This is a genomic window from Eggerthella sp. AM16-19 (genome assembly GCF_003474385.1).
In the GTDB taxonomy this organism is placed as follows: domain Bacteria; phylum Actinomycetota; class Coriobacteriia; order Coriobacteriales; family Eggerthellaceae; genus Senegalimassilia.
The window spans coordinates 46264-89435 of record NZ_QUCY01000008.1 but is presented as its reverse complement, the minus strand read 5'-3'; the positions used below and the strand labels follow the sequence as shown (position 1 = coordinate 89435).

The following is a 43172-nucleotide window of genomic DNA, read 5'->3' as shown; positions in this document are numbered from 1 at the left end:
CCGCGTGGGACCTGGCGCGCCGCGGGGCGCGCGTGTGCGTGGTCGAGCGCCATGACCGCGCCGGCGGCCTGCTCATGTACGGCATCCCGAACATGAAGCTGGACAAGTCGGTGGTCAAGCGCCGCGTGGATCTGATGGCCGAGCTGGGCATCGAGTTCCGCCTGGGCGTCGACGCCGCCGATGCCGATGTGGCGACGGGGCTGGCTGCGGAGTTCGATGCCGTGGTGGTTGCCGCGGGCGCTTGCAAGGCGCGCGGCGTGGGAGCGGAAGGCTTCGATGCTGGCGTTGCCACGGGGGACGTGGTGTACGCGGTGGATTACCTGACCGAGCAGACGCGCGCGTTGCTCGAGGGTCGCAAGCCCGCCATCAGCGCCGAGGGCAAGGACGTGGTGGTCATCGGCGGTGGCGACACCGGCAACGACTGCATGGGCACCGCGGTGCGCCAGGGCGCGCGCACGGTTCGCCAGCTGGAATATGGTCCGCGTGCGCCGAAGGAGCGCGCGGCGTCGAACCTGTGGCCCGAATGGCCCAACGTCGCCAAGACCGACTATGGCCAAGAGGAAGCTATCGCGCTGCAGGGCGATGACCTGCGCGACTGGTGCGCCGATACGCAGAAGGTGCTGCTGGACGGCGCCGGGCGTGTGCGCGGGTTGCAGGTTCGCTCGTTCGATTGGTCGGCCGGCAAGCCCGAGCCCGTGGCAGGCTCCGAGCGCGAGGTCGATGCGCAGCTGGTACTGGTGGCCTGCGGTTTCGCGGGCCCGGAGGGCGGCGTATTCGACGCGTTCGGCGTGCCGCTGGCGACGCAGGGCCGTCCGCTTCCGGTGATGACGGCCGGCGATTCGCATCGTGCTATGCGTGCCGCCGCGGGCAAGGACGACGCCGCCGTGTACGTTGCCGGCGATGCCCGCACGGGCAGCAGCCTGGTGGTCAACGCCATGGCTGACGCCCTCAAGTGCGCCGCCGAGGTTGCTGGCGACCTGGGGCTGTAGGGGTCTGCCGGGGCTGAGCCAGGCGTTGGGGATCAAGTTGCGGGGAGGCGGGCGGTTTGCCCCCGCTTCCCCGTTCGGTGCCCATGCTGTGGCGAAGTTAGCCGAATATCGGATGCATTATTGCGCTTCCTTAATTCGTGCAATAGCATATTCAGCTACTGCTAATCACAATCGAATCGGAGTCGCATGTCACGTCGTCAAGCCACCTCACGCATCCTCTTCATCTGCCATGGCAACATCTGCAGGTCGACCATGGCCCAGTTCGTGATGCAGGACCTGGTGAACAAGGCGGGGCTGGCCGACGTCCTGCTTGTCGATTCCGCCGCCACCACCAATGACGAGATCGGGCATCCGCCGCATCATGGCACGGTCGACAAGCTCAAGCAGGTGGGCGTGCCGGTGCTGCCGCATCGCGCCCGCAAGGTCCGCGCCGACGAGTACGACGAGTGGGACCTGTTCGTGTACATGGATGACGAGAACGAGCGTCACTTGAGCCGCGTCTTCGGAAGCGATCCGGAAACGAAGTGCGTGCGCCTGCTCGCTTTCGCTGCGGGTGCGGGGCTGGTCGGCGAGGACGGGAAAGCCCTTCCCGATGCACAGGACCCGCGCGCGATCGCGCAAGCCGGCGCGAATGCCGCTGACGTGGCCGATCCCTGGTTCACCGGCAACTTCGACGACACCTACCGCGACGTGTTGGCCGGCTGCAAAGGCCTTCTGACCTGGTGTCGGGCGCAATAGTGGGGAGTTTGCATACGCAGAAGGGCTTGCGTGCAAGGGGTCTTTTGGCAAGCGGGGAGACTCGGAGCCAAAAGGTTGGGCGCAAAAGCCATCGCGCGTAAAGGGAAATTCCCGTAGAAACGGGGCCGCCGGCAGATATGCCAGCGGCCCCGTTCTCATTCCTGCGAAATCGCTTTCTATGCTCGTTGCTTGCCGGTGAAGCGGTCGACGTCGATGCAGTAGATGTTTGCGCGGGCGAGCGCCTGGTCGGTGAAGTCGGTCGAGGCTTCGGGCGCCAGGTGCTGCATGATGCGTGTGAGGCCGTAGCGCTTCGCTTCGATCCCCTGGATGCGATGGATGGTGCCCGTGCCCATGATGGAACGGTACGCGTACGAATATGCGCAGGCGTACGTGCCTGTGATCAGGCCGTCCTGCACATCCATCTCGATCGCCACGCGCGGCTCCCGGTTGAACGCGTCCGCCTTTCGGCCGACGCCGGCCGAGTGCACCCACAGCGCCAAGCGCGGTGCGTCGGCGTCGATCTCCTCGGGGTCGGCCCAGTCATAGCCGAAACTCATGGGCACGATGAACGGGCCTTCCTCGTCCACGCATGCGATACGCACCGTCTGACAGGCCTCGACCACCGCATGCAGCTGCGTGGTGCTGCGAAGCTGGCGGCCCGCCTGGCGCATGGGGCGATGCGAAACGGGCATGCCGGCCTGCGCTGCGGCACCGGCTTGGGCCATGCCGGCGATCTGCTGCGCCTGCGCGGCCTGCGCCATGGCGGCGGCCTGCTGCTGCGCCGCTGCGCCCTCGGGATAGATGGCGTGGATGTTTTGCAAGTTCATGTGTGCTCCTGTGGTGAAACGCCTGCGTTGTGCCGGCCGCGCGAAGGGCGGCGTTCGTGTTTCTCACCATAGTACGTTCCATGGCGGCGGTTGTGCGCGACGTTCGCCCAAAGCGCCAACAACACATGGTTGCGAAGGCGCGTGCATCGGGAAACGGTGCGCTGCGGTTTTTCCACGGTAAGTGAACGGCTTCGCGTCAAAAGCGCGCAAACGCACGGAAGCCCTAAAACCAGTCGCTGCACCTGCTATGCTTTGCTACATGATGGAGAACGGCCGCGCGGCGGCAGGTGGCGAAGGAGTTGGCGCAGATGGTGTTGCCGGAGAACATGGAAGGCCTCCATGGCGGGGCAGGCGTCGACGGGGCGGTTCCCGCAGGGGAGCCTCTTGCGCTTTGCGCGCTGGTCACGGGCGCGACGGGCGGCATCGGGCGCGAACTGTGCGCCGAGCTCGCCCGCGACCACGGCGTGCTCGCCCTGGTCGGGCGCAGCCAGGACAAGCTCGACGAGCTGGCGAAGAACCTTGCGGAGCGCTTCGGCGTGGGCGTGCGCACCTTCGTCGCCGACTTCGCGCAGCCGGGCGCCGTCGATGCGCTGGCGTCGCAGGTGCAGGCGGCGAACCTGCAGGTGGAGACGCTCGTGAACAACGCCGGTTTCGGCTACGATGCGCCCTTCGCGGAAAGCAGCTTGGAACGCCAACGCGCGCTTGTGCGAACCAACGACATGGCGCTCATGGAGCTTTGCCATGCGTTCGCACCCGGCATGGCGGCGCGCGGGCACGGCGGCATCCTCAATGTGGCCAGCGTGGCGGGGTTCGTTCCCGGGCCGTACATGTCCACGTACTACGCTTCGAAGGCGTTCGTCCAGTCGTTCTCAAGTGCGCTGCATATGGAGCTGCGCCCGCACGGCGTGCATGTGACCGCTCTGTGCCCCGGGCCTGTTCGCACGCCGTTTTGGGACAACGCCGACGCAGGCGGCACAGTGCTTGCCCGCATGACCATCAGCGCCCCGCGCGTTGCCTGTGCGGCTATCCGAGCGCTGGGCTGCAACCGCCTGCTGTGCTGCCCGGGCTTGCTGGCGAAGGTCATCGTGTTCGGCAGCCGCTTCGTTCCGCGCACTTGGGCCGCCGCCGCGGCGGCAAAGCTTCAGAAACCGAAAGGGTAGGGGGCGCCCGTTTGAAACAAATGGTTTCGCTATTACGGTCAAAATTTTGAGTAATGTAGCTTCCCATGGTTGGGGCAGAGGCTCATTGCGACCGTTTCATTATTCAAAGTACTTGGGAATGCGATTCAGACATGTATTCGTGACAAATACATGCTCGTTTGCGATATATGAGCTTGTAACTCAAGTTACACAAAGCCTTTTTTGACTGCAAATCGGATATGAGTTTTTCGCGCTTCACGTTATTCCCGTGAGTGAAGCGGCTCTATGGCCAGGTATGCCAAGGCTTGATAGAATAGGCGGACGCACCAAGTCCGAAACGCGGGCGGGGTCTTCGATTCAAAGGAGGCTTCGCCTATGAACCAAGTGTATGAAATCTTGCAAGCCCTTGCCGCATCGGCATGCATCGCCGAGCTTCTGCCTCAGCGATGGCGGGACTATAAGCGTTTGACGGATGAGGTCGAAGGAAAAGAAAAGCCCGGCGGCCACCGGGCTTAACTAAACCGTAAACACGACCCCGCCCGCCACCTGTAAGTTACCCGGGCTTGGTGTGCACCCGAAGTATAGCATGGAGCGGCTTGGCTTTGCCATACGCAAGCTGCTCGACAAGAAAGGCAACACGCATGGCAGAGTTCATCTACCAAATGTACAAGGCGCGCAAGGCGCACGGCGACAAGGTCATCCTCGATGATGTCACCCTGTCGTTCTATCCCGGCGCGAAAATCGGCGTGGTGGGCCCGAACGGCATGGGCAAGTCCACGCTGCTCAAGATCATGGCCGGAATCGAGGAGGTCAGCAACGGTGACGCGCGCCTGACCCCCGGTTATTCGGTGGGCATCCTGCAGCAGGAGCCGCCGCTGGACGAGGACAAGACCGTCCTTGAGAACATCGAGATGGCGTTCGCCGACGTGAAGGCCAACATCGCCCGCTTCAACGAGATCGGCACGCTCATGGGCGAGCCCGACGCCGACTTCGACGCGCTTATGGAGGAAATGGGCAAGCTGCAGGACGCCATCGACGCGGCCAACGGCTGGGACCTGGATAGCCAGCTGTCCCAGGCCATGGACGCGCTGCAGTGCCCCGACCCCGACATGCCGGTGAACGTGCTCTCCGGCGGCGAGCGTCGTCGCGTGGCGCTGTGCCGTCTGCTGCTCGAGGCCCCCGATCTGCTGCTTCTCGACGAGCCCACCAACCATCTGGACGCCGAGTCCGTGCTGTGGCTGGAGAAGTTTCTGCACAAGTACCCCGGCGCCGTGCTGGCCGTCACGCACGACCGCTACTTCCTGGACAACGTGGCCGAGTGGATCTGCGAGGTCGACCGCGGCAGCCTGTACCCGTACAAGGGCAACTACTCCACGTACCTGGAGACCAAGGCTGCGCGTATGGCGGGCCAGAAGCAGCGTGATGAGAAGCTGCAGAAGCGCCTGGCCAGCGAGCTCGAGTGGGTCCGTAGCTCCCCGAAGGCGCGCCAGGCGAAGAGCCGCGCCCGTCTGGAGCGCTACGACCAGATGGCCGCCGAGGCTGCGCAGTCCAAGAAGCTGGACTTCACCGAGATCCAGATCCCGGCCGGCCCGCGTCTGGGCGCCGAGGTCCTCAAGGTCGAGCACCTGCACAAGCAGTTCGGCGACCGCGTGCTCATGGACGACCTGTCCTTCGAGCTGCCGCGCAACGGCATCGTCGGCGTGATCGGCCCCAACGGCGTGGGCAAGTCCACCCTGTTCAAGATGATTATGGGCATCGAACAGCCCACCTCCGGCAGCCTGAAGCTCGGCGAGACGGTGAAGGTTTCCTACGTCGACCAGGGCCGTGCGGGCATCGATGGCGACAAGAACGTGTGGGAAGTCGTCTCCGGCGGCCTGGACTACATGATGGTCTGCGAAACCGAGGTGCCTAGCCGCGCATACGTGGCCAGCTTCGGCTTCAAGGGCTCCGACCAGCAGAAGCCTGCGGGCGTGCTCTCCGGCGGCGAGCGCAACCGCCTGAACCTGGCGCTGACGCTCAAGCAGGGCGGCAACCTGCTGCTTCTCGACGAGCCCACCAACGACCTGGACGTGGAAACGCTGTCCAGCCTTGAGGAGGCGCTGCTGCGCTTCCCGGGCTGCGCCGTGGTGACCAGCCACGACCGTATGTTCCTCGACCGCGTTGCCACGCACATCCTGGCGTGGGAGGGCACCGATGAGAACCCGGGCAACTGGCACTGGTTCGAGGGCAACTTCGAGAGCTACCAGAAGAACCGCATCGAGCGCCTGGGCGAGGAGGCCGCAAAGCCCCACCGCCTGCACCGCAAGCTGACCAGGGACTAAGCTCAAGCGCACAAGCGCGAACGAACGGCTCCCGCGACCCCAAAGGCCGCGGGAGTCGTTTTTACGTTGCAGGTGCATTGAGCGTTTTCGCCTTGCGTGTGGTTGGGATGTGCGAAAGAACTTCTGCGGCTCGTGTCGAGGCGGCAGGCATGTACTGAATTGCGAATATCCAAAATGGCGAATTGCCGCTAGGGGGTCTAGCTCGTCAGATTGCCAGCATGGATCGATTATCGCTGTTGGGAATAAGGCACGGAAGCGATGCGCGATCGATAGCCTTAGTTGGCTCAGGAGGGTTTCGACTGGACAAGCATGGTGGGGCGGGTTTGAGATTGCCGCTCTGATTTTGTGAGACTGCCGAACGCTGTGTAGCGGCGGCAAAAAAGCGGGGATCCCGAGTGTTCGGAATCCCCGCTTGCGTTCGGGTGGTGCTTGCCGCTTCCGCTAGTTCTTCAGCGAGTTGATGGGGGCGGGCATGCGGCCGCCGCGGTGGGCGAACACGGTGCCGGCGTGGGTGTTCACGGGCATGATCGGCGCGTAGCCGAGCAGGCCGCCGAAGTCCAGCTTGTCGCCGACCTTCTTGCCGATTGCGGGGATGACGCGCACGGCGGTGGTCTTGTTGTTGATCATGCCGATGGCGCACTCGTCGGCGATGATGCCGAAGATGGCCTCGACCGGCGTGTCGCCGGGGATGGCGATCATGTCCAGGCCGACGCTGCAGACGCAGGTCATGGCCTCGAGCTTCTCCAGGCACAGCGCACCGGACTCGGCGGCGCGGATCATGCCGGCGTCCTCGGACACGGGGATGAACGCGCCGGACAGGCCGCCGACGCTGGAGCTGGCCATGACGCCGCCCTTCTTCACGGCGTCGTTGAGCATGGCGAGCGCGGCCGTGGTGCCCGGGCCGCCGCACTGACCCACGCCGATTGCTTCCAGGATCTCGGCCACGGAGTCGCCCTCGGCCGGGGTGGGGGCCAGCGACAGGTCCAGGATGCCCTTGGCCACGCCCATGCGGCGGCTGGCCTCGCGGGCCATCAGCTCACCGGCGCGGGTGATCTTGAACGCGGTGGCCTTGATGGCCTCGGCGACCTCGGTCATATCGGCGTCCTTGGGCATGTTCGCCAGCACCTGGCGCACGACGCCCGGGCCGGAAACGCCCACGTTGACCACGGCGTCGGCCTCGCCCGAGCCGTGGAAGGCGCCGGCCATGAAGGGGTTGTCCTCCACGGCGTTGCAGAACACCACCAGCTTACCGGCGGCGATGCAGTCGCGGTCGGCGGTCAGCTCGGCGCACTGCTTGACGATGCCGGCCATTTTGAGCGCGGCGTCCATGTTGATGCCGGCGCGCGTGGAGCCGACGTTGACGCTCGAGCATACGCGCTCGGTGGCGGCAAGCGCGTTGGGGATAGAGTCCATCAGCTTGTTGTCGGCCGCCGACGCGCCCTTGTGCACGAGCGCGGAGAAGCCGCCCACGAAGTCGACGCCCACCTCGGCGCCGGCCTTGTCCATGGCCACGGCGATGCGCGACAGGTCGGTGTCGGGCACGGCGGCGCAGATCTCGGCGATGGGCGTGACGGAGATGCGCTTGTTCACGATCGGGATGCCGAACTCGCGCTCGAGCTGCTCGGCGGTGGGCACCAGCTGCTCTGCGGCCTTCGTCATCTTGTCGTACACCTTGCGCGCCATGGTGTTGATGTCCGAATCCGTGCAGGAGCGCAGGTTCAGGCCCAATGTGATGGTGCGGATGTCCAGGTGCTGCTTGCTGACCATGGCAAGCGTTTCGGCGATTTCTTCCGGGGTGATTTGCATGATGCGGTCCTTTTAACGGGCGATTCTTTTGCAACAGGATAGCAAATTGCGGCGGTATCGGTTGGGCGAAGGGGCCTATAGACAACGAAAAAGCGGGCCCGTGGGCCCGCTTTCGCGATTAGTTCGTTGCTGTGGCTTAGAAGACCGGGACGACGGCGCCCTCGTAGGTCTTGTTGATGAAGTCGCGCACGGCGTCGGACTTCAGGGCCTTGGCCAGGGCCTGAATCTTCTCGGAATCCTGGTTGCCGTCCTTGACGACCAGCACGTTGGCATAGGTCTCGGCGGCCAGGGAGTCGGTGGCCTCGACGGCCAGGGCGTCCTTCTCGACGGACAGGCCGGCAGCCTGGGCGTAGTTGCCGTTGATGCAGGCGATGTCGACGTCCTTCAGGGCGTTCGGGATGTTGGCGGCCTCAAGCTCCTTGATCTGCAGGTTCTTGGGATTCTCCACGATATCCTTGGCGGTTGCGGTGATGCCTGCGCCGTCGGCCAGCTTGATCAGGCCTTCCTGCTGCAGCAGGAGCAGAGCACGAGCCTCGTTGGTGGTGTCGTTGGGCACGGCGACGGTTGCGCCGTCGGTCAGGGCATCAAGGGAAGCAGTCTTGCCGGCGTACAGGCCGAAGGGCTCGAAGTGGATGGCCTCGACGGAGACTAGGTGCGTGCCCTTCTCCTCATTGAAGGAATCCAGGTAGGGCTGATGCTGGAAGTAGTTGGCGTCGACCTCGCCCTCCTCGGTGACCGTGTTGGGCTGGATGTAGTCGGTGAACTCCTTCACTTCGAGCGTGTAGCCCTGCTCCTTGAGCTGATCAGCCACGGCGTTGGTGAGGATCTCGGCGTGCGGGGTGGGGCTGGCGGCGACGGTGATGGTCTTGTCGTCGGAGCCGGAGTTGGAACCGGAGCCTGCGCAACCGGCCAGGACGCCGGCGGCCAGGACGCCTGCGGCGGCGAACGCCGCGAGCTTCTTCAGTGCTGACTTCTTCATGTAGGGTCTCCCTCCCATCGTTTTGCGCTTGGACGGCCCCGTGAGTTTGCGATCGGGGCGGCCAGGCGCCTTGTTTTGCGTGACGCCTAGTATACCGAGCGGGGATTTTTGGGCAATAGCTTTGCTCATACGAAAAGGCGGGTGGACGATATCTGCAAAATCGATAACCCGGTCGGCTATGACGTAGAACAGGGACGAACGGCGGCAAGGCGACGTCCAACGGCATCGCGGTGTCGGCAGAGTGTCGGAAGCCACGTTGCTCCGCCGATGCTGCCGCTCGGGAAATCGCGTCGCATTGATGCTATTTTGCAAAGCGCATTGCGCTGGACGTTGCTTCGAGGCCATGCCGTGCTGCCGACGTTGCTCTGCGAAACGTACCGTGGTGGAAGGGCATTCGGGCGTCGCCTTGCATTTCGGGCGCCGTGCAAGACCCACGGCTACCTATATATGTAGAGGTTGCGGGACTCGTTTGCAGGCGCGTTGCGTTCGTTGATTCCCACTTGTCTGGTCGGTAAAATAACGCTATTGAACAACTTGTCCATTATTGCCCGGGTTGTTCAAAACGCAAAACGCAGCAAGCTGCGTCGCGAGGCCGTTATCGTCCGGTCATCGCGTGTTCGCAGCCTGTATACGCAAGGAAGGGGGCATATGTCCACGCAACGAAGCTCCGCTTCGAACTCGGCGATAGCGTCTGCGGATACGCCGCTTGCCGCCGAGGATCGGCGCATCACGCGGTCGAAGCGTGCGCTGCGCGATGCGCTCGTTGAGTTGATCGAGGAACGCGGCCTGACCAACTTCAGCGCCAGCGACCTGTGCGCTTGCGCGGACCTCAACCGCGGCACGCTGTACAACAACTTCGGCGACATGGAGGGCCTGCTCGCCGCCCTTGAGGACGACATTATGGACGACCTGGAAAACCTCCAGTCGTGCATGCAGCAGCTCAGCCTAAAGGACGTGCTGCGCTATCGCGTGAACAAGAAGCCCATGCCGTTTCTGGTGAAGCTGTTCGACTACCTGCGCGAACAGGGTGACTTCCTGCACGCGATCATGGGCCCGAAAGGCGACCCGAGCTTCGGCCCGCGCGTGCGCGATGCCGTGTGCACCGAGATTATCCAAACCATCCTGCACGAGCGCTACCGCAGCGACCCCTCGCCGTTCGTGCAATATTACGTGGCGTTCTACGCCAGCGCGTATCTAGGGGTCATCACCCACTGGATCGAGACGGGCATGAAGGAAAGCTCGCAGGAGATGGCCCTTGTGGCCATGCGCCTGTTCTTCATCAAACCCGGCGACCCCATTCGACTGTAAGGAATAAGGCGGAACATGAGCGAGAACAACCAGAACGAGAACCTGCATATCGGCATCGACGTGGGCTCCACCACGGTCAAGCTGGCCATCTTGGACGACGCGGACCAGATCCGCTACGCGGTGTACCGTCGTCACCACGCGGACGTGCGCGCCACCATCGTCGAGGTGCTGTCCGAGGCCGCGCGCGATTTCGGCGACAAGCGCATGACCATCGCCATCACCGGATCGGGCGGCTTGCTTTTGGCCCAATGGCTGGGCATCGAGTTCGTGCAGGAGGTCATCGCCAGCAAAACCGCCGTCGAAACCTTCATCCCGAAAACGGACGTGGCCATCGAACTGGGCGGCGAGGACGCGAAGATCATCTACTTCGACAACGGCATCGAGCAGCGCATGAACGGCACGTGCGCCGGCGGCACCGGCGCGTTCATCGACCAGATGGCGGCGCTTTTGAACACCGACGCCGGCGGCCTGAACGAACTGGCGCAGCACGCCACCACCATCTATCCCATCGCCAGCCGCTGCGGCGTGTTCGCGAAAACCGACGTGCAGCCGCTGCTCAACGAAGGCGCGCGCCGCGAGGATGTCGCCGCGTCCATCTTCCAGTCCGTGGTCACGCAGACCATCTCCGGCCTGGCGTGCGGCCGCCCCATCCGCGGCTACGTGGCCTTCCTGGGCGGCCCGCTGCAGTACCTGCCTGAGCTGCGCAAACGCTTCTATGAAACGTTGAACCTGGACGAGGAGCACCGCATCGTCCCGCAAAACGCCCACCTGTTCGTGGCCGGCGGCTGCGCCATCGCCGGTGCGGCCAGCGAAACGGTGAAGGCCGAGCTGCTCTCCGACGTGCTCGAGCGCCTGAAGAGCCTCGGCGACATCCAGGGCAGCGAGGTTGTGCGCCTGCTCCCGCTGTTCGTCGACCAGGCGGAACTGGACGAGTTCAACGCCCGCCACGCCGGCGAGCGTGTGCCCCGCGGCGACCTTGCCAGCTACCGCGGCACCGCCTTCTTGGGCATCGACGCCGGTTCCACCACGTTCAAGGCCGCGCTCATCGGTCAGGACGGCGAGCTGCTGTGGACCCATTACGTGTCGAACAAGGGCGACGTGCTCGGTTGCGCGAAGGCCGCCATCGCCAAGCTCTACCGCGAGCTGCCGCGCGACGCCGCCGGCAACCCGCTGGTGACCATCGGCCACTCCACGGTCACGGGCTACGGCGAGCACCTGCTGCTCGAGGCTTTGCGCGTGGACTCGGGCGAGATCGAGACGGTCGCGCACCTGCGCGGCGCGCAGGAGATGCTGCCGGGCGTGGAGTTCATCCTGGACATCGGCGGCCAGGACATGAAATGCCTGCGCGTGAAAGACGGCGTCATCGACCACATCATGCTCAACGAGGCGTGCTCCTCGGGCTGCGGCAGCTTTATCGAGAGCTTCGCCAGCGGCCTGAACCTGGACGTGTCCGAGTTCGCGAAGACCGCCATCGGCGCGGAAAACCCCGTCGACCTGGGCAGCCGCTGCACCGTGTTCATGAACAGCCGCGTGAAGCAGGCGCAGAAGGAAGGCGCCACCGTCGGCGACATCGCCGCGGGCCTGGCCATCTCGGTCATCAAGAACGCCCTGTTCAAGGTCATCAAGATCCGCGACCCGCACGACGTGGGCAGCAAGGTTATCGTGCAGGGCGGCACGTTCCTCAACGATGCCGTGCTGCGCGCCTTCGAGCAGCTCTCGGGTGTGAACGCCGTGCGTCCCGACATCGCCGGCAACATGGGCGCGTTCGGCGCGGCGCTTCTGGCCCGCGACCGCTTCAGCCGCCAGGATTCGCAGGTCAGCGGCCTGCTGTCCCTTGACGCGCTCGAGGCCCTTGCCCCCACGCGCAGGACCGTGCGCTGCAAGGCGTGCTCGAACCACTGCCTGCTCACCGTCAACGACTTCGGCATCGACGAGGCCACGGGCAAGCACCGCCGCTTCATCACAGGCAACCGTTGCGAGAAGGGGGCCGGCGCGCTCGGCCAGGCGACGAAGGCCGACAAGGTTCCTAACCTGTTCGAGTACAAGTCGAAGCGCCTGTTCGACCACTACACGCCGCTGGCGGAGCAGGACGCGCCGCGCGGCACCGTGGGCATCCCGCGCGCGCTGAACATGTACGAGAACTACCCGTTCTGGTTCACCTTCTTCACGAAGCTGGGCTGGCGCGTGGTGCTCTCGGACCCGTCCACGAAGAAAACCTACGAGGCCGGCATCGAGTCCATGCCGTCGGAGAGCGTGTGCTACCCGGCGAAGCTCTCGCACGGCCACATCATGAACCTGCTGGACAAGCACCCCGACTTCATCTGGTTCCCCTGCAGCAAGTGGGAGCGCCAGGAGGACGAGGGCGCTGGCAACCACTTCAACTGCCCCATCGTGGCCAGCTACGCCGAGGCTCTGCGTCTCAACATCGACGAGCTGCGCGACTCCGACATGCAGTTCCTGAACCCGTGGCTGCCCTACGATAAGAAGGAGCACCTTAAGAAGCGCCTGTTCGTGGAACTGATCCAGGCGCATCCCGAGCTGTGCGGCAAGGGCGTGGCGGCGCCCACGCAGGCCGAGGTCGACGCCGCGGTCGACGCCGCATGGGCCGAGGACGAGGCGTTCAAGGCCGACATCCGCGAGAAGGGCGCCGAGACGCTGCTGTGGATGGAGAAGACCCACACGCACGGCATCGTGCTGGCGGGCCGCCCGTACCACAACGACCCCGAGATCAACCACGCCATCCCCGAGCTTCTGACCAGCTTCGGCCTGGCGGTGCTCACCGAGGACTCCATCGCGCACTTGGGCACGCTCGAGCGCCCCATCCGCCTGGTGGACCAGTGGATGTACCACACGCGCCTGTACGCCGCGGCGAAGGTGGCGTCGGAGCGCAAGGACCTCGACCTCATCCAGCTGAACAGCTTCGGCTGCGGCCTTGACGCGCTGACCACCGATCAGGTGCAGGAGATCTTGGAGCAGGCGGGCAAGGTGTACACCGTGCTGAAGATCGACGAGGTGTCCAACCTCGGCGCCGCGCGCATCCGCGTGCGCAGCCTGCTTGCGGCCCTGAAGGACCAGGCCGACGAGGAGGCCGAGGCCCGTGCGGCGGAGCAGGTGCAGAACGCCGCGGGCTGCGGCGCGTGCAGCTTGGACGTGGAGCAGCTGCTGGCGGAGGCCGAGGAGCGCGCGGCGGGCAAGCAGGCCGGCGGCGCCGATGCCGAGGCCGTGCAGGCCGCGGCGGCAGCCATCAAACCGCCCGCAAGCTTCACGGAAAAGGCTGCGCCCGAGGTGCAGGCCGAGTTCAAGCAGCGCGACAGCGGTGCTTCGACGGAGTTCCCGCGCGCCCAGTTCACCAAGGAGATGCGCGATGCGGGCTACACCATCCTGGCCCCGCAGATGGCGCCGTACCACTTCGAGCTGCTCGTGCCCATCTTCGAGCGCTTCGGCTACAACGTGGAGCTGCTGCCCTCCGTGGACCACGGAGCGGTGGACGCTGGCCTGAAGTATGTGAACAACGACATCTGCTACCCGTCCATCCTGGTCACGGGCCAGATCATGGAAGCGGTCATGTCCGGCAAGTACGACACCGACAAGCTGGCGGTGCTCATCACGCAGACCGGCGGCGGCTGCCGTGCCACGAACTACATCTCGCTTATCCGCAAGGCGCTCAAGTCGGTGGGCCTGTCGCATATCCCGGTCATCGCCATCAGCTTCAAGGACCTGGGCGAGGTCAACCCCGGCTTCTCCATCACGCCGGCCATGCTCTACCAGGCGGTTTCCGCGCTGCAGTACGGCGACCTGCTCATGATGTGCCTGTACCGCACGCGCCCCTACGAGGTGGAGCCCGGCAGTGCGAACGCCCTGTTCGACCACTGGATGGCCGAGTGCAAGCGACAGCTGAAACGCGGCGTGAAGCGCGGCGAGTTCAAGCGCACGGTCAAGCAGATCGTCGAGGACTTCGACACGCTGCCTTTGCGGGGCGAGGGCACCAAGCCGCGTGTCGGCGTGGTCGGTGAGATCCTGGTGAAGTTCCACCCCACGGCGAACAACCAGATCGTCGATGTCATCGAGCGCGAGGGCTGCGAGGCCGTGGTGCCGGGGCTTATCGAGTTCTTCCTGTTCGGCACGGCGGGCGGCATCTTCCAGAAGGACCCGCTCGGCCGTTCGGCCAAGGGCGCGTTCGGCAGCAAGATCGCCCTGCAGGTGGTGAAGGCCCTGCGCGCGCCGGTGACCAAGGCGCTCGAGGAGTCCACGCGCTTCAACCCACCGGCGAGCATCTACGAGCTGGCCGAGTACGCAAGCGAAATTTTGAGCCTGTGCAACTCCATGGGCGAGGGCTGGCTGCTCACGGCCGAGATGGTGGAGCTCATCCGCACGGGCGCGCCGAACGTGGTGTGCACGCAGCCGTTCGCCTGCCTGCCGAACCACGTGGTGGGCAAGGCGGTCATCAAGGAGCTGCGCCGCCGCTACCCGGAGAGCAACATCGTGGCCGTCGACTACGACCCCGGCGCGTCCGAGGTCAACCAGCTCAACCGCATCAAGCTCATGATCGCGGTGGCGAAGAGCAACCTGGCCGACAAGGAGGCCGAGGCCCGCGCGGCTCGCACGGCGGCGGCCACGCCGGCGATCGAGGAAGCCGGTGCGCTCGACGTGCAGGAAACGAGGGCGTAAGGTCGTCAGCAAGGGCGGTGGAGGGCCTCGCCCTCGCATCTTCGTTGCGTGAGACGATAGGAAGGAACTACATGGCTGGCAAGCTGATCATCTGCCCGACGCCCATCGGCAACCTGGGCGACATGCCGCAGCGCGCGCTTGATGCGCTGACCAGCGCCGATGTGGTGTGCGCGGAGGACACGCGCGTCACCGGCAAGCTGTTGGCGGCGTTCGGCATCGGCAAGCGCCTGGAGCGTCTTGACGAGGCGCTCATCGGCTCTCGCGCCGACGGCATCGTGGCGCGCGTGGAGGCGGGCGAGGTCATCGCGTACTGCAGCGACGCCGGCATGCCGGGCGTGTCCGACCCGGGCCTGCGCCTGGTGCGCGCATGCCGGGAGGCAGGCGCGCCGGTGGAGGTGCTGCCCGGGCCTACCGCCACCGCCACAGCGTACGTGGCCAGCGGCTGTACGAATCCGCGCTTCTATTTCGGCGGTTTCTTCCCGCGCAAGGCCGGGGAGCAGAAGGCGGCGCTCGACGCGGTGCGCACGTTGGATGCGGCGCTTATCTATTACGAAAGCCCGAACCGCATCGCCGGGGCGCTGGCGGCGTTGGCCGAGGCGTTCCCGCTGCGCGAGGCGGCCGTGTGCCGCGAGCTCACGAAGCTGCATGAGGAAGTGGTGCGCGACACGCTGCCTGCGTTGCGCGACGAGTTCGCCGCCCGCGAGGCGGCCGGCGGCATCAAGGGCGAAATCGTCGTCGTGATCGACGGGCCCAGCGAGGCGGAGGGGCAGGCTGCTCAGGAAAGCGCCGAGGATTCCGCTCGCGTCCGTGCCGCCCAGCTCAAGGCCGAGGGCGCGCGCAACAAGGACATCGCGAAAACGCTGGCGGCCGAGTTCGGTCTGCCGCGCAACGCCGCGTACGAGATCGCGTTGGAGGCCTAGGGCGTGGCCAGCGAAAACCGATCCGGTCCGGTGCGCGCGCGCCGCGTGGACCCGGGCGAGCTCAAGCGCCAGGCGGCGGGCGGTTCGCGCGGGGTGGGCACCGCGTCGCAGCGACGTTCGGCCGCTTCCGGTCGCGGGAGCGGCGAGCCGGGGAAGGTTGCGCCGCGGCAACGTTCGTCGAGTGCCGGGCGCACGACGGTCGGGGCAGGGAAGGCCGGTGTGCAAATCGTGCGTCGCAAGCCTGCGCGCGCGGCGGCGCCCGAGATGCTTCACGTTGACGGCATCGAGGTGCGCTTGCAGCGCAAAAAGGTGAAGAACCTCAACCTGCGCATCGCCCGCGACGGCGGCCATGTGGACGCATCCGCGCCCGCCTGGATGTCGCCGGCCGACGTGGCCGATTTCGTGCATCGCAAGCATGATTGGATTCAAGCCCAGATGGAGCGCGTGTCCGCCACGCCCATGGCGCAGGCATCGCAGGCGTCGAAAGCCGAGGTGGCACAGTGGCGCGCGGTGGTGCAGGCCTGCGTGCCGGCGTTGGTGGCGGCATGGGAGCCCATCATGGGGGTGAAGGCGGGCCAGCTGGCGTATCGCAACATGACCAGTCGCTGGGGCAGCTGCCAACCTTCCACGGGCCGCATCTGCATCAACTTGCGCCTGGCGCTCTACCCGCCGGAATGCCTGGAGTACGTGGTGGTGCACGAGCTGTGCCACCTGCTGGAACGAGGCCACGGCCCAAGGTTCCGCCAGCTCATGGACCGCTTCATGCCCGACTGGAGGCAGCGTCGCGACAAACTGCGGTAGGGGGCGCTGCTTCGGCACCTCTCCCGTTGGCGATGGGCGAGGCGATCGTGGGCGGGGAGACGTTTGGGAGAAGGCTTCCGTTCCCCGAGCATCCGTCCTGGACGCCCTCTCCGTCCTTTGTTTGCCTGGAAGGCCTCCTTCCGTGCGCGTTTCGTGCGCGGATGGTTGCGGGTGCGCTGCAACTGCTACCATCGCGGTATGGATACGAACGAAACCAACCTCGAAGACGCGGCGAACGCGTCTCGTTTGAAAACCGCTGCGCCGGCTGCTGTAGCCGACCCCGAACCCGAGCGCGACGGCTTGCCCCTGCGGCAGCGCCGTGTGGTGCTGGGCATCATGGTGTCGGGTACCACGGCGGCGTGCATCTCCCAAAGCATGATGATCGCCGCGCTGCTGGCGGTCATGCACGAGTACGGCATCAGCGCAAGCTCCGGCCAGCTGCTCACCACGGCGTACATCTTCGTGTTGGGACTGGTCAGCGCCATGACGGGCTATCTGATGAACCGGTTCGATTCCAAGAAGCTGTTCTTCGCGTCCATGGCGTCGTTCGCCATCGGGTGCGCTGCAGCCATCTTCGCGCCGAACTATCCCTGCCTGCTGGCGGCGCGCCTGCTGCAGGCCGGCGGCGCCGGCATCTGCCTGCCGCTCGTGCAGCTGGTGGCGCTGAACATCTACCCGAAAAGCCAGTATGGCCAGGCCGCGGCCATCGTGGGCATGATTATCGGGTTCGCGCCTGCCATCGGCCCGACCATCAGCGGCTTCCTCATCGACGCGTGGGGCTGGCGCTCCATGTTCTGGATGCTCGGCGCCATCGCGCTTGCGGTGATGGTTCTGACGGTTCTGCTGCTCGACGACGTGGTGCGTCGCCCCGACCATCCGGGCCATTTCGACCTGGTATCGGCGCTTCTATATTCCGGCGGCTTCGTGCTGGTGATGATCGCTGCCACCATGCTGGAATCGGGCGGGTTCGTGGGCGCGGGCTTCATCGCCCCCTTGTTGCTGGGCGTGGCCGGGCTTGTCGTGTTCGCGCGTCGTCAGCTGCGCGTTCCCGAACCGTTCCTGAGGCTGCAATGCTTCCGCGACAAGACGTTCGCCGTCTCCACGCTCATCGTCATCTGCGCGCACATGATGTTCATGGCGCCGTCGATCATGGTGCCGCTGTTCGTGCAGGATATCCAGGGGTTTTCCGCCACGGTGTCGGGCCTGACGCTTCTGCCCGGCGCCATCATGATGGGCGTGATGAACCCCATCACCGGGCGCTTGCTGGACCGTCGCGGCCCGCGCCCGCTTATTGTGGCGGGCTGCGTTACGGTGCTTGCGGGCACGGTGGCGTTCGCCCTTATCCCCGCCAGCGCCCCCGAATGGGTTGTCACGGTGCTCTACGGCGTTCGCGCGACGGGCATCGCGTGCCTGATGATGCCGCTGACAGCGTGGGCGTGCACCACGCTCGATCCCGACGAACTGGCGCAGGCGTCGGCCATCATCACCTCCGCGCGACAGCTCATCGGCAGCCTTTCGGCATCGGTGTTTATCGCCGCTATGGCGTTGACCTCGCAAAACGCGCTAGGTGTCGACCTCGGCGGCTTCGACTTCAGCTTCTGGCTGCAATGCGGCGTCCCCGTGATCGCGTTCGTGCTGGGCATGTTCGTCCTGCCGAAGATGGGAAGCGTTGCGAAATAACGGGGCTGTCGTGCCATTGTGGTGAGGAGGGATGGTCCGAAGGTATTTCGTTGTTAGCGCCGTTTTAGGATGGCCTCTAGCGTCTCGGTAAGCTCTTCAAGCAGAGGGTCGTTGTCTTCCTTTTTCCAGACAAGGAAAACTGGAACATCTGCCTCTCCGTCGGCGAAGGGGAGAAATGCTGCATTTGGATAAGTACTTGCTATATAAGGTTCATTGGTGGCTATGAGACAACCCTTGTCCTCACTAATGAACTGTGTGTTGTCCTCGATTGTACAGAGGTGCGTAAAATGCGGCTCGACGTCTGACTTATCGAATAAATCGAGCAGTAGGGGCAAAGCGTATCGTATATCGTGGGGCCACCCGACGGCGACAGAGCGAAGGTCATTGGGTGAAATGGTCGTTAGATTTGCGAGTGGGTTGCTTTTATTGACGACTACGATTGATTGGGACGTTCCGACGCGAGCGGATGTCAGCGAATCGCTCTTTGGTTTCCCAAGGATGAGCGCGGCATCAACGGAGCCCTCAATTACGGCAGATAAACATGACCCGCTATCTCTTCTTACTACGAGAATTCTTCGTTGTGGGTCAAGGCGTTTCAGCGCCTCCACTCCTTCTCGGTTGATAAGTTTGCTTCTTGCTGGGGCATAGGCTGCTGCAAGGATAAATGTTCTGGGGGTGTCACTTTTTTCTTTGGGAAGCTTGGCTAAGCGCTCGAACTCTTTGACATTGCGGCTGATGTTGTCGGCAAGGGGCTTAAGGAGCAAGGCTTTCTCTGTTGGAACGATAGCGCGCCCTTCCTTTACGAATAGCTTTATGCCGAGCTCTGTTTCCAAATCTCCTAGTGCTTTTGATATGGCGGCGGGTGTTACGAAGTGTGTTTGAGCGGTTTCCTTAAAGCTGCTCGTGTCTACCGCCGTCGAAAAATAGCTGAGCTGCTGAATATTCATACGCTGATCCGATCGTGATTGGATTTACTTTTGATTATATAAGGACTTCGACTTTGCTATTTGCGGAATTGGCATAAGGCATGGATAACAATTAGTTGCCCATCGCAAACCGATGGTGTTTATTTGCGCAACAATAACCGTGTTACAAATGGCTCACCCGATATCGGATAGGCACGCAATCAAGAATGAAGGGAGATGATTATGGAGTATGTTGGAAAAGGTGGCTCACTAAAGCTTAAGTTTGCAGCTGCTTTGGCGGCTTGTGCGTTGGCTTTTGGCGTTGCTGTTAGCGCAAGCGACTCGGCATTTGCGTATGATTACAGCCAGGGTAATTGGGGCGATAGCTCTTACTCGAGTTATGCGTATGCTTCAGACGTGTCGTATACGTCCGCTAGGAGCAAGCTTAACGATTCGTCGGCATGGGATGCTTGCTATGGTGGAGCGAACCATTATGTTGAGGTTGCGGCAACAGGATACGTTTGGGATGTCAAATTTGTTGGTAGCCCCATTTATTATTGGAATGCGGGCAAAAGCGGATATCTTCTCAACAACGTAAAAGAGAGAGGCTTTCCTCAAGCGCTTCTGTGGTTCAACAATCCTAACAGCTACAACACGACAATTTCTGGCGTCTGGAGTCCTGATAGTATCTAGCGAGGTTAGGGGCGTTGCTTTTGGCGGCGCCCTATTTGAATGGAGCCCTGATGCGCGTAGAAATATCGCATTACACTAAAGTTATAAAAGATATAACGGTTCTTGACGACGTCAATCTAACTCTTGAACCAGGAACATGCTATGGCCTACGTGGTAAAAACGGGTCTGGCAAAACGATGTTGTTGCGTGCAATTGCTGGTTTGCTCTTCCCAACATCGGGAGGCGTTTTTGTTGATGGTAAAAAACTAGGGAAAGATATTGACTTCCCGGCTTCTGTGGGCTTATTGATTGAAACTCCGTCGTTTTTGCCTCGATACTCAGGGTTTAAGAACCTGCAGTTGCTTGCTGGGCTGCGTGGGATTGCCAGCGATGAGGATGTAGCAGAAGCCCTTCGGTGTGTCGGTCTTGACCTTGATGATAAGCGGCCTTATCGCAAATACTCGCTCGGCATGCAACAGCGCTTGGGGATTGCGTGCGCCATTATGGAACATCCTGGCCTCATTCTCCTGGATGAGCCTATCAATGCGCTTGACCCATCTGGAGTTGCGTGCGTAGAAACAATTGTGCGTGAAGAAAGAGAGCGCGGGGCAATTATTGTTGTGGCTTGCCACGATGCCGAAGAGTTGGATCTTCTGGCTGACGAGATCTTCGTCATGGCCGAAGGGCGTTTGATAAGTCGAGAGAAGGCAGACGGTTAAGATGCGGCAAACAAAGAACACGGTTTCCGCAAAGTGTCCTATTAAATTAGCTATTGCACTTTCGCTTGTAATAATATTGGTTGCAGCTTGTGCGCTTCGCATCTACTCAGTCAATAATTTATCTCAGCAGAAACCTTCTGCTAGCTATTCGATTTCTGAAGATATGCCAATCTTGAACTCCGCTGGTTCTGATGTATATGCCAGAGTGCTTAACTATTGCGTTCTGTCCAAAGATGAAGCACTGTCTGCTTTTCCTGATTGCCAAAGCGAATTGGATATATTGGGGCCTGATACGGAGACTAAAATTCTTATTGTTCGGGTTGCTTTTTTCAACAAGAGCAGTAATGAGCAGATGGTGGAGCCCGCTTGTCTAAAGGCTCAGGCTGGCGCTTGGGCGAATGGCATGGACCTCAGATTGTTTTGCAAGATTAATAACGTTGCGGGCATGGCGGGACGTCTTGCTGCGGGGCGGTCTGTGGAGATGCTGGTTCCTTATGTTGCGTCCGACAATCAGTTTGGCTTTAGCCGCGAATGGGATACGTTTGAAAATGCATCATTTAACTTGGTGACAGCGACATATCCGCAAAAGACGTATATCCAGCTTTCTAACAAGCTCGCTTTCGAAGTATTTTCCTTTTCGGCAAATGTAGGGGAAGGGGAATAGAATGACACGTGCAATTGCGTATGAGATTAAGCGAACATTTGGCTCCGGTGGTTTTGCTGTAGCTTTGTTTGCTGCTTCGGCGCTTTCTGTTGCCCAAGTTGCCATGGTTTCTGCTCCGTTTGCGTATTCGGACGGTTGGCAAATGTGGCGAAGCGGCGCCAATGGTGCGTTTCCTCCGTCGTCCTACAATACTTGGATTGGGCTTACTGCGTATTCGGTCTTCACGATGATGTTTTACTACGCGCTTCCATTGCTAGCTTGTTTTCCTGCAGCGAGCTCCTTGTGCTCTGATGTTCGTTCCGGATACGCATGCCAGGTTGTTTCGCGTATTGGCAGGGGACGCTACGTTGCCTCGAAGGTGTTTGCTGCCAGTTTGGCGGCAGTCGTTGTGATTGTTGTTCCGCTGGTGCTGAATGTTGTGGCGACGGCCTGCTTGGTGCCTGCATTGTGGCCGGACTCTGCTGAGTCTACGTTCTTTGTGGGGCCGAGCAATACGCTGGCGAGCGTTTTCTTCACATGTCCGCTAGCGTTTATTGCTCTGTTTTCTGCGCTGGCGGTAGGTTTGGGCGTTGCTTGCGTGATGTTGTCTTACGCTCTGTCGTTTTTGATCGCTAGCCGGTTCGTCGTCTTGCTTATTCCCATGGCAGCGTGCTTCGCTCTTCAATTTGCTTTGCAGGGTTCCGCGTTTGCGGGATTTGCTCCTATTAATGCGATATTGCCGTTTCAACCTCAGCCTTCAATATTTGTTATTTCGGCCGGGCTACAAGTGCTTGCCATTGCAACGTTGTTTGGTATTACCGTTTTTCAGGCTGAGCATTTTGAGGGTACGCGATGAATTCGGCAAAGCAACATTGGGCCGTGCTAGGTATTGGCTATATGTGGAAGATGAATCAATCGGTTTCTTTTGCCCTGGTGATTTATGGGGTGCTGTCGGCGGCTCTTCTAGCAAGGTCGGTTTGGGAGGCTGATGGTTTGATTGATGCGTTGGCTACGTTGGGGGTTGACCCTTTGTATGACGGGGTATCCGGTTCGTTGAACGTAGCCTGGTTTGACTGCCTGCTGTTTTTCCTATTTGGCATGAAGGAGCCGTCTGGTGCGATAAACGAGGTGTTGATGCTGAATATCGCATGGGTTCTTTTATTTTTGTTGGTTGGCTTTGCAGCGTGCTGTTCGGCTGGGTATAAGTGCACTTTGCCGGTTGCTTTGAGGTGCGGGGGCAGGAAAAGGCAAGCTCTGATCATGTTGCTGTGGTTGGTAACGGTTGTCTTGTTGCTGCTAGCTGAGCTTGCTGTCATTGCATATATTGTCCCAGCCGCATTAGGCGTGCTGGCTCAAGGCGATATATGCTCGCTTTCTCCGTATGTCCAGCTGTTAGTTGGGGAAGAGGTCAGCTCGTTAGAGCTTGCGGACTTGGGACTTATGTTCGTTGCGAATGCTGCCTGGCTAATTGCGGTGGCATTGGGTGTTGCGGCGTTCTGCACGATTGCTGGTCGGCCCCTGGCTATGTTGTTGTTGCTTGGATTGGCTGTTGGTTCGGCGTATGCGCCAACGGCGTTTCCTTTGTTGGATTATGCGATGGTTGCTCGTTCTGCGATATTCGGGTCAGGCTTGATTGAGCCGCTGATGAGCGTGTTTATTGCGGTTGTTGTTGATGCTGCGGCGCTGTTGCTTCTGGTTGTCGCTCGAATGCGTGCTGAATGGAAGTGAATATGATTAATGCGATAGTACGTTTTGCGAAGGATGCTAGGACGTTGACTGTAACAACTGGACTGATTGTCGCGCTTCTAGCCCTATTGTGCGGGTGTTCTTCACTCCCTTCTTCCCATACGGGGGAGGTGTCTGTAGACCCGGGCGATGCATCGGATGTGCAAGGTGCGAGAGTTTCGGAAGGACTTCCTTTTAATAGTTCGATTATTAATAAAGCATCAGAGGACGAAGGGGATCTTGTCATAACGCTGCTTGAATATAGCGTTGACCCGTCGTTGCCATTAGGTGCGGTCCCCCTTTGGACGAGTGGCCAGGCAGATGAAAGCGTGGGCGGGCATTGGGAGATTAACGAGGACGGTGTTGCTTCCGATGGCTGGGCGTTTGTGAACGCTCGTTTTCGCGTGACAAATAACGAAGATGTTGCAAGAACGTTTAACATGGGGACTTTCCGACTGATGCCTTTCAATGAAGCTGGCGAAAGGGTGCCATTGCTGTATGGGGCCGACCCTATTTGGTTTGAATTGGGCGAGCCGAACACCAAGAGTTACTATAACGCGACTGTTCAACCGCATGAGTCGGTGGAATTTGGTATGTCGTTTATTTGTCGGAAGGATTTGTTTGACAATGCTACCGTTTATCTAACCGTTGGCGAAGACATTATCGGCCTTGAAACCACGAATATAAAAGGCTTCCTTCTCGGGTCAACTGCGGAGCAGCAATGAGCAGCTTGCGTTTTTCCGAGCGAAAGACGGCGATACGTTCGTTTGGAGGCTTGTTTAGGATGCATAAAAGCTTACCGTTTGCAGCGTTGCTGGTCGGGATTGTTGCTGCATCTTTTGCGTGCGTGAAAACGGCGGTTTCCGTCGACATAGGGCTGTGCGCTATGGATTGCTTGCTTGATGCTTGCGATTCGGCGCGGGGGATTCCTCTGTTGTGGTTGGTGTGTCCGGTGCTCTCGGCGTTTTATCTTGGGTGGTTGTGGCAGGCGCGTGAGGTGCCGGTTGCGGTTGTTCTTTCGGGAAGTCGCGTTCGCTTGGCGGGTGCTCAGTTAGTGGATGCCGTAATTGTCTCGGTTGCGGTTTCGCTGGCTTTCATAGTGTCGCTGATATTGTTTGGCGTGTTGCTTACGGGGGGCTTTTGCAACTTCGACGCCACAGCAAGTCGTTTCGCGTGCGTCAATAAGGGGCTTACGCTTGAAATTGTGCCGGTGACAGAAATAGTCGCTACGGTCTATCTGTACTGTGCTGTCTCTCAGATAGCGTTATTTGCGGTGTTCTATGTTGTGCGGACTTTCGTGACTACAAAGGGAGCAATAGCAATTTTGGGAGTGCTTTGCTTGCCTGCGGTGCACGGTCACGATTCGTTTATCTACGATGTTGCGCACAACATTCTTGGTGGTTCGATTATTTTCCCCAATCCTCTTTCGTTCTTGTTCGAGACTGCAAATGTGGGTCACGCATCATGGTTGCCTGGGGCTGGTCACGGGCTTCTCTCGTTGCTTGCTATAATGGGTGTATTGTTAGGGTTTGCGTTTTTGCTGGCTCGTAGGCGAGAGTTTCTGTGACGCAAACGCAAAACCGCGAGACGAGGCAGGGCAAGAACTTGCAAATCGTCCTCCCCTAAAAACAAGAAACCCGGCTCGTGGCCGGGTTTCCCTTTAGATCGTATTCATCTGCGCAAGCGTTGCGTTGTACCAGTGTTCCCAGTTCGGCGGGCAGTATTTCTTGGCCGCCTCCACCGAGATGGTGTAGCCGTAGCCGCGGGCAAGGCCGGCCACGTGGTCGCGGATGGCCTCTTCCCAGCTTCCCCAGCTGCAGCCGCCCCAGCCCCAGGCGTTGCAGCTGCCGGAGCAGTACAGGCCCTTGGAGCTTTCGGTGTTGGAGATGGCGGGCGACCAACGCGGGTCCACGCCGTAATCCCAAGCGGCCTCGGCGAACACCTTGCCCGTGCCTGCCATAGGCGAACCGGCCAGATATGCGTCGATGCGGCCGGCCCACTGCGTCACGAACACGTCGCGCTCGCTTGCCCAGTCGGCGCCGTCGTCGCTGGGCGCCTCCACGGTGCCCGCGGAAGATCCGCCCGCTGCCTCGGCGGCAGCCGGAGCGCTGGCGGAATCGGCCTGCTCCTGCTTGTCCGCCTCCTTTGCAGCTTCGGCTTTGGCTGCCTCGGCTTCAGCAGCCTTTGCGGCCTCTTCGGCCTGGCGGGCCGCTTCCTCCTGCGCTTTGCGCTGGGCCTCCTGGCGCGCCTGCTGGGCGGCGGAAAGCGCCTGCTCGGCGTTGGCTGCCTCGGCGTCGGCGTCCTTCTTCGCCTGCGAAAGGCCGCGCTTCGTTTGGTCGAGCTCGTCTTTCAACTCGCTAAGGCGCTTGATCTCGGCCTGGTTGCTGCTGTAGATGTGGGACACGTACTCAAGCGACGTGAAGAAATCCACGATGTTCTCGGAGCTGAGGACCATTTCCAGCAAGCCGGGCGTGGAAGCCTGGGTCTTGTACAGCTTCACCGCGGCAGCGGAGCTGCGCTCCTGCTGAGTGGGAAGGGTGTCCTCGATCTCGGCGATGCGCGCTTCGTTGTCGGCGATCTGCTGATTCAGATCGTCGATGCGGCTTATGGCCTGGTCGTACTCGGCGGCAGTGCGCTCGACCTCCTGTTGTGCGGCGTCTGCCTGCACGTTCGTGTCGATGTCCTCTGCCCATGCGGTTCGCTGAGCCATGCCCGCGACCGGCACGCTTGCGAAGGCCAACGTCGCGCTCAAGGCGACGGTCAGCGGCAAGCGGTGGCGAGGGCGGCTGCTCGGGTTCATTTGAAGTTTGTTAGAAAACATCCGCCATCCTTCGATTTATAACAATTAGCATTGATTATACCGGTCGGATATGTTCAAAACGTGCCGCTCATTAAACGTGCACAAGCGCTCGAGCCCGCCGGATCGCCCGATGATTGCGTGGTGGCAGGCTTGGGGGCAAGCTTCGCGCCGTCCCCGCGTGGTACAATCGGGAGCACTGCGAAAACCCAGGTTGGCGGGGCATCATTCGCCCGACTGCGGCCGCGAGCAAAAGGAAGCACCATGTCAAAGGGAACCTACTCGTTCACCACGCCCATCTATTATGTGAACGCCGAGCCCCATCTGGGCACGGCCTACACCACCGTCGCCGCCGACACCGTCGCGCGCTACCAGCGCATGAACGGTTACGACGTGGCGTTCGTCACGGGCATGGACGAGCACGGCCAGAAAGTGGCCGATACCGCCGAGTCGAAGGGCATGACCCCGCAGGCCTGGTGCGATTCCATGGAGCCGGCGTTCCGCAACGTGTGGGATCTGCTCGACATCACCTACACCGATTTCGTGCGCACCACCCAGTCGCGCCACGCCCGCACCGTGCAGAAGTTCTGGCAGGACCTGTTCGACAAGGGCTGGTGCTACAAGGGCAGCTATGAGGGCTGGTACTGCGTGCACGAGGAAACCTATTACGCCGAGTCCGACCTTGAGAAGAACGAGGACGGCGAGCTGGTGTGCCCCGATTGCCATCGCCCGGTGCAGAAGGCCGGCGGCGAGGAGAACTGGTTCTTCAAGCTTTCCGAGTTCCAGGAGCCGCTGCTGAAGTTCTACGAGGAGAACCCTGACTTCATCCGCCCCGAAACGCGCAAGAACGAGGTGGTCACCTTCGTGAAGAGCGGTCTGAAGGACCTGTCCATCAGCCGTTCCACCTTCGACTGGGGCGTGCCGCTGCCCTTCGACGAGGGCCATGTGGCTTACGTGTGGGCCGACGCCCTGCTGGCCTACCTCACGGGCATCGGCTACGGCGACGAGCAGCGCGCCGGCGAGTTCGAGCAGCGCTGGCCCATGCAGTACCACTTCGTGGGCAAGGACATCACGCGTTTTCACTGCGTCATCTGGCCGGCCATGCTCATGGCCGCCGGCCTGCCCATCACGCACACGGTGTTCGGCCACGGCTTTTTGCTCACCAAGGGCGAGAAGATGTCGAAGTCCAAGGGCAACGGCATGAAGCCCGCCGATCTGGTGAAGATCTTCGGCGTTGACGCGTACCGCTACTACTTCATGTCCGATGTGCAGTTCGGTCATGACGGCAACATCTCCATGGAGCGCATGGTGCAGGTGTACAACGCCGATTTGGCCAACACCTGGGGCAACCTGTGCAGCCGCGTGTTCAACATGACGAACAAGTACTTCGACGGCAAGGTGCCCGCTGTGCCGGCCGACGCCGCCGAGCGCGTTGCCAACCCCATGCTGCCCATCGTCGAGCAGCTGTACGCGAAGTACGACGCCTGCATGTCCCAGGTCGACTTCACCGGCGCCGCCGCCGCGGTGCAGGAGCTTGCCGGTCGCGTGAACCTCTACGTCGAGGAAAGCGCCCCGTGGAACCTGGCGAAGAAGGAGGAGACGCAGGGCGACCTGGCCGCCGTCATCTACAACGCGCTCGAGGCCATCCGCATCATCGCGCTGTACATGGCCCCGTTCATGCCGAACACCTCCAACGAGGTCTTCGATCGCCTGAGCCTGGGCAAGGTCACCGACGTGGTGGACGTCGAGGACGCCACGAAGTGGGGCCAGCTGCCCGCCGGCAACACGGTCACCGTGGGCGACCCGCTGTTCCCACGCCTGAACATGGACGAGATCCAGATCGAGGAATAAAGAGGTTCCGCCTGCCAAACGGCAGGCGGAACGCTTGATGCTGAGGCGGATCGCGGCGAAGGAGCCTCCTTCGCCGCGCCGCGCATCGCGACACTTCAAGTCCTGACATTTCGGGGACGTAGCGTTAAGTGTCAGGGCGAAGGGGAGACCCTTCGCCCTGCTGCATATATATGTATAGGGAAGGGATGCATGGCCGAGGAAGAGCAACAACCGGTTTTCGCCGACGCGCTGTTTCGGCAGAAACGCAAGCATGGAAAGTTTCGCCTGGTGGAGCCGCCGCGGATTGCCGGTCCGGTGGTGGATACGCACGCGCATGTGCATCTGCTGGCGGATCCGGCCCTGGAGTTCGCGCGCTGCGCGGCGTGGGGCGTGAACTTCGTTTGCGACATCATCGATGTGCAGGAAGATGCCCCGGACGTGTTCGAGCGCATCGACGATTGGTACGCCCAGGCGCAGTCGCGCTTGCCCGAAGCGGTGGAGCGCACGCGCGAGGTGTTGACAGCCGGCGGCGACGAGCTGACGCATCTGCCCGACGGTGCCGATCCCGCATGCTTCGCGCTGCCCGACGATGCGGCATCGCGTCCGTTGCCGCGCCTGCGCCTGGCGGCCGGCGTGCATCCGCATAATGCGCGCTTTTACGATGACGCCATGGAATCTCGCCTGGTCAATTGCCTGGCCGACCCGCGCATATGTGCCGTGGGCGAAATCGGCCTGGACTATCATTACGACCTGTCACCGCGCGAGGATCAGCGAAGGGCGTTTCGCCGTCAAATCCGCCTGGCGCATACCACGGGCCTTCCCGCGGCGCTGCATGTGCGCGAGGCGCATGACGAGGCGTTCGCCATCCTGTGCGAGGAGGGCTTCCCCGAGTCGGGCACGCTGCTGCACTGTTTCGACCTGGACTGGGAGACACTCGAGCCTTGGGTTGACCGCGGTTGCTTCGTTGCTCTGGGCGGCGCGCTCACGTTCAAGCGCTGCCAAGACACGCGCGACGCGGTCGCGCGCACACCCCGCCGCCTGTTGCTCACCGAAACCGATTCGCCGTACATGACGCCCGAGCCCATGCGCGGCGTGCCGTGCGGCCCCGCGCACACCGTGTTCACCGCGGCGTGCATGGCCGAGGTGCTCGGGTGCGAAACCGAGAAGGCCAGAAACGAGATGCTGGCTCAAATCGCGCAAAACGCGCGCGCATTGTTGGACCGCCCACCCACACCCTGGCAGATCGAACATGCGCAAACCGCCGCAACTGAAAGGAATTGCGAATGAAACGCCTGATCATCGTCGGCTCGCCTCGCGTCGAGGGGCGAAGCGGCGCGCTTGCGGACCTTTTGTTCGAAAGCTGCATCGAGGAGTGCCCGGAAGACGAGGTGTACCTGGCGCCTGTATCCACGCTCGACGTGGCCGGATGCAACGCCTGCGATTTCTGCAAGCGCAAGGCGCAGGGCGCGATGACCGAGCAGGAGGCCGTCGAGGAGGAGGCCTTCGAGGAGCAGCGCGCCGAGGACGAGGCGCCGCGCCGTTGCGCTATCCGCGACGACATGGACGACGTGTACCCGCTGCTCGAGGATGCCGACGAGCTGATCGTCGTGGCGCCGGTGTATTTCGCCGGCCCGTCTTCGCAGCTCAAGTGCATGCTTGATCGTTTCCAGCCGTATTTCTGGACGCGCACCCGTGCGCTCAAGCGCCCCTGCACGCTGCACGTGGTGGGCGAGGGCGGCGATCCGCACGGCTTCGACCCGCTTGTGGGGTGCGTCCGCTCTGCCGCCGCTGTGGCGGGCTTCCGTTTGGAGCGAGTGCTGGATTGGGTCGGCAAGATCGATGAATCCGGCGAGATCGTCGACGAGGCCGACGAGTATCCCGTCGAGGGGCCCGTGGTGCGTGCCTTTGCCGGGGGCAAGATGGCCGACCAGGGCGCTGGCGATCAGGGGTTCCCTGCCGAAGATGAACCGGCGGAGCAGGCCGACGAGTTCGAGCCCGAGACGTTCGCCGAGGACGATTTCGCCGCTCAGCTGGCCTCTCAGGCGCAACGCCGCCAGAACCGCGCGCGCCTGAACCTGGGCGAGAACGGCGCCGAGCGCCAGGTCATCCAGCTTGACGAGGACGGCCGTCGCATCGATGCGGCGCAGCACGGTCGCAAGCGTTCGGCTCAGAAGAAGCACGCCAACGCCAAGCGCGGCACGAACGGCACGGTGCAGGCCAAGCACGAGAACCCGCATGCCCCCAAGGGCAAAAGCGGGCAGGGCAAGTCCGGCAAGGGCGGCTCGAAGCAGGGCGGCGGCCGCGGCAAGCAGGGGAAGCGCCGTGGGTAGCGTATCGTCTTTGGCCAACCTTTCGGTCACTCGGCAGGTGCTGGCAGATCACGGGCTTTCGGCAAAGTACTCGCTTGGGCAGAACTTCCTGGTCAACGAGGCCATCGTGGCAAAGATCGTAGCGCTGGCCGAGCTCGAGGGCGCGGACAACGTGCTCGAGATCGGTCCCGGCATCGGCACGCTCACCATGGCCCTGCTGCAAAACGCGAAGCACGTCACGTCCATCGAGCGCGATACCGACTTGCCTGCGGTGCTGGCCGAAACGCTGGAGCCGTGGTGGGATTCGTTCACGCTTATCCAGAAAGATGCGCTTGACCTGCAGCTTGCCGACCTGGACGGGCAAGACGCCCCCAACAAGCTGGTGGCGAACCTGCCGTACGCCGTCGCCGCCACGGTGGTGCTCGACTATTTCCAGCGCATCGAATCGCTTGATTCTGCAACGGTGATGGTGCAGAAGGAGGTGGCCGACCGTATGGCCGCCGAGCCGGGCACGAAGAACTACGGCGCCTACACGGTGAAGCTGCGGCTGTATGCGCAACCGGCGGGGCGCTTCCCGGTCAGCCCGAACAACTTCTTCCCGCCGCCGCGCGTGGACAGCGCGGTCATCCGCCTGAACCGCACGCCTGTGCTCGATGAGCAGGGGAAACCGCTTGACGGGGAAGTGGTGCGCGCCGCTTGCGCCATGGCCGACGCCGCGTTCGCCAGCCGCCGCAAAACGCTTTCGAACTCGTGCAAAACCTACTTCGCCGGCCGCGGAGCCGGCGGCGCCGCGGTGGGCCCGCATCTGCCGGATCTGTTCGAGCAAGCGGGCATCGACCCCAAACGTCGCGGTGAGACGCTGTCTCTTGCCGAGTTCGTGAACATGGGCAAAGCGCTGCTGGCGCTGCAGCAGGGCTTATAGCCAAAATATGGCCATTGTGTGCGAACTGCTATGGAATTAGGTGCAAAACATGGAGAAGTAAGCGTGCATTGACCCGCATGATACAATTTTGAGCTGTTATCTGTGTGTTATGTAGGAAAGAGCAACTATGGACTTAGCGAAACAAGCGCAAATCGTCGACTCCATTCATGATACGTTACACGATTTCGTCGGTCAACGCCTGAAAGTGCGCGCCAACATGGGCCGCTCCAAGATCGTCGAGAGCGAGGGCACGCTCATGCAGGTGCACCCGCAGCTGTTCATCATGGAAGTCGATCGCAAGCGCGGCCGCACCGCCCGTCAGTCGTACCAGTATGTCGACGTGCTCACCGGCATGGTCGAGCTGTCGCAGAACGGCGAGCCGCTGTTCGAGCCTTTCATTCCCGAAGGCGACGAGCCGGGCGTGGAGTCTCCTCTCGTGGAGGAGCGCGTCCTGTCGTAAGCGGTTTCAACCGTGAACTTTTTGCGGATGCCCGCGAAGAAGTATTTGACAAACAGCGTTTGAACGAGGAAAATACTTTCTCGCGCAAAGCGCAATACGCATGGGGATGTAGCTCAGCTGGGAGAGCATTACGTTCGCAACGTAGGGGTCGTGGGTTCGAATCCCATCATCTCCACCATGGAATTGCAAGGGCTGCTGGTAATCCGGCAGCCCTTTTTCTTTTCCCAGACGCTTCGGGGACGTAGGGCTAAGTATCCGACCCGGCCGGAATCGGCGGCATGACGATTCGGGGGACGTAGCACTAAGTGTCCGGATCGATGGGAATCGGCGGGAGAGCGGTTTCGATGGCGTTGGCGCAACTCGAAAGCGGTCGCTGTTGCCGTCCGTTGGTTTGCGGAGCGGGCTCATATAGATAAATAAGGAGCATCATGGCTGGTTTGAAAGCGGTTTTGTTCGACAACGATGGCACGCTGGTGGATTCTCGCGAGCTGCTTTTGGCGAGCTTCCACTATGCGGGTCCTGCGGTGCTGGGCCGTCAGCTCAGCGACGAGGAGTACCTGCAGAAAGTGGGGCAACCGCTGGCCGTGCAGGTCAAGGACTACACGGACGATCCGGTGCTGCAGGAGCGGTTCTGCGAAGTGTATCGAACGCACAACAAAACGGTGCACGATAAGATGATCAAGGCGTTCCCCGGAACGGTTGAGGCGCTGGCGGAGCTCGCAAGCGCTGGCCTGAAGCTGGGCGTGGTCACTTCGAAGCGTCATGCGGTTGCCTGGCGCGGGCTTGAGATGGTGGGTGCCGCATCGTATCTGGATTGCTGTGTGGGCTGGGACGATATCGAGCGCCCGAAGCCCGATCCCCAGCCGGTGGTCCGCGGTTGCGAGCTGCTGGGGTTCGATCCCAGCGAGTGCCTGTACGTCGGCGACGCCCCGTTCGACCTGCAATCCGGCAACGCGGCAGGCGCAAGCACCGCGGCGGTGACCTGGGGCATGTTCAACGAGCCCGTATTGACGGCCGAGCGCCCCTCGTTCGTCTCGCACACCTGGGACGAGCTGATCGCAAGCACGCTGGCGTTGCTCTAGCTTTCGGCATCTGCGGGGCATCGGACACTTCGGGCGGACACATTGGGGACGTAGCGTTAAGTGTCCAATCTGGTAGCGCCATGAGGTCGGACACTTAACGCTACGTCCCCTAAGTGCTACGTCTCTTAAGTGTCCGCTGAAGTGTCTGGTGGCGCTGCTCTAGCGCTTGCGGTTATCGTGCGGAAGTGCGGATGCGGCGTTGTTTGCGGCTTTGGGGCGGTATACTTGCCGCGTGATTGATGGACAGTTCGAAAACCTCCTGTCGGTAAACAAAACTAGGTACCTTGCCTGCTGATCGTGGCGGGCGTTTTGCGCGACGGCGCGGTTTTATCGGCGGGGGTGAACAGCTTCCGCTGCATCGTTGCAGGTTGTCGCGCATTTCGAAAAGGGCCTTTCCGACGGCGGTTTTCGCTTGATGGAAGGGCTTTTGCTATGTATGGGCTGAAAACGGAGAGCAGCTTCGACGCTGCGCATTTTCTGACCGATTACCACGGCAAGTGCGAGAACCTGCACGGTCATCGCTGGCGCGTGGTGGCGTATCTCGAGCAGGCCGAGCTGCAAACCGAGGGCACGCACAAGGATATGGTCATCGACTTCGCGGACTTCAAGCATGCGCTGCGCGACCTTACCGAGGAACTCGACCACTCGTTCGTGGTAGAGGAGGGCTCGCTCATGCCCAAAACCCTTGATTGCCTGCGTGAGGAGGGGTTCACGCTATCGATGATGCCCTTCCGCACCACCGCGGAGAACCTGGCGCGTTACTTCTTCGGCAAGCTTGCCGAGCAGGGTTTCCCCGTGTCGCAGGTGGACGTGTACGAAACGCCGAACAACTGCGCGATTTACCGCGCGTAGCGAAGCTATGACCTGCGAAAACGAAAACGCAACGGCAACCTACGGCAGCCTGCACGACGCGTTCTCGGCATCGCAATGCCGAAGCGCCGACCAGTCCAGCTCACAGGCGACCATGCCGGTTGCGGAGCGGTTCGTCAGCATCAATGGCGAAGGGGCGTGCGCGGGCAAGCTGGCGGCGTTCATCCGATTTACCGGCTGCAATCTGCGTTGCGGTTATTGCGACACCATGTGGGCGAACGTCCCGGATGCCGCGGCGAAGGACGAAATCCCCGAGCAGCTGGCGGCGTGGGTGCGGCAGGCCGGCGTGGAATGCGTGACGCTCACCGGCGGCGAGCCGGTGCTGCAGCCGTTGTTGCCGCGGCTGGTGGAGCTGCTGCTGGGCGAACCCGGTCCGAGCGGCCGCGGCCTACGCGTGGAGATCGAGACGAATGGCGCCGCCGACTTGAACGAACTTGCCGAGTTGCGCGCGCGTATCGGCAACGCTGCGCCCGGGGTGCTCTCTTTCACCGTAGACTGGAAGCTGCCATCAAGCGGCATGGAGCAGCGGATGCTGCCCGCGAACTTCCGCCTGCTCGACACGCGCGACACGGTGAAGTTCGTGTGCGGGCAGGGCGATTTGCCGCGCGCTTTGGAAGTTGCCCGGCAGCTCGATCTGCCGGGGCGCGTGCCGGTGTACCTGAGCCCGTGCTTTGGGGACATCGAGCCGGCGCGCATCGTTGAATTCATGCAAGAGAACCAAATGACCTGGGCAACCGCCCAAGTGCAGCTGCACAAGGTCATTTGGCCCGATGTCGAGAGGGGCGTGTAAGGATGGGCATTTTCGAAGGACAGGCGTTCTCCTCGTTCGCGGCTGCGGCCGCCAACGCGTGTGAGAACCTGCGCGTGCACGGGACGCTGGGCGAGGACCCGGCATCGCGCGACGAGAACGGCAAGGTGTGCGGCGAGAACCCGCAAAAGGCGCTCGTGCTCAGCAGCGGTGGCGTGGATTCCAGCACGCTTCTGGCCTTGGCGGTCAAGCGCTTCGGCGCGGAGAACGTGTTCGCCCTGAGCATCTCCTACGGCCAGCGTCACGAGAAGGAAATCGAGAGCGCGAAGGCCGTCGCCGCGCATTACGGCGTTGAGCAGCGCTTCCTCGATCTTTCCGCCATCTTTGCCGACAGCGACTGCAGCCTGCTCGAGCACTCCTCGCAAGACGTTCCCGAGGAAAGCTACGCCGATCAGATCGACGAGGCGGACGGCTCTCCGGTCAGCACGTACGTGCCGTTCCGCAACGGACTATTCCTCTCGAGCGCTGCGTCCATGGCGCTGTCGCTGGGCGCGAGCGTGCTGTTCTACGGCGCGCATCATGACGATTGGGCCGGCGACGCCTATCCCGATTGCTCCATCGAGTTCGTGAACGCCATGAACCTTGCCATCACGCAGGGCACGGCGGGCCAGCTGCACATGGAAGCGCCCTTCGTGTCCTGGTCGAAGGCCGATATCGTGAAATGCGGTCTTGAGCTGGACGTTCCCTACGAGCTTACGTGGAGCTGCTACGAGGGCGGCGAGCGCCCGTGCGGCAAATGCGGCACGTGCATCGACCGCAACCGCGCTTTTGAGGCCAACGGCATGCGCGACCCGCTGCTCGACAAGCTGGATGCCCAAGGGTAGGAGGCTGCCGCTAGAAGGGTCGCCTTCCGCTGCGCAGCGGCCGTTTACCCAGCAGTCCCGAACCCTTACAACCCTCGCGGCCCTTCCGGCCGCGCTTCCTAAGGAGAACCTATGACCAACGAGAAACCTATGCGCGCCGGTACCGACGACCTGTCGCTCCTGGGCAACCAGGGCGTGCAATATCCGCAAACCTACGATTCCGGCGTGCTTGAGACGTTCGACAACAAGCACGCCGGCAACGACTACTTCGTGAAGTTCAACTGCCCGGAGTTCACGGCGTTGTGCCCGATCACCGGCCAGCCCGACTTCGCCACTATCTACATCTCCTACGTGCCCGACGTGCGCATGGTGGAGAGCAAAAGCCTGAAGCTGTACCTGTTCAGCTTCCGTAACCATGGTGACTTCCATGAGGATTGCGTCAACGTGATCATGAAGGACCTCATCACGTTGATGGACCCGAAGTACATCGAGGTATGGGGCAAGTTCCTGCCGCGTGGCGGCATCTCCATCGATCCGTACTGCAACTACGGCAAGCCCGGCACACGCTGGGAGCAGGTTGCCTGGGATCGCCTGGCAAACCACGACCTGCATCCCGAGGCCGTGAACAACCGCTAGCAGCGCTTGACGCCCGCAGACATCGCCGTCTGCGGGCGTTTTTCATGCGGGATCACATACATTTGCGTGTTTTTTGGCAGGAACCATATGCGTGCGTTGACCTGGGAAAACGTTGCATCACACCAGGTCATCAGCCGATTATAAACGTGCGCGAGTGCGTGCGATTTGTCTATCGGATACAATGCTGGCATGCAAAAAACCACGTACATATCTATGACCGATGCCTTGCGGGCGCGTCCTGTGCTGACGCGTGGCGTGTCGCTGGCGAACAAGGTCATCACCGACGCCGTGTACGTGGCGTATCCGTGCCTGCTTGCGTGGCTGGCGTATGCGGCGGCAACCGGTGCAGCCGGTGCGGCGGGCATGCTGCTCCGCGCCGCGCTGGTACCGGGTATCTCGTTCGTGCTGGTCACCGTGCTGCGCAAGGTCATCAACGCGCCACGTCCGTATGAGGTGTTCGACGCCGCTCCCGTCATCCCGAAGGATACGCGCGGCAATTCGTTCCCTAGCCGGCACGCGTTCAGCATCTTCGTCATTGCCATGACGTTTTGCGCCTGCTGCCCGCTTGCATGGGCGGGGCCGGTCATGATGGCTGCCGGGGTGTTGCTGGCGGTCATCCGCGTGGTGTCGGGCGTGCATTTCCCTTGCGATGTCGTGGTGGGGGCTTTGTTGGGTATGCTTGCAGGTTTTGTGGGTCTCTGGATTCTTTAGCGGCGGGTTGATACAGTTATTGATATTAAATATCGATATCGATATCGGTTTGCCGATACCGTTCGTTTCGTTTCAGAGGGGGGCGGATATGCTGAAGGTTTCGAAGCGTACGTTGCTTTTAGTCGCCGGCATCGTTTGGCTTATCGCCGGTGGGAACATCGCCTGGCTGGGCATCCGGTCGTTCGCTCAGATGGATCAGGGAATCTGGTGGCTGCTCGTCATCGGCGCCGTTGTGGTGTTCACGCTGTTCCACGTCAAGGTTTTCTCGAAGATGGTGGGCAAGCATGCTATCCGCATCGCCGGTTACGAGGCCGAGCGCATAGGCATCTGGCATTTCTTCGATGTACCGGGTTATGTCATGATGGCCATCATGATGACCGGAGGTATCTCTCTTCGCGCGTTCGGCCTGGTCCCTGTGTGGTTCATCGCGTTCTTCTATACGGGCCTGGGCATTGCATTGGCTCTTTCCGGTGCAAGCTTTCTCGTTCGCTTCGCGCGTCGCGGCAATCGTCCCGCCCCGTGCCCGCTGGTTCCCGATGCGGCTTCGCGCGGATAATCGCTTCTCGTTACATGATTCCGCCTTATCACGAAGGCCCGCTCGTTTGAGCGGGCCTTCCTTTGTTACCGGGGAATCCTGGCGAAAGGGAATCCTGGCAAGGGATTGTTCCGATCGGGGGCATCTCGCGAAGCTACCCCCGATCGCGGCTATGGCGCGCTCCGCTGGGGAAACGGAAGCGCCATAGCGTTTGGAGGGTTGCCGCCTGGCGGGGCTTCCGCTTCTAGCTGGGGAGATAGGGGCTGGTAGCGTCGTCCCGCCATGGGCGTTCGGTCGCTGACGGGCTACTTGATGGCTTCGAAGCCTGCGGCCAGGTCGGCGATGATGTCGTCGATGTTCTCGGTGCCGATGGACAGGCGCACGGTGGTGGGCTTGATGCCTGCGGCCAGCAGCTCGTCCTCGGTCAGCTGGGAGTGCGTGGTGGATGCCGGATGGATGACCAGCGACTTCACGTCGGCAACGTTCGCCAGCAGGCTGAACAGGCTCAAGGACTCGGTGAACTTGCGCGCGTCGTCGGCGGTGCCCTTCACGTCGAAGGTGAAGATGGAGCCGGCGCCGTTCGGGTAGTACTCATCGTAGAGCTCCTTGGCGCGGCCGGTCGCCAGCGCCGGATGGTTCACGGAAGCAACCTGCGGATGGTTGTTCAGGAACTCCACCACCTTCAGCGCATTCTCCACGTGACGGTCGACGCGCAGGGACAGCGTCTCCAGGCCAAGCAGCAGCAACCATGCGTTGAACGGGGAGAGCGTGGCGCCCTGGTCGCGCAGCAGCGTGGCGCGGGCCTTCGTGATGTAGGCTGCGGGGCCTGCAGCCTCGGTGAACACCACGCCGTGGTAGCTGGGGTTGGGCTTTGCCACGCCGGGGAACTTATCGGCGTTCGCAGCCCAGTCGAACGTGCCGGCATCGGTGATCACGCCGCCCATGGCCGTGCCGTGGCCGCCGATGAACTTGGTGGCGGAGTGAACGACCACGTCGGCGCCGTGCTCGATGGGGCGCAGCAGGTAAGGCGTGGAGAAGGTGGCGTCCACGATCAGCGGCACGTTGTGGCGGTGCGCGATGTCTGCCCAGGCCTTAAGGTCGAGCACGTCGGAGTTGGGGTTGCCCAGCGTCTCGGCGTACAGCAGCTTGGTGTTGTCCTGGATGGCGGCCTCGACGGAGTCCAGGTCGGCCGGGTTGACGAACGTGGTGGAAAGTCCCTGCTCGGCCAGCGTGTGCTCGAACAGGTTCAGCGTTCCGCCGTACAGGTTGGTGGAGGACACGATGTGGTCGCCGGCGGTGGCGATGTTCTGCACGGCGATGGTGATGGCGGCGGAACCGGTCGCCACGCCCAGGGAACCCACGCCGCCCTCGAGTGCGGCAACGCGTTCCTCGAAGGTGCTGACCGTGGGGTTGGTCAGGCGGCTGTAGATGTTGCCGGGCTCGGTCAGGCCGAAACGGCCGGCGGCGGTGGCGGCATCCTTGAACACATAGGACGAGGTCAGGTAGATCGGCACGGCACGGGCATCGGTTGCCGGATCGGGCTGCTCCTGGCCGGCGTGCACTTGCAGGGTTTCGAATGCGTACTTCTGTTGCTCAGACATCTGGTTATCTCCTCAATCGATTACTATGGCTTTCTTGTTCTCATATAACTTGATGACGGTTCGTAGTTATACCGAAGCAAAGGAAGCGGGTCAATAGGAATATAGGAGATTCCGTCTGCGGGGTATTTCGAAATTCAGATACCTGGTTTTTCATGCTGCCGATAAGCCTAGCGAATAAATGGGAAATACCGCTCCGAATATGCCCCATGGGGGTATACAAGTGCTACAATCGCCTTGTACTGTTAACTAAAGCTAAGAAAGGTGGGACCATGGTCGCGACCGTGATCATCTGCATCGTCATCGCCGTTGCCGCCGTGTTCGCGGCTAGAAGGGCCGTTCGCACGTTCTCCGGTGATGGCTCGTGCTGTGGGAGGAAACGCACGAAGAAGGCCTCCTGCTCATGCTGCGGGGGCGGAAACGCGAAGAAGGCTTCCCGCGGGAAGCCTTCTGAGTAGCGGATCGGAGGTTTCGCGAACCGCCGGGGATCGTAAGCCGCGTTATGCCAGCAACGCGCCTAGGCGCATGCACTCGGCGGCGGCGTCATCGTCGGGGTAATCCTTGGCGATGACGCTGTCAACCACGTTCAGGCCGGCCTCGTCGGCGCGCTGCTCCCACAGCTCCATCCATTCGCCGTCGTTCCAATCGTAGGAGCCGAAGAGGGCCACCTTCTGGCCGGACAGCGCGGGTTCGACCTCGTCGTACATGGGCAAGAACTCGGTGTCCTCAAGCTCCTCGTCGCCCATGGCCGGGCAGCCGAAGGCGAACGCGTCGAAGTCACCGATGCGGTCAGCGCTGAAATCGTTGCATTGCACCAGGTCGGCGGTACCGCCCGCCGCGCGCACGCCCTGCGCCACCAGATCTGCCATGGCCTCGGTGTTGCCCGTGCCGCTCCAGTACACCACTGCTACTTTGCTCATCTGCATATCCTTTCGTTTGCAAGGGAAGCGTCGGTCTTGTGCCGAACGGTCGAGGCGCTTCGGGCGAGCGCGTCGACCGTTCGGCGCGAATGCGGCAAGGGTGCGTTCCGGCGCCGGCGTTCCATGCTTGCGGCGTTTGCGCGTTTGCGAGCCTTTCGCGTCTACGGGCGCAGGTTACACCGCTGCCGCGAACGCCTCCTGAGCGGGGAAGTTCTCGTCGATGGAGGCAAGGCAGTCGATGGGCACGCCTTCGTCGAACAGGTCCTCGTAGGCGGCGGTGCAGGTTTTGTAGCAGCAGAAGCACGCCTGCGCATCGCGGGCGCGGCTGTACACCTTCCAGCAGCCGCTGCACAGGCTGTTCTCGCCCTTGTTCTCGATGAAGCCCACCACGTCGTCGAAGGGGTAGCCCAGGAAGAACCCGATCTCGTGCGGGAACGCACAGCTGCCGGAAAGCGTGGCGGCCAGGTCGGTTCCGCAGATGCGGCGGTGCAGCTTGGCGATGCAGGCGGAAAGGTCGGAGGGGTCGTAGCCCTCGTCTTGCAGATAGCGGAACACCTCGGGCTGCGCAAGGTATTCCCTCAGCATGGTTGGACGGTACACGTACAACAACAAACCGGTCTTTCGCCGTGCCAATATCTCGATACGCACTCCGCACGGCTCGAGTTTTTTGCGGCAGATGCCCAGATCATGGGCGAATTTGGTTGAGTCGAGGGCGCTGAGCGCGGCGCTTCCGTCGGGGTTTTCGCCGGCGTCGGCGCCTTTGCGGTATACGAACATGTTCGCCGGCTTCAGCCCGGCAAGCGCAGGGGAGCAGTGGTGCACCAGCTTGCGCTCAAGATCGGCGGTGCGGCTCGGCCTTGCACCTGATGCGCCTATGATCATAGCGGCTCCTTCCCATTCATGTAATCCGTGGCTAACATAGTAAGCATAAGTAAACCGCAGTCAACATGTTTGGGGAATCTTCGCAAAAGATTTTTCGCCGAAGGCGGGCACGGCGGGGAAGCGGCGCCGGTCCGCAAGGCGCCGGCGGGCGGACCGGTGCCTCCCCCGCACGCAACCCGCTACACCAGCGTCAGCGCGATGAGGGTGGCGGCGATCACGCCAAGGATGATGGTGAGGGCGTTCGCGAAGCCGGCCAGGCCGCCGTCGCCGCCCGACATCTGGGTATACATAGGCGCAAGCGCGCTTGCCGGGCTCCATACCAGCAGCGTGAGCAGGGCGCGCATAACGTCGTCGATCGGAAGTGCTAGCCAAACGATGCAGGTCAGCACCACGCTGAACGCTGCGCGCAAACCTACCAGGCGGGCCACCTTCGCCATGCGTTCGCGCGAGACCGAGAAGCTCATCATGAGCCCCAGCATGAACATCGCCAGAAACGAGTTGGCATTGGCGATGGGCTCGGTGAAGGCCACCAGCTCGGAGGGCAGGCGCACTCCCGCCACCGACAGCACGATGATCAGCAGGTACGTGTCGAAGGGCAGGCTGGAGAACAGGCGCTTGGCGACGAATCGCACCGGATGCTCGATGCGCGAGCCTCCGGCGATCAGGCCGGTGAGCGCATAGGAGCCGCCGGCCATCATGAACGCGTTGCCGGCGTCGTAGAGGCAGGTGGCCACGGCCATAGTGGGCGAGAAGATGGCCTGCACGAACGGCAGCGCGAAGCATCCCAGGTTAAAACCACAGGCGTTGAGCAGGTAAAACGCGCGTTCGCTGCGCTTGGCGCGCGGGGTGATGGCGAAGGTGACCAGGTATGCGCCGAAGGCGAAGGCGAAGCCGAGGGGCACGAGCAGCAGCATCTCCGGCGAGAAGTCGGCAGCGCCGAACGCGTGCAGCACCGCGCAAGGCAGCGTGAACGTGAACACGATCTTCGACACGAACTCGCCGGGCATGTTGCCGAGCTTGCCGGCGTGGCCCATCCAGTAGCCTGCGATGATGATGCAGACGAAGGCGAATACTTTGATGAGTGCGGTTTCCATGCTGTTCTTTCTTCCTAGGCCCCTTCGAGAAGCCCGTCGGCGTTTTCCCTGTGCAAAACGGGAAAACGCGCAAACCCCCAGCCAATCGAATCCCGAAAGAAACCGGTCAGGGGCCTGCGCGTTGTGCGACTTGCGTATGCGGTTGTAGGGCGAGGGGTTTTATGCGGCAGCTTCATTCCCTCTCCGGGTTTGCCTTACAGATGCGCGTTGATGAGCTTCGGGCGGAAGCCTTCGCCTTCGAGCGCCTTGACGATCTGCTGCTTGTGGTCGGTGCCGAACGCCTCGATGGTGACGCGCAGCTCCACGGCGGCTTGGCGGTTCGTGGTGACGAACTGGTTGTGATCCAGGCGGATGACGTTGCCCTTGTTGTCGGCGATGACCTGCGCCACGCGCACCAGCTCGCCGGGGCGGTCGGGCAGAAGCACCGACACGGTGAAGATGCGGTCGCGCTGGATCAGGCCGTGCTGCACCACCGAGGACATGGTGATGACGTCCATGTTGCCGCCGGAGAGGATGGAGACGACCTTCTTGCCCTGGAAGTCCAGGTGGCGAAGGGCGGCCACGGTGAGCAGGCCGGAGTTCTCCACGACCATCTTGTGGTTCTCGACCATATCCAGGAACGACGCGATCAGCTCGTCGTCATCGACGGTGATGATGCCGTCGAGGTTCTCTTGGATGTAGGGGAAGATCTTGTCGCCGGGCTCGAGCACCGCGGTGCCGTCGGCGATGGTGTTGGCGCGCGGCAGCTTCACCACGTGGCCCGCCTCAAGGGAGGCCTTCATGCATGCGGCGCCGGAGGGCTCCACGCCGATGACCTTGATGTGGGGATTGAGCAGCTTGGCCAGCGTGGAGACGCCCGTGGCAAGCCCGCCGCCGCCGATGGGCACCAGGATGTAATCGACCAGCGGCAGCTCCTGCACGATCTCCATGGCGATGGTGCCCTGGCCCGTGGCGACGCCCAGGTCGTTGAAGGGGTGGATGAACGTGTAGCTGTTCTCCTCGGCAAGCTTGAGCGCGTGTTCGTAGGCCTCGTCGTAGACGTTGCCGGCCAGCACCACGTCGGCGCCCAGGGCCTTGGTGCGCTCGACCTTGATGAGCGGGGTGGTGGTGGGCATGACGATGGTGGCCTTGACGCCGTAATGCTGCGCGGCGTAGGCGACGCCCTGCGCGTGGTTGCCGGCGGAAGCGGTGATCAGACCGTGCGCACGTTCCTCGTCGGTCAGCGTGCTGATCTTATAGTAGGCGCCGCGCACCTTGTAGGCACCGGTGCGCTGCATGTTCTCGGGCTTGAAGAACACGCGGTTGCGAGAAATCTCGCTGAAGTAGGGGCTTTCAATAAGCTTCGTCTCCTGTGTAACTTCCTTGACTTTGGCTGCGGCTTCTTCGAATGCGTCCAACGTCAGCATAGTTTCACCCCTTTTGTTTTCGGTTCGCGGCGGTTTAGTGTCGGTGAACATCATAGCCGTGCGAGCGCTACAATGGGGAGGTTCCATATCAGCGCGACAAAATTCGATGCTTTGCCTAGGTTTAAGGCTTGGGAAGGGTGCGAAGATGCTGTCCGGTTTCCGGACGGTTGGCGCTACGTCCCCGTGCAGCCCATGTGGCAGCTCGGGGCGAAGCGTGCAAAGCGCTGCCGTTCCGCGCGCATAAGCGCGCATGTTGGGGCGCAAAGCCCCGGAAAGGACGACCATCATGAAGGTCATCGCCACCCCGAACGCCCCCGCGGCCATCGGCCCCTACGTGCAGGGCCGCGTGTGCGGCAACCTGCTGTTCGCCAGCGGCCAGATCGCGCTGTCCCCGGAGACCGGCGAGCTTGTCGGCACCACCATCGAGGAGCAGACGGCGCAGGTCATGAAGAACGTGGCCGCCATCCTGGCCGAGGCGGGCACCGACTTCGACCACGTGCTGAAGGCCACGTGTTTCCTGGACGACATCGACGACTTCGCCGCGTTCAACGCCGAGTACGCCAAGTCCTTCGGCGATGCCCGCCCGGCCCGCTCCGCCGTGGGCGTGGCCAAACTCCCCAAGGGCGCCCTAGTCGAAGTCGAGGTGATCGCCGAAGTGTAGCTGTTTCG

Annotated in this window: 41 protein-coding genes and 1 tRNA gene; 32 read left to right on the top strand and 10 right to left on the bottom strand. The window is 62.1% G+C overall.

What is annotated here, in order from left to right; translation table 11 throughout:
• The coding region (locus DW178_RS04635) for an FAD-dependent oxidoreductase (protein WP_118349902.1) at positions 1-989 on the top strand (989 nt) is incomplete at its 5' end.
• 186 nt (positions 990-1175) lie between these two features.
• Positions 1176-1727, top strand: a complete 552-nt coding sequence (locus tag DW178_RS04630; protein ID WP_118349901.1) for a low molecular weight protein-tyrosine-phosphatase — start codon at positions 1176-1178, stop codon at positions 1725-1727.
• Between the two features lie 176 nt (positions 1728-1903).
• Here DW178_RS04630 and DW178_RS04625 read toward each other — a convergent pair whose 3' ends face one another.
• The gene (locus DW178_RS04625) at positions 1904-2554 is read right to left on the bottom strand and encodes a pyridoxamine 5'-phosphate oxidase family protein (RefSeq protein WP_199669244.1); all 651 of its coding nucleotides are present in this window, start codon (positions 2552-2554) and stop codon (positions 1904-1906) included.
• A gap of 308 nt (positions 2555-2862) precedes the next feature.
• Between DW178_RS04625 and DW178_RS04620 the strand changes: the two genes are divergently transcribed.
• The 3 genes from DW178_RS04620 to ettA all read left to right on the top strand — a co-directional run bounded on the left by DW178_RS04620 (position 2863) and on the right by ettA (position 6014).
• Positions 2863-3714, top strand: a complete 852-nt coding sequence (locus DW178_RS04620; protein ID WP_118349900.1) for an SDR family NAD(P)-dependent oxidoreductase — start codon at positions 2863-2865, stop codon at positions 3712-3714.
• Positions 3715-4068: 354 nt separating this feature from the next.
• Positions 4069-4209 carry a hypothetical protein gene (locus DW178_RS11255; protein WP_158574058.1) on the top strand — a complete coding sequence of 47 codons (141 nt, stop codon included), beginning with the start codon at positions 4069-4071 and terminating at the stop codon, positions 4207-4209.
• A gap of 125 nt (positions 4210-4334) precedes the next feature.
• Positions 4335-6014 (top strand): energy-dependent translational throttle protein EttA, encoded by a 1680-nt coding sequence (gene ettA / locus DW178_RS04615; protein WP_042432703.1) that lies wholly within the window; start codon positions 4335-4337, stop codon positions 6012-6014.
• A gap of 441 nt (positions 6015-6455) precedes the next feature.
• Here ettA and DW178_RS04610 read toward each other — a convergent pair whose 3' ends face one another.
• Positions 6456-7820, bottom strand: a complete 1365-nt coding sequence (locus tag DW178_RS04610) for a PFL family protein (RefSeq protein ID WP_118349899.1) — start codon at positions 7818-7820, stop codon at positions 6456-6458.
• Positions 7821-7956: 136 nt separating this feature from the next.
• Entirely contained in the window at positions 7957-8799 is an 843-nt protein-coding gene (locus DW178_RS04605) for a MetQ/NlpA family ABC transporter substrate-binding protein (protein ID WP_118349898.1), read from the bottom strand.
• 648 nt (positions 8800-9447) lie between these two features.
• Between DW178_RS04605 and DW178_RS04600 the strand changes: the two genes are divergently transcribed.
• From DW178_RS04600 to DW178_RS04580, 5 genes are all read left to right on the top strand, one after another.
• Positions 9448-10107, top strand: a complete 660-nt coding sequence (locus tag DW178_RS04600; RefSeq protein ID WP_118349897.1) for a TetR/AcrR family transcriptional regulator — start codon at positions 9448-9450, stop codon at positions 10105-10107.
• A gap of 15 nt (positions 10108-10122) precedes the next feature.
• On the top strand, positions 10123-14775 hold the full coding sequence (locus DW178_RS04595; protein ID WP_118349896.1) for a 2-hydroxyacyl-CoA dehydratase: 4653 nt from the start codon (positions 10123-10125) through the stop codon (positions 14773-14775).
• A 71-nt stretch (positions 14776-14846) separates the two neighbouring features.
• On the top strand, positions 14847-15695 hold the full coding sequence (gene rsmI / locus DW178_RS04590) for a 16S rRNA (cytidine(1402)-2'-O)-methyltransferase (protein ID WP_118349895.1): 849 nt from the start codon (positions 14847-14849) through the stop codon (positions 15693-15695).
• Positions 15696-15698: 3 nt separating this feature from the next.
• Positions 15699-16496 (top strand): M48 family metallopeptidase, encoded by a 798-nt coding sequence (locus DW178_RS04585; protein ID WP_286168516.1) that lies wholly within the window; start codon positions 15699-15701, stop codon positions 16494-16496.
• 198 nt (positions 16497-16694) lie between these two features.
• Positions 16695-18176: a DHA2 family efflux MFS transporter permease subunit gene (locus DW178_RS04580; protein ID WP_118349910.1), complete on the top strand. Its 1482-nt coding sequence runs from the start codon at positions 16695-16697 to the stop codon at positions 18174-18176.
• Between the two features lie 53 nt (positions 18177-18229).
• Here the strand turns inward: DW178_RS04580 and DW178_RS04575 are convergent, their stop codons facing one another.
• Positions 18230-19123 carry a LysR family transcriptional regulator gene (locus DW178_RS04575; protein WP_118349894.1) on the bottom strand — a complete coding sequence of 298 codons (894 nt, stop codon included), beginning with the start codon at positions 19121-19123 and terminating at the stop codon, positions 18230-18232.
• Between the two features lie 201 nt (positions 19124-19324).
• On the opposite strand from DW178_RS04575, the gene DW178_RS11150 reads away from it, so the two are divergent.
• Genes DW178_RS11150 through DW178_RS04545 form a run of 7 tightly spaced genes read left to right on the top strand, consistent with a single transcriptional unit; the run spans position 19325 to position 24407 of the window.
• Positions 19325-19774, top strand: a complete 450-nt coding sequence (locus DW178_RS11150; protein WP_147363812.1) for a DUF2712 domain-containing protein — start codon at positions 19325-19327, stop codon at positions 19772-19774.
• Positions 19775-19824: 50 nt separating this feature from the next.
• Entirely contained in the window at positions 19825-20472 is a 648-nt protein-coding gene (locus DW178_RS04570; protein WP_118349893.1) for an ATP-binding cassette domain-containing protein, read from the top strand.
• Between the two features lies 1 nt (position 20473).
• Positions 20474-21136, top strand: coding sequence for a DUF5028 domain-containing protein (locus tag DW178_RS11145; RefSeq protein WP_147363811.1), 663 nt, complete (start codon positions 20474-20476; stop codon positions 21134-21136).
• Position 21137: 1 nt separating this feature from the next.
• Positions 21138-21971, top strand: coding sequence for a hypothetical protein (locus DW178_RS04560; protein WP_118349891.1), 834 nt, complete (start codon positions 21138-21140; stop codon positions 21969-21971).
• Entirely contained in the window at positions 21968-22843 is an 876-nt protein-coding gene (locus DW178_RS04555) for a hypothetical protein (protein ID WP_118349890.1), read from the top strand. The genes DW178_RS04560 and DW178_RS04555 overlap by 4 nt, the downstream gene beginning before the upstream one ends.
• Positions 22834-23565: a hypothetical protein gene (locus DW178_RS04550; protein WP_147363810.1), complete on the top strand. Its 732-nt coding sequence runs from the start codon at positions 22834-22836 to the stop codon at positions 23563-23565. The genes DW178_RS04555 and DW178_RS04550 overlap by 10 nt, the downstream gene beginning before the upstream one ends.
• Positions 23562-24407: a hypothetical protein gene (locus DW178_RS04545; RefSeq protein WP_118349888.1), complete on the top strand. Its 846-nt coding sequence runs from the start codon at positions 23562-23564 to the stop codon at positions 24405-24407. The genes DW178_RS04550 and DW178_RS04545 overlap by 4 nt, the downstream gene beginning before the upstream one ends.
• A gap of 93 nt (positions 24408-24500) precedes the next feature.
• On the opposite strand, the gene DW178_RS04540 is transcribed toward DW178_RS04545, so the two are convergent.
• Positions 24501-25661, bottom strand: coding sequence for a coiled-coil domain-containing protein (locus DW178_RS04540; RefSeq protein WP_158574056.1), 1161 nt, complete (start codon positions 25659-25661; stop codon positions 24501-24503).
• A gap of 240 nt (positions 25662-25901) precedes the next feature.
• Between DW178_RS04540 and metG the strand changes: the two genes are divergently transcribed.
• From metG to DW178_RS04475, 13 genes are all read left to right on the top strand, one after another.
• Positions 25902-27488 carry a methionine--tRNA ligase gene (gene metG / locus DW178_RS04535; protein WP_118349886.1) on the top strand — a complete coding sequence of 529 codons (1587 nt, stop codon included), beginning with the start codon at positions 25902-25904 and terminating at the stop codon, positions 27486-27488.
• Between the two features lie 189 nt (positions 27489-27677).
• Positions 27678-28754 carry a TatD family hydrolase gene (locus DW178_RS04530; protein ID WP_118349885.1) on the top strand — a complete coding sequence of 359 codons (1077 nt, stop codon included), beginning with the start codon at positions 27678-27680 and terminating at the stop codon, positions 28752-28754.
• Positions 28751-29797 carry a flavodoxin family protein gene (locus DW178_RS04525; protein ID WP_118349884.1) on the top strand — a complete coding sequence of 349 codons (1047 nt, stop codon included), beginning with the start codon at positions 28751-28753 and terminating at the stop codon, positions 29795-29797. The genes DW178_RS04530 and DW178_RS04525 overlap by 4 nt, the downstream gene beginning before the upstream one ends.
• Positions 29790-30698, top strand: coding sequence for a 16S rRNA (adenine(1518)-N(6)/adenine(1519)-N(6))-dimethyltransferase RsmA (rsmA, locus tag DW178_RS04520; RefSeq protein ID WP_118349883.1), 909 nt, complete (start codon positions 29790-29792; stop codon positions 30696-30698). Before DW178_RS04525 ends, rsmA begins: the two co-directional genes overlap by 8 nt.
• Positions 30699-30825: 127 nt before the next feature.
• Positions 30826-31158, top strand: coding sequence for a Veg family protein (locus tag DW178_RS04515; RefSeq protein ID WP_118349882.1), 333 nt, complete (start codon positions 30826-30828; stop codon positions 31156-31158).
• 102 nt (positions 31159-31260) lie between these two features.
• Positions 31261-31336: transfer RNA gene (locus DW178_RS04510), tRNA-Ala, on the top strand.
• 250 nt (positions 31337-31586) lie between these two features.
• Positions 31587-32240 (top strand): HAD family hydrolase, encoded by a 654-nt coding sequence (locus DW178_RS04505; protein ID WP_118349881.1) that lies wholly within the window; start codon positions 31587-31589, stop codon positions 32238-32240.
• Positions 32241-32672: 432 nt separating this feature from the next.
• Positions 32673-33092 (top strand): 6-pyruvoyl trahydropterin synthase family protein, encoded by a 420-nt coding sequence (locus tag DW178_RS04500; RefSeq protein ID WP_118349880.1) that lies wholly within the window; start codon positions 32673-32675, stop codon positions 33090-33092.
• 7 nt (positions 33093-33099) lie between these two features.
• Positions 33100-33900, top strand: a complete 801-nt coding sequence (locus DW178_RS04495; RefSeq protein WP_199669242.1) for a radical SAM protein — start codon at positions 33100-33102, stop codon at positions 33898-33900.
• A 2-nt stretch (positions 33901-33902) separates the two neighbouring features.
• Positions 33903-34742, top strand: coding sequence for a 7-cyano-7-deazaguanine synthase QueC (gene queC, locus DW178_RS04490; RefSeq protein ID WP_118349879.1), 840 nt, complete (start codon positions 33903-33905; stop codon positions 34740-34742).
• 111 nt (positions 34743-34853) lie between these two features.
• Positions 34854-35357, top strand: coding sequence for a preQ(1) synthase (queF, locus tag DW178_RS04485; protein ID WP_199669241.1), 504 nt, complete (start codon positions 34854-34856; stop codon positions 35355-35357).
• A 189-nt stretch (positions 35358-35546) separates the two neighbouring features.
• Entirely contained in the window at positions 35547-36068 is a 522-nt protein-coding gene (locus tag DW178_RS04480) for a phosphatase PAP2 family protein (protein ID WP_118349878.1), read from the top strand.
• Positions 36069-36156: 88 nt separating this feature from the next.
• Positions 36157-36624: a hypothetical protein gene (locus DW178_RS04475; RefSeq protein WP_118349877.1), complete on the top strand. Its 468-nt coding sequence runs from the start codon at positions 36157-36159 to the stop codon at positions 36622-36624.
• 284 nt (positions 36625-36908) lie between these two features.
• On the opposite strand, the gene DW178_RS04470 is transcribed toward DW178_RS04475, so the two are convergent.
• The gene (locus DW178_RS04470; protein WP_118349876.1) at positions 36909-38204 is read right to left on the bottom strand and encodes an O-acetylhomoserine aminocarboxypropyltransferase/cysteine synthase family protein; all 1296 of its coding nucleotides are present in this window, start codon (positions 38202-38204) and stop codon (positions 36909-36911) included.
• Between the two features lie 269 nt (positions 38205-38473).
• On the opposite strand from DW178_RS04470, the gene DW178_RS04465 reads away from it, so the two are divergent.
• Positions 38474-38659: a hypothetical protein gene (locus DW178_RS04465; protein ID WP_118349875.1), complete on the top strand. Its 186-nt coding sequence runs from the start codon at positions 38474-38476 to the stop codon at positions 38657-38659.
• A gap of 42 nt (positions 38660-38701) precedes the next feature.
• Here DW178_RS04465 and DW178_RS04460 read toward each other — a convergent pair whose 3' ends face one another.
• The 4 genes from DW178_RS04460 to ilvA form a co-directional block, all read right to left on the bottom strand.
• Entirely contained in the window at positions 38702-39121 is a 420-nt protein-coding gene (locus DW178_RS04460; protein ID WP_042432742.1) for a flavodoxin, read from the bottom strand.
• Positions 39122-39295: 174 nt separating this feature from the next.
• Positions 39296-40003 (bottom strand): DUF3793 family protein, encoded by a 708-nt coding sequence (locus tag DW178_RS04455; protein ID WP_118349874.1) that lies wholly within the window; start codon positions 40001-40003, stop codon positions 39296-39298.
• A gap of 179 nt (positions 40004-40182) precedes the next feature.
• Positions 40183-41097 carry an AEC family transporter gene (locus tag DW178_RS04450; RefSeq protein WP_118349873.1) on the bottom strand — a complete coding sequence of 305 codons (915 nt, stop codon included), beginning with the start codon at positions 41095-41097 and terminating at the stop codon, positions 40183-40185.
• A 194-nt stretch (positions 41098-41291) separates the two neighbouring features.
• The gene (ilvA, locus tag DW178_RS04445; protein WP_118349872.1) at positions 41292-42503 is read right to left on the bottom strand and encodes a threonine ammonia-lyase; all 1212 of its coding nucleotides are present in this window, start codon (positions 42501-42503) and stop codon (positions 41292-41294) included.
• Between the two features lie 286 nt (positions 42504-42789).
• Here ilvA and DW178_RS04440 point away from each other — a divergent pair, with 286 nt between their 5' ends.
• Positions 42790-43164, top strand: a complete 375-nt coding sequence (locus DW178_RS04440) for a RidA family protein (RefSeq protein WP_042432748.1) — start codon at positions 42790-42792, stop codon at positions 43162-43164.
• Positions 43165-43172: the final 8 nt, after the last annotated feature.

Coding starts and splice junctions, on each gene's coding strand:
- DW178_RS04570 (WP_118349893.1), top strand. CDS start 19,825: ATGCGCGTAGAAATATCGCATTACACTAAAGTTATAAAAGATATAACG.
- DW178_RS04605 (WP_118349898.1), bottom strand. CDS start 8,799: ATGAAGAAGTCAGCACTGAAGAAGCTCGCGGCGTTCGCCGCCGCAGGC.
- DW178_RS04470 (WP_118349876.1), bottom strand. CDS start 38,204: ATGTCTGAGCAACAGAAGTACGCATTCGAAACCCTGCAAGTGCACGCC.
- DW178_RS04545 (WP_118349888.1), top strand. CDS start 23,562: ATGAGCAGCTTGCGTTTTTCCGAGCGAAAGACGGCGATACGTTCGTTT.
- DW178_RS04610 (WP_118349899.1), bottom strand. CDS start 7,820: ATGCAAATCACCCCGGAAGAAATCGCCGAAACGCTTGCCATGGTCAGC.
- rsmI (WP_118349895.1), top strand. CDS start 14,847: ATGGCTGGCAAGCTGATCATCTGCCCGACGCCCATCGGCAACCTGGGC.
- DW178_RS11150 (WP_147363812.1), top strand. CDS start 19,325: ATGGAGTATGTTGGAAAAGGTGGCTCACTAAAGCTTAAGTTTGCAGCT.
- DW178_RS04595 (WP_118349896.1), top strand. CDS start 10,123: ATGAGCGAGAACAACCAGAACGAGAACCTGCATATCGGCATCGACGTG.
- DW178_RS04475 (WP_118349877.1), top strand. CDS start 36,157: ATGCTGAAGGTTTCGAAGCGTACGTTGCTTTTAGTCGCCGGCATCGTT.
- DW178_RS04620 (WP_118349900.1), top strand. CDS start 2,863: ATGGTGTTGCCGGAGAACATGGAAGGCCTCCATGGCGGGGCAGGCGTC.
- queC (WP_118349879.1), top strand. CDS start 33,903: ATGGGCATTTTCGAAGGACAGGCGTTCTCCTCGTTCGCGGCTGCGGCC.
- DW178_RS11255 (WP_158574058.1), top strand. CDS start 4,069: ATGAACCAAGTGTATGAAATCTTGCAAGCCCTTGCCGCATCGGCATGC.
- DW178_RS04440 (WP_042432748.1), top strand. CDS start 42,790: ATGAAGGTCATCGCCACCCCGAACGCCCCCGCGGCCATCGGCCCCTAC.
- DW178_RS04450 (WP_118349873.1), bottom strand. CDS start 41,097: ATGGAAACCGCACTCATCAAAGTATTCGCCTTCGTCTGCATCATCATC.
- DW178_RS04540 (WP_158574056.1), bottom strand. CDS start 25,661: ATGTTTTCTAACAAACTTCAAATGAACCCGAGCAGCCGCCCTCGCCAC.
- DW178_RS04625 (WP_199669244.1), bottom strand. CDS start 2,554: ATGAACTTGCAAAACATCCACGCCATCTATCCCGAGGGCGCAGCGGCG.
- ilvA (WP_118349872.1), bottom strand. CDS start 42,503: ATGCTGACGTTGGACGCATTCGAAGAAGCCGCAGCCAAAGTCAAGGAA.
- DW178_RS04515 (WP_118349882.1), top strand. CDS start 30,826: ATGGACTTAGCGAAACAAGCGCAAATCGTCGACTCCATTCATGATACG.
- DW178_RS04505 (WP_118349881.1), top strand. CDS start 31,587: ATGGCTGGTTTGAAAGCGGTTTTGTTCGACAACGATGGCACGCTGGTG.
- DW178_RS04495 (WP_199669242.1), top strand. CDS start 33,100: ATGACCTGCGAAAACGAAAACGCAACGGCAACCTACGGCAGCCTGCAC.
- queF (WP_199669241.1), top strand. CDS start 34,854: ATGACCAACGAGAAACCTATGCGCGCCGGTACCGACGACCTGTCGCTC.
- DW178_RS04560 (WP_118349891.1), top strand. CDS start 21,138: ATGACACGTGCAATTGCGTATGAGATTAAGCGAACATTTGGCTCCGGT.
- DW178_RS04480 (WP_118349878.1), top strand. CDS start 35,547: ATGCAAAAAACCACGTACATATCTATGACCGATGCCTTGCGGGCGCGT.
- DW178_RS04460 (WP_042432742.1), bottom strand. CDS start 39,121: ATGAGCAAAGTAGCAGTGGTGTACTGGAGCGGCACGGGCAACACCGAG.
- DW178_RS04555 (WP_118349890.1), top strand. CDS start 21,968: ATGAATTCGGCAAAGCAACATTGGGCCGTGCTAGGTATTGGCTATATG.
- metG (WP_118349886.1), top strand. CDS start 25,902: ATGTCAAAGGGAACCTACTCGTTCACCACGCCCATCTATTATGTGAAC.
- DW178_RS04455 (WP_118349874.1), bottom strand. CDS start 40,003: ATGATCATAGGCGCATCAGGTGCAAGGCCGAGCCGCACCGCCGATCTT.
- ettA (WP_042432703.1), top strand. CDS start 4,335: ATGGCAGAGTTCATCTACCAAATGTACAAGGCGCGCAAGGCGCACGGC.
- DW178_RS04530 (WP_118349885.1), top strand. CDS start 27,678: ATGGCCGAGGAAGAGCAACAACCGGTTTTCGCCGACGCGCTGTTTCGG.
- DW178_RS04465 (WP_118349875.1), top strand. CDS start 38,474: ATGGTCGCGACCGTGATCATCTGCATCGTCATCGCCGTTGCCGCCGTG.
- DW178_RS04525 (WP_118349884.1), top strand. CDS start 28,751: ATGAAACGCCTGATCATCGTCGGCTCGCCTCGCGTCGAGGGGCGAAGC.
- DW178_RS04500 (WP_118349880.1), top strand. CDS start 32,673: ATGTATGGGCTGAAAACGGAGAGCAGCTTCGACGCTGCGCATTTTCTG.
- DW178_RS11145 (WP_147363811.1), top strand. CDS start 20,474: ATGCGGCAAACAAAGAACACGGTTTCCGCAAAGTGTCCTATTAAATTA.
- DW178_RS04600 (WP_118349897.1), top strand. CDS start 9,448: ATGTCCACGCAACGAAGCTCCGCTTCGAACTCGGCGATAGCGTCTGCG.
- DW178_RS04550 (WP_147363810.1), top strand. CDS start 22,834: ATGGAAGTGAATATGATTAATGCGATAGTACGTTTTGCGAAGGATGCT.
- DW178_RS04630 (WP_118349901.1), top strand. CDS start 1,176: ATGTCACGTCGTCAAGCCACCTCACGCATCCTCTTCATCTGCCATGGC.
- DW178_RS04580 (WP_118349910.1), top strand. CDS start 16,695: ATGGATACGAACGAAACCAACCTCGAAGACGCGGCGAACGCGTCTCGT.
- DW178_RS04575 (WP_118349894.1), bottom strand. CDS start 19,123: ATGAATATTCAGCAGCTCAGCTATTTTTCGACGGCGGTAGACACGAGC.